At 66.8% G+C, this 46533-nt stretch carries 48 protein-coding genes and 2 pseudogenes; 17 read left to right on the top strand and 33 right to left on the bottom strand.

Features of this window, described 5'->3' with window-relative positions; genetic code table 11:
- Nucleotides 1-269: 269 nt before the first annotated feature.
- From ACFUEJ_RS20365 to ACFUEJ_RS20320, 10 genes are all read right to left on the bottom strand, one after another.
- Nucleotides 270-1070: a crotonase/enoyl-CoA hydratase family protein gene (locus tag ACFUEJ_RS20365; protein WP_068971373.1), complete on the bottom strand. Its 801-nt coding sequence runs from the start codon at nucleotides 1068-1070 to the stop codon at nucleotides 270-272.
- Between the two features lie 4 nt (nucleotides 1071-1074).
- A complete protein-coding gene (locus ACFUEJ_RS20360) occupies nucleotides 1075-1800 on the bottom strand; it encodes a hypothetical protein (protein WP_388031471.1) in 726 nt (241 codons plus the stop codon).
- A 56-nt stretch (nucleotides 1801-1856) separates the two neighbouring features.
- Nucleotides 1857-2975, bottom strand: coding sequence for an FAD-dependent oxidoreductase (locus ACFUEJ_RS20355; protein ID WP_165630033.1), 1119 nt, complete (start codon nucleotides 2973-2975; stop codon nucleotides 1857-1859).
- The gene (locus ACFUEJ_RS20350; protein WP_137810619.1) at nucleotides 2972-3904 is read right to left on the bottom strand and encodes a DUF1295 domain-containing protein; all 933 of its coding nucleotides are present in this window, start codon (nucleotides 3902-3904) and stop codon (nucleotides 2972-2974) included. Before ACFUEJ_RS20350 ends, ACFUEJ_RS20355 begins: the two co-directional genes overlap by 4 nt.
- A complete protein-coding gene (locus ACFUEJ_RS20345) occupies nucleotides 3904-4380 on the bottom strand; it encodes a glutathione peroxidase (protein ID WP_058250513.1) in 477 nt (158 codons plus the stop codon). The genes ACFUEJ_RS20350 and ACFUEJ_RS20345 overlap by 1 nt, the downstream gene beginning before the upstream one ends.
- A 60-nt stretch (nucleotides 4381-4440) precedes the next feature.
- Nucleotides 4441-5157 (bottom strand): ferredoxin reductase, encoded by a 717-nt coding sequence (locus ACFUEJ_RS20340; RefSeq protein WP_137810620.1) that lies wholly within the window; start codon nucleotides 5155-5157, stop codon nucleotides 4441-4443.
- The gene (locus tag ACFUEJ_RS20335; protein ID WP_058250515.1) at nucleotides 5154-5750 is read right to left on the bottom strand and encodes a sulfite oxidase-like oxidoreductase; all 597 of its coding nucleotides are present in this window, start codon (nucleotides 5748-5750) and stop codon (nucleotides 5154-5156) included. The genes ACFUEJ_RS20340 and ACFUEJ_RS20335 overlap by 4 nt, the downstream gene beginning before the upstream one ends.
- 178 nt (nucleotides 5751-5928) lie before the next feature.
- A complete protein-coding gene (locus ACFUEJ_RS20330; RefSeq protein WP_058250516.1) occupies nucleotides 5929-7272 on the bottom strand; it encodes a permease prefix domain 1-containing protein in 1344 nt (447 codons plus the stop codon).
- Nucleotides 7269-7628, bottom strand: coding sequence for a PadR family transcriptional regulator (locus tag ACFUEJ_RS20325; protein ID WP_137810621.1), 360 nt, complete (start codon nucleotides 7626-7628; stop codon nucleotides 7269-7271). Before ACFUEJ_RS20325 ends, ACFUEJ_RS20330 begins: the two co-directional genes overlap by 4 nt.
- Nucleotides 7629-7702: 74 nt before the next feature.
- Nucleotides 7703-7906 carry a DUF2945 domain-containing protein gene (locus ACFUEJ_RS20320; protein ID WP_004018570.1) on the bottom strand — a complete coding sequence of 68 codons (204 nt, stop codon included), beginning with the start codon at nucleotides 7904-7906 and terminating at the stop codon, nucleotides 7703-7705.
- A gap of 97 nt (nucleotides 7907-8003) precedes the next feature.
- Between ACFUEJ_RS20320 and ACFUEJ_RS20315 the strand changes: the two genes are divergently transcribed.
- Both ACFUEJ_RS20315 and ACFUEJ_RS20310 read left to right on the top strand, forming a co-directional pair.
- The gene (locus ACFUEJ_RS20315) at nucleotides 8004-8969 is read left to right on the top strand and encodes an ABC transporter ATP-binding protein (protein WP_137810622.1); all 966 of its coding nucleotides are present in this window, start codon (nucleotides 8004-8006) and stop codon (nucleotides 8967-8969) included.
- Nucleotides 8970-8973: 4 nt separating this feature from the next.
- Nucleotides 8974-10563: an ABC transporter permease gene (locus ACFUEJ_RS20310; RefSeq protein ID WP_165630032.1), complete on the top strand. Its 1590-nt coding sequence runs from the start codon at nucleotides 8974-8976 to the stop codon at nucleotides 10561-10563.
- A 265-nt stretch (nucleotides 10564-10828) separates the two neighbouring features.
- Here ACFUEJ_RS20310 and ACFUEJ_RS20305 read toward each other — a convergent pair whose 3' ends face one another.
- The 3 genes from ACFUEJ_RS20305 to ACFUEJ_RS20295 all read right to left on the bottom strand — a co-directional run bounded on the left by ACFUEJ_RS20305 (nucleotide 10829) and on the right by ACFUEJ_RS20295 (nucleotide 13981).
- Nucleotides 10829-11689 (bottom strand): LLM class F420-dependent oxidoreductase, encoded by an 861-nt coding sequence (locus ACFUEJ_RS20305; RefSeq protein WP_165630031.1) that lies wholly within the window; start codon nucleotides 11687-11689, stop codon nucleotides 10829-10831.
- Between the two features lie 54 nt (nucleotides 11690-11743).
- Complete coding sequence (locus ACFUEJ_RS20300) at nucleotides 11744-12631, bottom strand: hypothetical protein (RefSeq protein ID WP_175401092.1); 888 nt, start codon at nucleotides 12629-12631, stop codon at nucleotides 11744-11746.
- A 147-nt stretch (nucleotides 12632-12778) separates the two neighbouring features.
- Complete coding sequence (locus ACFUEJ_RS20295) at nucleotides 12779-13981, bottom strand: beta-ketoacyl synthase N-terminal-like domain-containing protein (RefSeq protein ID WP_388031465.1); 1203 nt, start codon at nucleotides 13979-13981, stop codon at nucleotides 12779-12781.
- Nucleotides 13982-14273: 292 nt separating this feature from the next.
- Between ACFUEJ_RS20295 and ACFUEJ_RS20290 the strand changes: the two genes are divergently transcribed.
- From ACFUEJ_RS20290 to ACFUEJ_RS20280, 3 genes are all read left to right on the top strand, one after another.
- The gene (locus ACFUEJ_RS20290) at nucleotides 14274-16673 is read left to right on the top strand and encodes an EAL domain-containing protein (RefSeq protein ID WP_388031477.1); all 2400 of its coding nucleotides are present in this window, start codon (nucleotides 14274-14276) and stop codon (nucleotides 16671-16673) included.
- A gap of 222 nt (nucleotides 16674-16895) precedes the next feature.
- The gene (locus tag ACFUEJ_RS20285) at nucleotides 16896-18362 is read left to right on the top strand and encodes a sugar porter family MFS transporter (RefSeq protein WP_388031463.1); all 1467 of its coding nucleotides are present in this window, start codon (nucleotides 16896-16898) and stop codon (nucleotides 18360-18362) included.
- Nucleotides 18363-19376 carry an NAD(P)H-dependent flavin oxidoreductase gene (locus ACFUEJ_RS20280; RefSeq protein WP_388031461.1) on the top strand — a complete coding sequence of 338 codons (1014 nt, stop codon included), beginning with the start codon at nucleotides 18363-18365 and terminating at the stop codon, nucleotides 19374-19376.
- A gap of 47 nt (nucleotides 19377-19423) precedes the next feature.
- Here ACFUEJ_RS20280 and ACFUEJ_RS20275 read toward each other — a convergent pair whose 3' ends face one another.
- A complete protein-coding gene (locus tag ACFUEJ_RS20275; protein ID WP_388031459.1) occupies nucleotides 19424-20167 on the bottom strand; it encodes an SDR family oxidoreductase in 744 nt (247 codons plus the stop codon).
- Between the two features lie 101 nt (nucleotides 20168-20268).
- On the opposite strand from ACFUEJ_RS20275, the gene ACFUEJ_RS20270 reads away from it, so the two are divergent.
- Nucleotides 20269-21120: a helix-turn-helix transcriptional regulator gene (locus tag ACFUEJ_RS20270; protein WP_388031457.1), complete on the top strand. Its 852-nt coding sequence runs from the start codon at nucleotides 20269-20271 to the stop codon at nucleotides 21118-21120.
- Nucleotides 21121-21138: 18 nt separating this feature from the next.
- Here ACFUEJ_RS20270 and ACFUEJ_RS20265 read toward each other — a convergent pair whose 3' ends face one another.
- Nucleotides 21139-21609, bottom strand: a complete 471-nt coding sequence (locus ACFUEJ_RS20265) for a MarR family winged helix-turn-helix transcriptional regulator (RefSeq protein WP_065629991.1) — start codon at nucleotides 21607-21609, stop codon at nucleotides 21139-21141.
- 114 nt (nucleotides 21610-21723) lie between these two features.
- On the opposite strand from ACFUEJ_RS20265, the gene ACFUEJ_RS20260 reads away from it, so the two are divergent.
- The 3 genes from ACFUEJ_RS20260 (at nucleotide 21724) to ACFUEJ_RS20250 (ending at nucleotide 22993) form a co-directional block, all read left to right on the top strand.
- Nucleotides 21724-22188: a DoxX family protein gene (locus ACFUEJ_RS20260; RefSeq protein WP_165630026.1), complete on the top strand. Its 465-nt coding sequence runs from the start codon at nucleotides 21724-21726 to the stop codon at nucleotides 22186-22188.
- Between the two features lie 125 nt (nucleotides 22189-22313).
- A complete protein-coding gene (locus ACFUEJ_RS20255; RefSeq protein ID WP_259936631.1) occupies nucleotides 22314-22670 on the top strand; it encodes a multidrug efflux SMR transporter in 357 nt (118 codons plus the stop codon).
- 2 nt (nucleotides 22671-22672) lie between these two features.
- Entirely contained in the window at nucleotides 22673-22993 is a 321-nt protein-coding gene (locus ACFUEJ_RS20250) for a DMT family transporter (protein ID WP_388031453.1), read from the top strand.
- A 39-nt stretch (nucleotides 22994-23032) separates the two neighbouring features.
- Here the strand turns inward: ACFUEJ_RS20250 and ACFUEJ_RS20245 are convergent, their stop codons facing one another.
- The 5 genes from ACFUEJ_RS20245 to ACFUEJ_RS20225 form a co-directional block, all read right to left on the bottom strand.
- On the bottom strand, nucleotides 23033-24046 hold the full coding sequence (locus tag ACFUEJ_RS20245) for a YihY/virulence factor BrkB family protein (RefSeq protein WP_259936629.1): 1014 nt from the start codon (nucleotides 24044-24046) through the stop codon (nucleotides 23033-23035).
- 135 nt (nucleotides 24047-24181) lie between these two features.
- Nucleotides 24182-25516, bottom strand: coding sequence for an NAD(P)H-binding protein (locus tag ACFUEJ_RS20240; RefSeq protein ID WP_388031451.1), 1335 nt, complete (start codon nucleotides 25514-25516; stop codon nucleotides 24182-24184).
- Between the two features lie 206 nt (nucleotides 25517-25722).
- Nucleotides 25723-26160, bottom strand: a complete 438-nt coding sequence (locus ACFUEJ_RS20235) for a nuclear transport factor 2 family protein (RefSeq protein WP_226513360.1) — start codon at nucleotides 26158-26160, stop codon at nucleotides 25723-25725.
- A gap of 174 nt (nucleotides 26161-26334) precedes the next feature.
- Entirely contained in the window at nucleotides 26335-26766 is a 432-nt protein-coding gene (locus tag ACFUEJ_RS20230; protein WP_277244530.1) for a nuclear transport factor 2 family protein, read from the bottom strand.
- Nucleotides 26763-27950, bottom strand: a complete 1188-nt coding sequence (locus tag ACFUEJ_RS20225) for a cytochrome P450 (protein WP_226513362.1) — start codon at nucleotides 27948-27950, stop codon at nucleotides 26763-26765. Before ACFUEJ_RS20225 ends, ACFUEJ_RS20230 begins: the two co-directional genes overlap by 4 nt.
- A 155-nt stretch (nucleotides 27951-28105) precedes the next feature.
- Between ACFUEJ_RS20225 and ACFUEJ_RS20220 the strand changes: the two genes are divergently transcribed.
- On the top strand, nucleotides 28106-28657 hold the full coding sequence (locus ACFUEJ_RS20220; RefSeq protein ID WP_388031446.1) for a TetR/AcrR family transcriptional regulator: 552 nt from the start codon (nucleotides 28106-28108) through the stop codon (nucleotides 28655-28657).
- A 42-nt stretch (nucleotides 28658-28699) separates the two neighbouring features.
- On the opposite strand, the gene ACFUEJ_RS20215 is transcribed toward ACFUEJ_RS20220, so the two are convergent.
- The 3 genes and pseudogenes from ACFUEJ_RS20215 to ACFUEJ_RS20205 all read right to left on the bottom strand — a co-directional run bounded on the left by ACFUEJ_RS20215 (nucleotide 28700) and on the right by ACFUEJ_RS20205 (nucleotide 31169).
- The gene (locus ACFUEJ_RS20215; protein WP_226513363.1) at nucleotides 28700-29410 is read right to left on the bottom strand and encodes a UdgX family uracil-DNA binding protein; all 711 of its coding nucleotides are present in this window, start codon (nucleotides 29408-29410) and stop codon (nucleotides 28700-28702) included.
- Nucleotides 29411-29428: 18 nt separating this feature from the next.
- Nucleotides 29429-30010 carry a hypothetical protein gene (locus tag ACFUEJ_RS20210; protein WP_226513364.1) on the bottom strand — a complete coding sequence of 194 codons (582 nt, stop codon included), beginning with the start codon at nucleotides 30008-30010 and terminating at the stop codon, nucleotides 29429-29431.
- Nucleotides 30011-30020: 10 nt separating this feature from the next.
- Nucleotides 30021-31169: pseudogene (locus ACFUEJ_RS20205) on the bottom strand (zinc-dependent alcohol dehydrogenase).
- Between the two features lie 144 nt (nucleotides 31170-31313).
- Between ACFUEJ_RS20205 and ACFUEJ_RS20200 the strand changes: the two are divergent.
- The 4 genes and pseudogenes from ACFUEJ_RS20200 to ACFUEJ_RS20185 all read left to right on the top strand — a co-directional run bounded on the left by ACFUEJ_RS20200 (nucleotide 31314) and on the right by ACFUEJ_RS20185 (nucleotide 35173).
- On the top strand, nucleotides 31314-32108 hold the full coding sequence (locus ACFUEJ_RS20200; RefSeq protein ID WP_388031442.1) for a PfkB family carbohydrate kinase: 795 nt from the start codon (nucleotides 31314-31316) through the stop codon (nucleotides 32106-32108).
- A gap of 120 nt (nucleotides 32109-32228) precedes the next feature.
- A pseudogene (locus ACFUEJ_RS20195) lies at nucleotides 32229-33118 on the top strand (thiamine pyrophosphate-binding protein).
- Nucleotides 33119-33163: 45 nt separating this feature from the next.
- On the top strand, nucleotides 33164-33604 hold the full coding sequence (locus ACFUEJ_RS20190) for a DUF1622 domain-containing protein (protein WP_159370871.1): 441 nt from the start codon (nucleotides 33164-33166) through the stop codon (nucleotides 33602-33604).
- An 84-nt stretch (nucleotides 33605-33688) separates the two neighbouring features.
- Nucleotides 33689-35173: a flavin-containing monooxygenase gene (locus tag ACFUEJ_RS20185; RefSeq protein ID WP_388031439.1), complete on the top strand. Its 1485-nt coding sequence runs from the start codon at nucleotides 33689-33691 to the stop codon at nucleotides 35171-35173.
- 30 nt (nucleotides 35174-35203) lie between these two features.
- On the opposite strand, the gene ACFUEJ_RS20180 is transcribed toward ACFUEJ_RS20185, so the two are convergent.
- From ACFUEJ_RS20180 to ACFUEJ_RS20145, 8 genes are all read right to left on the bottom strand, one after another.
- Nucleotides 35204-36022 carry a DUF1206 domain-containing protein gene (locus ACFUEJ_RS20180; protein ID WP_388031436.1) on the bottom strand — a complete coding sequence of 273 codons (819 nt, stop codon included), beginning with the start codon at nucleotides 36020-36022 and terminating at the stop codon, nucleotides 35204-35206.
- A 79-nt stretch (nucleotides 36023-36101) separates the two neighbouring features.
- A complete protein-coding gene (locus ACFUEJ_RS20175; protein ID WP_137809410.1) occupies nucleotides 36102-37193 on the bottom strand; it encodes a YihY/virulence factor BrkB family protein in 1092 nt (363 codons plus the stop codon).
- A gap of 69 nt (nucleotides 37194-37262) precedes the next feature.
- Entirely contained in the window at nucleotides 37263-37988 is a 726-nt protein-coding gene (locus tag ACFUEJ_RS20170; RefSeq protein WP_311277954.1) for a 1-acyl-sn-glycerol-3-phosphate acyltransferase, read from the bottom strand.
- A gap of 77 nt (nucleotides 37989-38065) precedes the next feature.
- Complete coding sequence (locus ACFUEJ_RS20165) at nucleotides 38066-39109, bottom strand: NAD(P)-dependent alcohol dehydrogenase (protein ID WP_277244536.1); 1044 nt, start codon at nucleotides 39107-39109, stop codon at nucleotides 38066-38068.
- A 306-nt stretch (nucleotides 39110-39415) separates the two neighbouring features.
- Entirely contained in the window at nucleotides 39416-39787 is a 372-nt protein-coding gene (locus tag ACFUEJ_RS20160) for a TraR/DksA C4-type zinc finger protein (protein ID WP_137809407.1), read from the bottom strand.
- Nucleotides 39788-39812: 25 nt separating this feature from the next.
- Entirely contained in the window at nucleotides 39813-41321 is a 1509-nt protein-coding gene (locus ACFUEJ_RS20155) for a YdiU family protein (protein WP_247449271.1), read from the bottom strand.
- A 90-nt stretch (nucleotides 41322-41411) separates the two neighbouring features.
- Nucleotides 41412-41615, bottom strand: a complete 204-nt coding sequence (locus ACFUEJ_RS20150) for a zinc-ribbon domain-containing protein (RefSeq protein ID WP_068972513.1) — start codon at nucleotides 41613-41615, stop codon at nucleotides 41412-41414.
- 56 nt (nucleotides 41616-41671) lie between these two features.
- Nucleotides 41672-42259: a GNAT family N-acetyltransferase gene (locus ACFUEJ_RS20145; RefSeq protein ID WP_388031474.1), complete on the bottom strand. Its 588-nt coding sequence runs from the start codon at nucleotides 42257-42259 to the stop codon at nucleotides 41672-41674.
- A 94-nt stretch (nucleotides 42260-42353) separates the two neighbouring features.
- Here ACFUEJ_RS20145 and ACFUEJ_RS20140 point away from each other — a divergent pair, with 94 nt between their 5' ends.
- Nucleotides 42354-43145 carry a hypothetical protein gene (locus tag ACFUEJ_RS20140; RefSeq protein ID WP_058250604.1) on the top strand — a complete coding sequence of 264 codons (792 nt, stop codon included), beginning with the start codon at nucleotides 42354-42356 and terminating at the stop codon, nucleotides 43143-43145.
- A gap of 40 nt (nucleotides 43146-43185) precedes the next feature.
- Here ACFUEJ_RS20140 and ACFUEJ_RS20135 read toward each other — a convergent pair whose 3' ends face one another.
- Nucleotides 43186-44025 carry a helix-turn-helix transcriptional regulator gene (locus tag ACFUEJ_RS20135; RefSeq protein ID WP_388031430.1) on the bottom strand — a complete coding sequence of 280 codons (840 nt, stop codon included), beginning with the start codon at nucleotides 44023-44025 and terminating at the stop codon, nucleotides 43186-43188.
- A 116-nt stretch (nucleotides 44026-44141) separates the two neighbouring features.
- Between ACFUEJ_RS20135 and ACFUEJ_RS20130 the strand changes: the two genes are divergently transcribed.
- Nucleotides 44142-45083: an SDR family oxidoreductase gene (locus ACFUEJ_RS20130; RefSeq protein WP_265969020.1), complete on the top strand. Its 942-nt coding sequence runs from the start codon at nucleotides 44142-44144 to the stop codon at nucleotides 45081-45083.
- Between the two features lie 131 nt (nucleotides 45084-45214).
- Here ACFUEJ_RS20130 and ACFUEJ_RS20125 read toward each other — a convergent pair whose 3' ends face one another.
- Complete coding sequence (locus ACFUEJ_RS20125) at nucleotides 45215-45358, bottom strand: hypothetical protein (protein ID WP_205334347.1); 144 nt, start codon at nucleotides 45356-45358, stop codon at nucleotides 45215-45217.
- Between the two features lie 202 nt (nucleotides 45359-45560).
- Here ACFUEJ_RS20125 and ACFUEJ_RS20120 point away from each other — a divergent pair, with 202 nt between their 5' ends.
- Nucleotides 45561-46331: a DUF6319 family protein gene (locus ACFUEJ_RS20120; RefSeq protein ID WP_388031425.1), complete on the top strand. Its 771-nt coding sequence runs from the start codon at nucleotides 45561-45563 to the stop codon at nucleotides 46329-46331.
- Nucleotides 46332-46533 lie beyond the last annotated feature (202 nt).

Genomic DNA, 46533 nt, shown 5'->3' with positions numbered 1-46533 from the left:
GACACATCTCGCCCATGACAGCACCGTCAGCCACGAAGTAAGTCAGACCCAAACCCGGTCAACCACCCACACCCATTCTCACTGCCACGAAGGGTTTGGCGACGCATCTCACCAGGACCCTTCGAGGCTCGTCGCTAACGCTCCTCGCACCTCAGGGAGCAGAGGGAGGGCATCGCTTCCACCCCACAGTCCAGCGGTTCGTGGTTCTTTCGGATTAGCGAGCAGAGGGGGCGCAAGAGCGAAAGCGACGAGCCACCAAGGGCTTCCGGTCACTCCGGGTCGGCGAAGCGCGCTTCGCGTCGCGCCATCCCGGCGTGTACCGCCTCCATCTGATTGGGGGATCCCATCAGTCCGACCTGGAGTTCGCTCTCCAGCATCAGCGCCGCAGCCGGATCCGTGCCCGCCCACGATTCGTCGTAGAGACGCTTGGCGGCGCGGACCGCGTGCGGCGACTTCGACGCGATCTCGTGCGCGAGATCCAGAGCGGCGGTGAGCGGATCGTCGACGACGCGGGTGACCAGCCCGAGTCGTTGGGCCTCGGCGCCGTCGACGATGCGTCCGGTGAACGTGAGTTCCTTTGCCACATCGGCGGACACGAGTCGCGGGAGCGTCTGGGTGATGCCCATGTCGGGCACCAGACCCCATTTGACCTCCATGATGGACAGGCGCGCGTCGGGGGTCGAGTAGCGGATGTCGGCGCCCAGCGCAATCTGCAGGCCACCGCCGAAGCAGTTGCCGGTGATGGCCGCTATCACCGGTGCCGGGATGCGGCCCCAATCCAGCGACACCCGCTGCGCGTGGTTGCCGAGCACGCCCGGTTCTCGTTCCAGCAGCGAGTTCACCCCGCCACCCTGACCCAGGCTCGACACGTCCAGGCCGGAACAGAAACTCTTGCCCGCACCGTGCACCACCACGGCCCGGACGCGGTTGTCCTCGGCGAGGGTGCCCGTCACGTCGATGAGGGCGTCGAACATCGCCGGATCGAGCGCGTTGTGTTTGTCGGCTCGGTTGAGCGTCGCCGTGGCGACACCGGCGTCGTCGATGTCCACGACGATCCGCTGCTCGGTCATGTATCTACTTCCGATCTGTTGTGGCCGGGTGTTTGATCTCGCGGAGCTGACGTCCGCGGCGCTGGTAGCGCCAGATGAAGTAGCCGACGCCGATCGCCAGAACGACCCCGATGATCACGCCCCAGGCGGTGGCGGCGCGGAAGCCGGGCGCTTCGACGTCGAAGATGCGCTCGCCGGCGTGTGCGCCGTTCCCACCGCCGGCGACCACCGTAAGGGTCAGCAGGTTGGGGATCGCGACGAGCACGCCGAGAACGGCGAACATGATCGTCGGGACGTTCTTCATGCGGCTGCGGTTGACGAACGCCAACGTGAAGAACAGCACGGGCAAAAAGGTGCACACGATGCCGAGAACCAGGCCGGTGCCGATGCCGCGGCTGAACGATCCTTCGACGCGCTGCCCGATCTGACCGGCCCACCAGCGCGGCAGGAACGCCTCGAGGATGAAGTAGGTGACGACCAGCAGCGCGGCGATGACGAGCCCGATCACCACCTTCTTCACCACGGAGTTCGCGCGTTCGGCGGCGGTCGGTTTGACCGGGGTCGTCCCATCGGCCGTCGAGTCGGTCGGCGCGACGCCGGGCGTGGTTCCGGCGGAATACTGGGAGGCTTCCGGTGGCGGCGCGGCGGGAGGCACCGCTCCCGACGGGTACGCGCCGGAGGGCGTCTGTCCGGGCCCGCCCGGGGTCGGCGGCTGTCCGGATGGATTGGCAGAGAACGGTTCGTTGCTCATGGGCCGAGTGTATGCGCGTACCGCGGCCCGTCCGCCCGGAAGAGCACCCCGTGCACTCACCGCTTCCGGATGCCGCCGTAGATTCCGCGACGGACGATCCACGGTTGCAGGATCGTGTCGACCGACCACGCCGGGAATCGGAACGGGCGCCCGTTGGGCGCGAACACCTGGAGACCGTCGGCCTGGACACCGAGCACCGAACCCCAACGCCGCCGTGGGGGAGCGTAGCGCCGCGCACGGCCCGGCCGCCCGGTGAGGTCGGACCGGATGTTGTGTGCGAGCAGACGATCGGCACGATTCCGAGCGGAACTGCGGAGGTCGTCGGTCGCCGCGACGTCGCCGATCGCGTAGACGAGATCCGCACCGGGTACGCGCAGTTCGGCCGTCACGCGCACGAAGCCCGACGGATCGAGTACCTCCCGCGGAAGCCACTCCGTGTTCGGTCTCACCCGGCCGATGGCCCAGAGCACGGCGTCGGCCTCCACCGGCGACTGCCCTGTCGAGAAGTTCACCGGCCCCGGAGTGATCTCGTCGCAGCCGAATCCGTCGGGCACGACCGCACGATGGCCGCCGTGCACGCCGACGCCGAGCCGCCGCAACCGGGCCAGTACGGTCGCCCAAGTCCGCGGATGATGCTGCGGCAGAGCACGTTCGCCCGGGTGATACAGGTCGACCTGTTTGCCCGGCCAGGTCTGCGCCAGGTTGGCGGCGGCACTCACCGCCGCTGCACCGCCACCGATCACCGCGATGGTCTCGGCATCAGCGAACCGCGCATGAGCCGAGCGCAACTCGGCGTCGACGTCGGCTTCCGACTGCAGTTCCGGATGTCTCCAGAACCCATTCCGCACGCCGGTGGAGATGACCAGCGCGTCGAAACGCTCGACCCTCTCGGTGCCGTTGGCGTCGGCGACGGTGACGGTGCGGTCACCGAGGTCGGCACCCGTCAGTGTGCCGTGGACGGTCCGGATTCCGTCGAGCTTCCGGAAGCGCCCGAACGGAATCCGGTAGTCGCGCGCCCACGCATCGGGCCGGCTGATCCGCAGCCCGAGTTCCTGCCCGCTGACCAGCCCTGGCTTCGACGAGATGCCCACGACGTCGGCATGCGGGGCGAGATGGATCGCGGTCAGTACTCCGGAATCACCGAGGCCGGCGACGACGACGCGTGGTCGGCTCACGCGGTGACCTGATCCGGCGGATGCGCGGCCGAGCGCGGGGGTCGGGGGACGAAGCGTGGCACCCGGTCGATGACGTCCTGGTAACCGGGGCGCCGCTCGAAGCTCCGCTTCTCCATCATGGGGATGCTGGCACCGAGGAACATCGCGAGCATCAGGACCGCGCCCACGAACAGCCACCACCAGTCACCGGGCGAGGCGGCGAGTCCGAACAGCGCCATCGACACCCAGAACAGGACCTCGCCGAAGTAGTTCGGGTGTCTCGACCAGGCCCACACTCCGGTGTCGAGGACGGCGCCCGGTGTTCGGTGAGCGGCGAACCGTCGCAGCTGCCCGTCGGCGACGTACTCGAGCGCCGTCGCGGCGAGTCCGACGACGGCCGCGACCGCGGTCAGCCAGGCCAGCACGCCGCCGGTGTGGGTGACCGCGACGTAGATCGGGATCATGCCGAGGAACACCTGGATCGTGGGGAAGACGTGGATCGCCATCAGGTCCACGGGCAGTTCCGCCCGGCCGGCACCGGCCTTCAGCATCGGGTAGCGCCAGTCCTCGTGGTGGAGACCCGGCCAGCCGATCGCCCAGTTCGCAGTCAGACGGATCGCCCAGGCGCCGATGACGATCGCGATGACCCAGCAGTGCACCGCGTCGATCCCGACGTCACCGGCGGCCCACCAGTAGATGAACAGCGCGGGCGGCACGACGCTCCAATAGGCGTCGTAGAAGCTCGAATTCCCGTAGAACCGGCTGAACGCGAAGATCACGAGGGTGGCGAGCAGATCGGCGATCAAGGTGTCGATCCAGAGGTAGGCGGTGGCCGGACCCCAGACTAGCCAGGCGGCCGCGACCGCGAAGGCCAGCACGTAGGCGATCGTCACGCGGACGAACGAACCGCTTCGGCTGATGGTGCCGTCGGTGCTCACGGGCGTCCCCATCACAGCTGTTCTTCGATGGATCCGGCGAGTTTCTCCGGCTTGGTCGTCGGCGAGTATCGCGCGACGACGGACCCGTCCCGTCCGATGAGGAACTTGGTGAAGTTCCATTTGATCCGGCCGCCGAGCACGCCGGATTTCTGGTCCCGCAACCACGCGAACAGCGGGTGGGCGTCGGGACCGTTCACATCGACCTTCGCGAACATCGGGAAGGTCACGTCGTAGGTCAGCGAGCAGAAGTTCTTGATCTCCTCCTCGTCGCCCGGCTCCTGATGCCCGAACTGATCGCACGGGAAGCCGAGCACTCGCAGACCCTTGTCGGCGTAATCCCGGTGCAGTGCCTCCAGACCGCGGTACTGCGGGGTGAACCCGCACTGCGAGGCGGTGTTCACGATGAGCAGGGGAGAGCCCTGGAACTGCGAGAGTTCGACGGGATCGCCGTCGATGCCGGTGGCGGTGAAGTCGTACACAGAGGTCATGCCGCTACGCTACGTGCCGATCAAGCACTTGCTTGGGAAAATCGTCGAAGCGTCCCGGGGTCACTCACCGAATCGCTCGGTCCGGATGCGGGTGCGGTCGTGTCCGGCCTCGACCATCCACTGTGCGCAGTTCTCGACGAACCTGTTCGGACCGCAGATGAACACGGTCGGCGAGGTGGCCGGATCCATGGTCAGCGCGGCGAGTTCGTCGGCGGTGACACGTCCCGCGGGCCGCGGCGCGTCGTCGGGTGCCACCCGGGTGTGGATCAGGTGAACATCCATGCGGCGGTGCGCGATCAACTGCCGGATCTCATCGCGGTAGTAGACGCGTTCGGGACTGCGCACCGAGTAGACGAGCGAGAACGGGGTCTGCGGCGCCTCGACCTCGCGGCTGCGGATCATCGACATGAGTGGCGCGATCCCGGAGCCACCGCCGATCAGTTGGACGGGACGGTCGTCGCCGGACGGCCAGGTGAACCAGTATCCGTGCGGATCGCTGATCTCCAACGGGTCGCCGACCTCCACCATGTCGACGAGGTAGGGCGACACCTCACCGTCCTCGAGTCGTTCGACGGTCACCTCGATCGACCGGGTCTCGCGGACGTCGGACAGCGAGTAGGCGCGCGCGGTGGAGTAGCCGTCCTCGGCGGTCAACCGGATGTCGACGTGCTGGCCGGGCAACGCATGCACTGCTTCAGGGAGGGCGAGGCGCAGCGCTCGCGCGGTGGGAGTGAGGTCGACGACCGCGGTGACCGTCGTGAGATGCCAGGTCGTCACGAGTAGCGCTGTTCGCGCCAGGGGTCGCCGTACATGTGGTACCCGCGTTCCTCCCAGAATCCGGGCGCGTCTTCGGCCATGAAGCGAAGTCGCCGAACCCATTTGGCGCTCTTCCAGAAGTACAGGTGGGGCACGAGGAGGCGAGCCGGGCCGCCGTGCTCGGCGGACAGGGGTTCGCCGTCGTAGGTGTCGGCGATCCACCCGCGGCCGTCGACGAGGTCGGCGAGCGGCACGTTGGTGGTGTACCCGCCGTGGCAGTGCGCCATCACGAACGGGGCCGGTTCCCACGGCAGCGCCTGCAGCAAAGTGTCGAACGAGACCCCGCGCCACCGGGTGTCGAACTTCGACCACCGTGTGACGCAGTGGATGTCGGTGGTGATGTCGTCGTGCGGAAGTTCCTGGAACTGGTCCCATGTGAACGTGGCGGCCCGGTGGTCCGCGGACTGCACGGCCAGCATCCAGTCGTTCGGGACGATCGCGGGTGTCGGCTCCGCGGACAGGACCGGGAAATCGAGTGTCGTGTACTGACCGGGAGGGAGACGCCGCGCGTCGCGGTCGCGGCGCCCCACGAACCCTCGGTTGACGATCGCCATGGTCGCGGAGTCTACGCGGCTCGCTTCTATTCGGCCCGCTCGCTCCGCTCCCCGGCGCCGGCATCAATTCGGCCCGCTCGCTTCGCTCCCGGCGCCGGCATCAATTCGGCCCGCTCGCTTCGCTCCCGGCGCCGGCATCAATTCGGCCCGCTCGCTTCGCTCCCGGCGCCGGGTGCGGTCAGGCGAAGTCGAACAGCATCGGTACCACGACGACGACCGCGGCCGCCCAGAGTGCGAACACCGGCAGATAGTCGGTCTGCCACCGCTCCGTCGCATCGAACCCGCGGCGGCGGCGGACGAAACCGAAGAGCAGGTACGCGGCCCACGACAAGTTCACCAGCAGGACGAGATTGAGACCGAGCGCCACCGTCTTGTTGGCCGTGAACCCGAACTCCGCGATCCGCGACGCCATGATCGTCAGCATCACCGCGTCGACCGCGAGCGCAGTCACGACCAGAATCAGCTGCAGGCGGTCAAAGAGCTCCGGGCGTAGATGCGGATCGCGCGCGGAGATCGCGTACAGCAGCAAGCCGAGCACGACCACAAGGATCAGGTCCACCAGGATCAGCAGTTCACGGTCGACGTCCACGACGTCGCCACTGGTCACCATCGCGATCAGCAGCACGACGAGCATCACCGCGGTGACGGGCGTGAAGACCTTGGTCAACACCGGTGCGATGTTCTCGACCACGCTCTGCTTCGCCTCCACCAGCCATGCCGCCAGCAGCACGATGCCGGGCGCGGCGATGGGCGCCAGCCACTGGGAGATCACGGTGTCGACGTCGATGTCGAGCGCACCGAATGCCCCCGCGGTCAGACCGGTGAGGACTCCCGCACCGAGGCCGAGAAGCGTTGCATACACGACCCATTCGCCGGTGAACCGGATGAAGTCCATCCGACGCGGTCCGGACGTCCAGCGGCCGCCGACGTAGGTCACCCCCATGAGGAACCACAGGACGATCGGCGCGTGGATCGCGACGATGGCCTGGGTGGTGCCGTCGTCGACGAACGGGTAGACGTTGACGACGATTCCGGTCACGACGAATGCACCGATCACCGTGAGCGCGGTTCGCGTCGAAACGCGGCGCTTCCAACCGAAATACAGTGCCATGAAAGGAAGTACGAGCAACGCGGCATTGCGGACGAGCACCCATTCCGGCATGACCTCGACGGCGACGCGGACGGTCGTGGCGGCCGCGACGACGAGGCCGATCACGACTCCGAGTTCGTGACGTCGTCGGCCCAGATCGCCGGATGGTTCCGCGGTCAGCACCAGCTGCTTCCACAACCGGTCGGAGTGCTCGCGGGCGAACTCACGCGACAACGCATCGACGCGGCCCATGCGCTTGACGGCGACCAGGAACGCTTCGTCGTCGTCGAGGCCACCGGCGGCGAGGTCGGCGATCTGCCCGCGGAGGTGGTCTTCCATCTCGTCGGCGTCGGTGGTGGCGATGGCTTGGTGTCGGAGAACGTATCCGCGCCATCGGTCGATCTGGCTCTCGAGCTCGGTCTCCGCGGTCATGCCAGGCCCTCCGCGGTCGGCGGCAGGGCGACCGTCCGCCACACCTGGTCGAGCGCGTCGGCCACGACCTCCCACTGCGACCTCCGCTCGGCGAGCGCGGCCAACCCCGATGCCGTGATCGAGTAGTGCTTGCGACGCCGCCCGGTGTCGGCTGCACCCCAGCTCGCCTCGACGTGGCCGGCGCGCTCCAAACGGTGCAGAAGGGGATAGAGCATGCCGTCGGTCCACTCCATCCGACCACCGGACATCTCTCGGACCCGCTTGAGGATGGCGTACCCGTACGACTCGCCCTCGGCGAGAATCCCCAGCACCAGCGGGGTCGCGGACGCGGCCACCAAGTCCTTCTCGATATACATAGCACTCCTATACCTAGAACTGCTAGGAGCATAGCAGTTCTAGGTATAGGAGTCCTCGGACCGGCGTGTGCCGATTACTTCTTCGACAGGGACGACTCCTTGTGGGCGGCCTTCGAGCCCGTCTTCGACGACTTGACGATCCAGTACGGCTCGTCCTCGCTGGCCTTGAACTTCTGCCCCTCGAAGGTGAATTCCTTGGTGCGCTTCTCTTCCGCAGTGCCCTCGGTCTCGCCCTGAGAGGTGTTCCAGCGGACGGTGTCGTTCTTCTTGATCGCCATGGCGGCAGTGTGCCCCGACGGCGTCGACGGTCAAACCTTCTCCGCTGCAAGAGTCGCTGTGGAACGATCATCACGTCGTGTCGAGCCGGAGGTACGCATGAGCGTCGAACGTTCCGAGAACCCGCAGAGAACCGAGCCCGCCATCGACGTCCGGGGTCTGCGTAAGTCGTTCGGTAGGTTCGAGGCGCTTCGCGGACTCGACCTCGAGGTCTTGCGAGGGGAGGTCCACGGCTTCCTCGGGCCCAATGGCGCGGGCAAGTCGACGACGATCCGGGTCCTGCTGGGTCTGTTGCGCGCGGACGGGGGAGAGGTCCGACTCCTCGGCGGCGACCCCTGGCGTGACGTCGTCGAGCTGCACCGCCGGCTGGCGTACGTACCCGGCGACGTCGCGTTGTGGCCGACGATGACCGGCGGGGAGATGATCGATCTGCTCGGCTCGATGCGCGGCGGACTCGACGAGGGGCGCCGGGCCGACCTGGTCTCCAGGTTCGAGCTCGACACGTCCAAACGTGGACGGCAGTACTCCAAGGGAAACCGGCAGAAGGTCGCGATCGTGGCGGCGCTGGCGTCGGACGTAGAGCTGCTCATCCTCGACGAGCCGACGTCGGGCCTGGACCCGTTGATGGAGAACGTCTTCCAGGAGGTCGTGGGGGAGGCCACCGCTCGCGGTACCACCGTGCTGCTGTCGAGTCACATCCTCGCCGAGGCGGAGACCCTGGCGGACCGGCTCAGCATCATCCGCGACGGGGCCGTCGTGGCGACCGGCTCCTTGGCCGAGCTGCGCGGGCACACCCGCACTTCCGTTCGCGCCGAACTGGATTCGGCGCCGAGCCCGGACCTTCTCGCGCAACTGCACAACGCCGAGGTGCACGATATCGATTCGCACGACCACGACTCCGGCGGGCTCCGACTGAGCGCGACCGTGGACTCGGATCAGATCGGTCCGGTGATGTCAGCGCTGACCGGCTGCGGCCTGCGATCGCTGACGGTCGAACCGCCTTCCTTGGAGAGCTTGTTCCTGTCGCTGTATGAGAAGAACGACATGTCCGCCGGAGGACGGTGAGGCCATGACGGCGTCGACGATCGGCACCGCTCCACTACTGCGAGCCTCCCTGCACCATGAAGGTCGCAGCTTCGCGCCGTGGATCGTCTTGCCCACCGCACTGGCCGTGTCGTCGGTCATCGCCTACCCGTTGCTGTTTCCCGACGCCGCGGAACGCGCCGCGTTCGCCACGACGATCGGCTCGAATCCCGCACTCGGGCTGATCTTCGGACCCGCTTACGACCTGGCCACGGTCGACGGATTCGTCGCGTGGCGCAGCCTCGCGCTGGGCGGTTTCATCGCCGCGCTCGGTGCGATCTTCATCGTGGTCAAAGCCGCACGTGGACAGGAGGATTCCGGCCAGGCCGAACTTCTCGCCGCGGGGGTGCTCGGACGTGCCGCCCGACTGTCGACCGCGTTGATCATGGCCGGCGTGTGCTCGATCGCCATCGGCATCCTGGCGGGTCTGGCGACGTCGCTGTGCGGTGGGGCCTGGGGGTCGTCGTTCCTGCTGGGCGCCGGGTTCACGGTCACCGGTTGGATGTTCGGCGCCATCGCCGCGGTCAGCGCCCAGGTGGGTTCCGACGCCAGGGCCGCCACCACGATTGCCGTGTCTCTGCTCGGCGTCCTGTTCGTGCTGCGCGGGTTTCTGTTCTCGGTGGACGCACCGACGTGGACCACATGGGTCAATCCGCTGGGATGGATTCAGGAGACCAGACCCGCGACCGGCGATCACTGGTGGCCGTTGCTGATCGGCGTCGCGTTCGCGGTCGTCGTCGGTGCAGCGGCTTTCGCATTGCAGCGTGCACGGGATTTCGGTCAGGGACTCATACCGGCCCGGCCGGGCCCGGCACGGGGCCGCATCGGCTCGCCACTGGCGCTGGCGATCCGCCTCAACCGGGCGCCGATCGTCGCGTGGTCGATCGCGTTCGTCGGGCTCGGTGTCATCTTCGGCTACTTCACCCGGTCGGTGCGCGGCCTGCTGACCGCGAATCCCGCCATGGCCCAGATCTTCGCCTCCGGCGCGGCGTCGCCCGCGGACCTGGTATCGGCCTTTGTCACAACGATTCTCGGTCTGGTCGGGATCATCGCATCCGTGGCCGGGGTCCAGATCGTCAATCGCATCCGGACCGAGGAGCTCGACGACCGCGCGGAAGCGGTGCTCGCGACCGGCGTCAGCCGTCCGCGGTATTTCGGCGCCGTCACCGGGGTCGCCCTCGTCGTCCCCGCCGCGCTCGTCACCATCGCCGGGCTGGTCGTCGGCGTCTTCGCCTCGACGGCCGATCTCGGCCTCGGCTTCGGCGACGTGTTCCTCCAGTCCATCGCCACGATCCCCGCCGTGTGGGCGGTCGTCGGCATCGCCGTCGCCGTCATCGGCGCCCGACCCCGCGTGCGACCCGCGATCTGGCTGGGCGTCCTGGTGTCCTTCGTGCTGACGATCCTGGGCCCGAGCTTCAAACTCCCCGACTGGGCGCTGGGCTTCAGCCCGTTTCATCACGTACCGAATGTGTCTGCCGCCCAGCCGGATTGGTGGGGACTGGTCTGGGTGGGGGTCGTCGTGGTGCTGCTCGTCGCGGTGGGGTTCGCCGGCTTCCGCCGGCGGGACATCCCGTGACGACGTCGCCCGTTACTTGGGAGCGAGCCCGACCCCCGCTCCCTGAAGTGCGAGCTTGCGCAGTCCCACCCCTGCTCCTTGAGGGGCGAGCCCAATAACTGGTCCCTGAGGTGCGAGCGAAGCGAGCCACGAAGGGCTCCGCAACCTGTCTCACCAGGCCCTTCGTGGCTCGTCGCTGGCGCTCCTCGCACCTCAGGGAGCAATGGTCATGTCGTTCCTTCGGATGAGGGAGCAGAGGGTGGCCGCACCTCAAGGACCGTACGCATCACCCCAGCGCTGCCGCGAGGCGACGCCACTGCTCGCGCGGGAAGCCCCGGTGGTCGGCTTGGAGAACCTGGACGCACACGTGATCGGCACCCGCCGACCGATGCTCGTCGATTCGCTTGAGGATCGCCGCGTCGTCGCCCCAGACGATCAGAGCGTCGAACAGGCGGTCGCTCACCGAGCTCAGGTCGTCCTCGGAGAACCCGAGGCGTCGAAGATTGTTCGCGTAGTTCGGCATCGCGAGGTAGCCCTTCAGCCACTTGGTGCCAACGGCGCGCGCCTCGTCGCGGTCGGCGGCGAAGATCGCCGTCTGTTCCGGTGCGAGCAGCGGACCGTCGCCGAGGGCCTCCCTGGCGACCTTGGTGTGGTCCGGGGTCACCAGGTAGGGGTGGGCACCGGCGGTCCGGTCGGCCGAGAGTTGCAACATCTTCGGCCCGAGGGCGGCCAGTACTCGTGCATCGGCCGGGACCGGCTGCGGTGCGTCGTCCAGGCCGTCGAGGAACGCCTTCGTGGTCGCGAGCGGCTTCTGGTAGCGACCGGCTTCCTTCGCGTCGATCAACGGCGCGTGGCTGATCCCGAGGCCCAGGAGGAAGCGAGGACCGAACTGCTCGGTGAGGCGCGCATGCGCGGCCGCGACATCGTGCGGCTCGTGCATCCACATGTTGAGGATGCCGGTGGCGACGACGGCCTTCCGCGTCGCGCCGAGCAGGTTCTCGACCGAGTCGAGCACCGGACCCCCCACATCGGGGATCCAGAGGGCCGTGAATCCCAGGTCGTCGAGCTCGGCAGCCGCTTCGGCGGCCTCCCCGGTGTCTCCGTACCGTAGCGGTGAACTCCAGATTCCTACGCCGTCGAGTTTCATGCCGTCGACACTACCGATCGAGCGATCGGGCCGCGCCGAAGCGTCCGACCCGAGTCAGCTCTGTGTCGGTCGTCCCGCCGTCGCCTCCAGTCGTGCGTCCATGGCGGCCGTCATCCGCTTGAACACGTTGATCGCGACGACGCCCGCGACGATGAGGACGACGCCGGCAACTGTCCCGAGGGAGTCGGTGACCAGTCCGGAGATGCCGATCGCGAGAACGTAGATCGGCACCCAACCGAACAGATGCATGATGCTCTCGGGCTTCTCGTCGGTGGCCCAACCCTCACGAACCGCAGCCCGGTAGGTCGCGTAGTCGGGATAGAACTCGGTGAAGGCGATCGCGAAGATCGTGCCGCCGATCTGAATTATCCATCCGGTCCAGAAGTTGTTCGGGTCGTCGAGCACCAGATCGCCGAATGCGCCCGAGATCGCGGCGACGCCGAAGCCGACGACCCACGCCCAGGTGATGACGTAGTTGATGTGGATGAACAGCGGGCTGTCCCAGAACTCCTTCTCGGTGCTCTCCCGCGCGTACTGCAGCGTGAAGGGCTGACGGATCACGATCGAGCCGAACGCGAACGCGACGAGGGCGATGTTCGTCATCTCCCCGCCCCACCGCTCCAGCCAGTTGATGACGCCGTCGGAGGCGAACAACGCGATGAGCGCCATCGAACCGAAGTACGTGACGTCGAAGACCTCGAGCAGTTTGACGCTCGAACCCCGTTTGTGGCCGCCGATCACCAGCAACAGCGACAGCACGAATGCCGTCGCCGCAGCTTCCTCGAACCTACCGGGTCCGGCGAGCAGCGCCATCAGGATCCACGGGGACATACCCGCGAACGGCGAGTTGAGGAACAGGGTCAGTGCCCGACGAGCGCCCGACGTCGGCGGCGGGTCGGTCCTCGTCGAGTCGGCCACCGGAGGATTCGGGTCATTGCTCATGGCTGAATTGTGGGGTGCGAGGCGACAATCCGCAGCGAAGTCCGACTATCGGGACTGTTTCGCCCGTTTGACGCGGTACGTCCCGCCGGTGAAATGCGGCCCGGATGGGCCGGGCCGCATCGCGGCAGGGCAGGTGGGTCGCGGCCCTCACCCACGGGGCGCGAGAACAACCGCCGCGTTGTGTCCCCCCATGCCGAGGGAGGTCTTCAAGGTCATCCCATGGTCGAGATCGGTACGCCCGTCGAGTAATTGCGGGATGATCGCGTCGGCGGTGCGCGGGGTCGCCGGTACCTCACCCCGCTCGTATCCGAGCAGCGAAGCAGCGAGTTCGACGGCCCCGGCAGCGCCTTGACAGTGCCCGGCCAGCGGCTTCACCGAGAACACCTCGGCGTTGGGCAGCATGGTCTCGGCGATGGTGGCCTCGGCGTGATCGCACTGGCGGGTCCCCGGGCCGTGCGCGTTGAGGTAGCGGATGCTCGCGCCGCCGACACCGGACATCGACAGCGCCTGCTCCACGCACGACCGCACGTTGGTCAGCTCCGGGTCGATGGATGTGACGTGGAAAGCGTCATGGGACATCGCGCCGCCCAGCACGTCGGCGTATCCGTCACCGGACCGGTTCGTCATCGTAAACGCGATGGCGGCCTCACCGAAGGTGAATCCGCGGCTGCCCTCCTGGAACGGGCGGCAGGCGCTGAGCGCATCGGTGTCGGTGATCGCCACGCCGAGTTGCACGAACATCGCGACCACCTCGGGCTTGGCCGACAAATCGGTGGCCACCACGACGACGTCGTCGACGAGATCGGAGTCCAGCCACGACTTCGCGGTGACGATCGCTGCCGAGCCCGAGGTGCACATCGCCGACACGTTGATCGCGGGTCCGTGAAATCCGTACTCCTGCATGAGCAGGGAGACCGGCGTCGACGGGGTCACCGAGAGGTACTGCCGTCCGGTGTACCGACCGACGCCCGAGGTCACCATCGGATACATGTCGAGATCGCCGAGCACGCAGGCGTGTACGAGTCCCACCCGCGCACCCGGCTTCCAGCCCCGAGCCATGGCGTCCTCGATGGCCTCTCGTGCGGCAGCACGCATCGCGCGTGAGAAGCGCGTGCGTCCGTCGGACGGGTCGCCGCCGTCGGGTACCCGCACGATCCACCCGGGCTCATCCCGACCGGATTCGCCGACGCCCTCGCGCGTCTCGGAAGGCTGCCCGCCGACGAAGCCGAAACCGTGGTGCAACGCGGCTGCCGACTTCCCGGACGTGAGACCGTTCCACAGTGCATCGCGGCCCCATCCGTAGCCGCTCACGGCTCCCAGGCCTGAAATGGTCGAGCGCTGAATCGTCATGATCGTGAACTTTCTGTGCGATATGCGATGTAGTGAGATCCATCGCGGCAGCCCTCGTGGGCGACCCGCCCTCAGGATCCCGCGCAAACCCGACATTTGACCAGTTCACGCAGGTATTCGACGCTCGAATACCCAGTTGGCGCACACTTGCATCACGCAGCGCCCATATTTCGAAGCCGCGTGGGGGAGGATGGGCGTCGGGGGGATGACGATCGGAGGGGGCGGCGCGGTGGGACGACCGAGGGCTGACGGCGATGACCGGCCCGGACTCGTCGCGCCGGATGCCGAACCCATGGCCCGTCCCAGTGACGCCGCCGTCGCCGAGCGGTATCGCCTACTCCTCGAGTTGAGCCCGGACGCCATCGCGGTCCATCAAGACGGCCTGATCGTCTACGTGAACTCGGCAGCGCTGGCGTTCGCTCGCGTCGACGAACGCGACGCCATGCTCGGACGGTCCATCGCCGACTTCGTCCATCCCGACGAACTGCCACAGATGCTCGATCGGATCATCGGCATGGGGGAGGAGGCCGGCGCGTCGACCGTGCCCGAAGAAGTGGTGATGGTCGACGCGCACGGGGTCACCCGCCCCATGGAGGTGACGTCGGTGCGCACCGTCTGGCAGGACAAGCCTGCGTATCAGGTGATCTTGCGGGACATCGCAGCTCAGAAAGCGATCGAATCGGCCCTGCGACGACAGGCGGCGCTCCTCGATCACGTCAGCAACGCGGTGATCGCCGTCGATGACCACATGACGGTCAGTTCCTGGAACCCGGCCGCTGAGCAGATGTACGGCCTGCGGGCGTCCGAGGCGATCGGACAAAATATCGACGACGTCGTCGGAGCGCACGTGGACCCGCACGCGGCGGTGTCGTTGGGCGGCACCGTCGATCAGTTGCACCGCCGTTCCGACACCGGGCGATCGTTTCTCGCCCACACCTCGGTGACGACGATGGATGACGGTTTCCTCATCGTCGCCGAACCCACCCGTCGTCCCCTCATCGAGCGGCTGGGGACGATCCTCGCCGCGCTGCACCAGGCGGTCATCGTCGTTCGCGAGGACGGCGACATCGAACTCGCCAACCCGGCCGCGGGGACAATGCTCGGTTCCGAGGCGGTCCCGGGTGCCCGGGTCCACGAACTGCCGCTGGACTTCGACGGCGACGAATCACCGATCGCACGTTGCCTGCGCACCCGTGAGGCGGTCACCGACGCGACCGCGACGATCACCACGCCCGCCGGCGAGCGTTGGCTCTCGTGCAGTTGCCGGCCGATCGACGACGACGGCGCCGAGGTGGTCGTCCTGGTGTCGTTCGCCGACATCACCGACCGTTACCGCGAACGCACCCAGCTGGCGTGGGAAGCCGTACACGATCCGCTGACCGGTCTGTACAACCGCTCGGGGATCATCCGCGAACTCGAGTCGCACATGGCCGGACTCGACGACGGAAACAACGCCTGCTGCGTCGCGATCTTCTACATCGATCTCGACAATTTCAAGCTGGTCAACGATTCGCTCGGCCATGCCGTGGGTGACGAGGTGCTGCACACCGTCGCACAGCGATTGGCGGCGGCAACGCCCGACGAGGCCTCGGTCGGCCGGATTGGTGGGGACGAATTCGTTCTCGTCGCCACCCTGGGGATCGCCTGTTCGGCCGACGAGATCGAGCAGCAGATCGACAAGATCCGGGGGACGGTGTACGAGCCGATCGCGGTGAGCACCCGCACCGAACCGCTCAAGGTGGAGGCGAGCATCGGCGTGGCGACGGTCAAGGCCGGTGACGACTACACCGCCACCGACCTGCTGCGCGATGCCGACATCGCGCTGTATCAAGCACGCAAGGCTTCTCGTGCGCGCTACGTCCGCTTCCAGACGCAGCATCGGGAGGAACTGCAGCGCCGGCAGCGCATCGAAGAGGAACTGCGGCGCGTTCTCGACACCGACACCGATCAACTCGAGATCCACTACCAGCCGATCGTGTCGACCGTCGACGGCGCCCTGGTGGGCCTGGAAAGCCTTCTACGCTGGCGTCACCCGGAACTGGGGTCGATCTCGCCCACCGAGTTCATCCCGCTCGCAGAAGGATCCAATCTCATCGACCGGGTGGGCAACTATGTGCTGGAGACAGCGGCCGCCGAGGTGGCCGCTGTCGCCGAACTCCGTCGGGTGATGTTGTGCGTCAACGTCTCCCGACGGGAGCTCACCAATGGCCAGTTCCCCGACCGGCTCCGGGACACGATCACCCGTTCGGGCATGGACCCCGCCGCGTTCTGCCTGGAGATCACCGAGAGTGCACTGGACCCGCTCGACGGAGACCTGCTCACCCTGTTGCGCAACGTGCGCGAACTCGGAACACACGTGTCGCTCGACGATTTCGGGACCGGTGCGTCGTCGTTGAGCGAGTTCTACCGCCTGCCGGTCAGTGTCCTGAAGACCGCGAAGTCCTTCGTCGACGCTCTCGACGAGCACCCGAGCGCCACATCGATCCTCGCCGGCATCGTCACCATGGCGCACGCGGCCGGGATGCGGGTGGTCGCCGAGGGAGTGGAGACGGAGTCGCAGGCCGCCACGGTCGCCGAGGTCGGTTGCGACCTCGCGCAGGGCTATCACTTCGGGCGTCCCGCCCCGCTGGCCGACGTGATCGGGTCCGGAGTCCGGATCCGGGCGAATCCCGGTGTCTGGGAGACCGGCTGACCTGTCCGCGCCAGACCAACACTGTCACCGAGGCGTCCCACGCCATACCGTGGGGCGTATCTGCGCTATGCATGCGACTGTGTCCGTTACCGTCAGACTCGGCGATGCACGCGAGTAGATTGATCGCCACGTCGATCACCCGGCGTCCATGCAACCGGACAGCGAGGTCACGGACATGACACACATTCTGCGGTGGACTCCTGCAACGCTCTGGACGGCGTCATGACCGACGCGGAGCGACAAGTCGCCGAGCAACACACGGCGAAGGTCATCGGTGTCACGGTCGCCGCGGCGGTCGGTGGCTTCCTGTTCGGTTTCGACAGCTCGGTCGTCAACGGCGCCGTCGACTCGATCGAAGCGGACTTCGGCCTCGGCAAGCTGATGACCGGCTTCGCCGTCGCGATCGCGTTGCTCGGCTGTGCGCTCGGCGCATGGTTCGCGGGCCGATTGGCCGACGTGTGGGGCCGCAAGCGCGTGATGCTGCTCGGCTCCGCGCTTTTCATCATCAACTCGATCGGCACCGGTTTCACACAGACCATCCCGGACCTGCTCTTGTGGCGTGTGCTCGGCGGTATCGGCATCGGTATCGCATCGGTGATCGCTCCCGCATACATCGCCGAGATCGCTCCGGCCCGCTTCCGCGGCGCCCTGGGGTCTCTGCAGCAGTTGGCGATCACGATGGGCATCTTCGCGGCACTCCTCTCCGACGCCCTGCTCGCCGACAGCGCCGGCAGCGCGTCGAACGACTTCTGGTGGGGCCTCGAGGCGTGGCGGTGGATGTTCCTCGTCGGTGTCGTGCCCGCCGTCGTCTACGGTGTGCTGGCGCTGCTGATCCCGGAGTCGCCGCGATACCTGGTGGGCCGCAACCGTGATGCCGAGGCGGCCCGGATCCTGCAGGAGGTGACGGGCGAGGAGAACCCCCTCGAGCGGGTCAAAGAGATCAAGCTGACGGTCAAGCGCGAGGCGAAGTCGTCGATCAGGGACATCGCCGGACCGTCATTCGGGCTGCACCCGCTCGTCTGGGTCGGCATCTGGCTGGCAGTCTTCCAGCAGTTCGTCGGTATCAACGCGATCTTCTACTACTCGACGACGCTGTGGCAGTCCGTCGGCTTCTCCGAGGCCGACTCGTTCAAGACATCGGTGATCACCGCCGTCATCAACGTCGTCATGACCTTCGTGGCGATCCTGTTCGTCGACCGCATCGGGCGGCGGAAACTGCTGCTCGGCGGTTCGGTGGGCATGTTCATCGGCCTGCTCATGGCGTGTATCGCGTTCACCCAGCAGATCGGCGAGGGCGAGAACATCACGCTGCCCGACCCGTGGGGTGTGGTCGCACTGATCGGCGCCAACCTGTTCGTGGTCGCCTTCGCCGCGACGTGGGGCCCGGTGATGTGGGTGATGCTGGGGGAGATGTTCCCCAACCGCATCCGCGGTGTCGCCCTGGGCGTCTGCACGGCCGTGAACTGGGTCGCGAACTTCACCATCTCGATGCTGTTCCCGCCGATGACCGAAGCCGTCGGACTCGGAATCATCTACGGCTTCTTCGCCTTCTGCGCCGCGGCCTCGTTCTTCTACGTCCTCCGGAAGGTCGAGGAGACCAAGGGGATGGAGCTCGAGCAGATGGATTCGGTGGCAGAGGCGCGACTGTCGCAGTTCACTGCGGTCCGTGCGGCGAAGGACAAAGCCTGAATGTTCGATCTGCGTGAGCTCTCCAGCCGCGTCGTCGCCGCCCCCATGGCCGGTGGTCCGAGCACCCCGGAACTGGTGGTGGCCGCGGCATCGGCCGGCGGTGTCGGCCAGCTCGCCGCGGGGTACCTGACCCCCGACAAGGTGCGCGCCGACATCGCGGCCGTGCGGACGGCCGGCACCGAGGTCTTCGGTGTCAACATCTTCGTTCCCGAGGCGGAGCCGGTGAACCGCGACGACCTCGCCCGCTACCGCGCCGAACTCGTCCCGTATGCGCGAAGTCTGGGCGTGACGCTTCCCGAGGTCGAGGACCTGGGCGAGGACGATGACCACTTCGACGACAAGATCCGGCTGGTGTGCCACGAGCGAATCCCGCTCGTGTCCTTCGCGTTCGGGTGTCCCGCACCCGAGGTCGTCGCCGAATTGCACCGGTACGGGTGCAGTGTCGGGGTCACGGTCACCACGGCGACGGACGCCGAGATCGCCGGTCGAGCCGGGGCCGACTGGCTGTGCGTGCAGGGTCCCGACGCCGGTGGCCATCGGTCGGTCTTCGACCGCCGGAGCACTCCTCCGACAGAGCCGCTCGACGACTTGATCCGCGCGGTCGCCGACCGGGTGCCGCTGCCGATCGTGGCGGCGGGTGGGATCTCCACGTCGGCCCGGGCCGACGAGGTCCGATCGGTGGGAGCTGTTGCGGTGCAGGTGGGTACGGTTCTGTTGCGGACCGCCGAGGCCGGCACCAAACCCGCGCACGCGGCGGCTCTCGCCGATCCGGACCGAACCGATACCGTGGTCACCTGGGCGTTCAGCGGCCGACCGGCACGCGCCCTGCGAAACCTGTTCACCGACAGGTTCTCCGACGCCGCGGTGGCCGAGTACCCGGCCGTCAACACGTTGACCGGCGGCATCCGACGCGCCGCCAGCAACGACCCCGACGGGATCAACCTCTGGGCCGGGAGCGGATACCGCGACGCCGTCGAGGAGTTGGCCGTCGAGACCATCGCCCGGCTCGGGTGATCGAGGAGAGAAGGGGTCGCGCTCCTCCCACCTCAGTGCGGGTCCTGCTAGTTCAGCGTCGCCACGACGTCGGCGTAGTCGCCGCGCGCCTCACCCCACCGCAGGAACTTCACCCGCTCGACGAGCAGTTCTGTGGCGGCGGATTGCGTGCCGATGAGATGGACGACCTCATCCACGAATTCGTCGAGGGGCATGGCGAAGTCGCTGTCCCGTTGTCCCGGCAGCAGGTCGGTGCGCACCGCCGGTGGAACGAGTTCGACGACGTCGACCCCGGTATCGGCGAACTGCAGGCGCAACGATTCACTCAGCATGTGGATCGCCGCTTTCGTGGCGTTGTAGGTAGGCGTCACCCGGAGCGGGGCGAATGCCAGGCCCGAGGACACGGTCATGATCGTGGCGGACGGTCGCGACCGCAGGTGGTCGATGAACGCGCCGATCAGCCGGATCGGACCGAGGAGATTGGTGGTGACCATTGCCTCCGCGGCATCGAGGAAGCCTGCCGGGGACGACCAATCCTCCACCCGCATGATGCCGGCCATCGCGACGAGCACGTCGAGGTTCGGGTGTTCGGCGATGACCTTCCGTGCGGCGGACTCGACACTGGCCGGGTCGGCGACATCGATCGCGACGGTGTGCAACCCGGGGTGTTCCGAACGGATACGGTCGAGGAGTTCGGTGCGCCGCCCGCCGACGATGACGGTGTTGCCCTTGTCGTGCAGACGGGTCGCAAGTGCCAAGCCGATCCCGCTGGTCGCTCCGGGGATGAAGATGGTGTTTCCGGTGAGGTTCATGTCATCGAGTCTCGGGTCCGGCGGGCGAGTCATCCAGAGCGCAACCATCGGGGGATCGCCGATCCCTGGCAACGCGGTACCGACGCCGTGATACTGGCCTCATGGATCGTGATGCGCTGGCCGGGTTCCTCGTGAGCCGACGCAACAGTCTGCAACCATCGGATGTCGGTCTGCCGGGGGGCGCCCGGCGACGCACGACGGGTCTTCGACGCGAAGAGGTGGCGCAGCTCGCCACGATGTCGACCGATTACTACACCCGACTCGAACAGCGACGCGGCACACAACCGAGCACCCAGATGCTGGCGGCGCTCGCTCGCGCACTCCGCCTCACGGCCGACGAGCGGGACTACCTGTTCCGGGTAGCCGGACACAGCGCGCCCGACCGGATGGCGGCCTCGGACCACATTGCGCCCGGACTCCTGCGAGTACTCGACCGGCTCACCGACACCCCCGCCCTCATCCTCTCGGCACTGGGGGAGGCCTTGGTCCAGAATCATTGCGCGCGAGCGCTGTTCGGTGACACCGACCATCTCGTCGGAATGGACCGCAGTGCCATCTACCGGTGGTTCGTGTATCCCGCCGAGGAACGTGGCCGCTACCCGGCTGATGATCACGAGCGGCAGAGCCATGCGCAGGTCTCCTCGCTCCGTGCCGCATACGGCGTCATGGGCGCCGATTCCCGTGCCGGAGCAATGGTCACGGAACTTCGACGCCGCAGCAGCGAGTTCGCCACACTCTGGGACACCCACATCGTGAGCCGACGCTTCGAGGACCACAAGATCCTGATCCATCCCGAGGTCGGCGCGATCGAGGTCGACTGTCAGGCGCTCTTCACCGAGGACGAAACCCAGGTGTTGCTCGTGCTGACGGCAGCGCCGCGAACGGACGCAGCGGGAAAGATCGAATTGCTCAACGTGCTCGGCACACAAGAGCTAGGACTCGATCCACGTTGACCGTCTGGCGCCGGGGGATTACGTCGACCCGGTTTCACGAGCGTTGATCCGCCTCCCGATCGCGGACACCTGGCGAAGCTGCGCACGCGTGAGGCGGTCGATGACGAGCTCACGCACGTTGGTCACATACCCGGGAGCGGTGGCCACCACTTTCTCCCAACCCGACTCGGTGAGAACGGCATTCGTGAATCGACCGTTCTCGGGGCACGGATGGCGCCGAACCCATCCCCTCTTCTCGAGTCTGCCGACCACATGCGAGAGCCGGGACAGCGAACCGTAGGACAGTTCGGCGAGCTGGCTCATCCGCAGGGTGCGGTCAGGGGCCTCGGACAGCGCTGCCATCACCTCGTACTCGAAGTGGGTGATCTGGGCGTCACGGAGAAGCTGGGCGTCGAGGGCGTGGGGGAGACGGGCGAGCGCGGTTGCCACCTGGATCCAGGCGTCCATTTCCTCGTCGTCAAGCCAGTTCGGCTCTGGGGCAGTGGACATCTGCGCAGTGTATACGAAGTGAACACTTCCGTGATCAGGTTGACGCATCAAGTGTCAACACCTAGCCTTCACTTGATACTTCAAGTCACAACCATCTAGTGAGGCGGCTCAGTCATGACCAACCCCATCGTCCGCAGTGCGGGCATCCTCATCGGACGCGTCGCTCTCGGCGTCATCTTCCTGGCCCACGGCCTGCAGAAGTTCCAGCAGAACGGCTGGACGGGACCGCAGACCGGGTTCGACATGATGGGTGTTCCGGCCGCGTCCTTCTCGGCGTTCGTCGTCACGTGGCTCGAAATCCTCGGTGGCATCGCCCTGATCGTCGGGCTGCTGACCCCGATCGTCGCCGCCCTGTTCACGCTGGACATGATCGGCGCGCTGTTCATCGCACACGTCGACAACGGCATCTGGGTCTCCGACGGTGGTTACGAGTTCGTGCTCGCCCTCGGTGCCGGCGCACTGCTCCTGGCCGTGATCGGCGCCGGACGTTTCAGCGTGGACGCCGCGCTGGGGTCGAAGGTGCGCTGGCTCGCCGCCGACGACACCCGGTCGCGCGATCTGGTCGGCACCTCGCGCTGACCCATTCGCTCCGCTCCCGGAACCCGGTTCATGCGCCCCGGTCCGCACCACCCTGCGGACCGGGGCGTTCGCCGTCCGCGGTCCTCGCCTACAGTCCCAGTAGGGCGTCGAGTGGAATGAGAGCTATGACCTGGCTGATGCTGATCGCGGCGATCGCCTCGGAGGTCGCGGCGACGTTGTCACTCAAGGGTTCACAGACCGAACCGATGCTGTACGCGGTGGTCGCCGTCGGTTACACGTTCGCGTTCATACTCCTGGCCGCAGTCCTGAAGCGCGGCATGGGCATCGGCGTGGCCTACGGCATCTGGTCGGCGTCGGGCGTCGCACTCACCGCGGTACTGGCGACCTGGATCTTCGACGAGCCCTTCGGATTCCTGATGGGAATCGGCATCGTGTGCATCATGATCGGGGTTTTCCTCGTCGAGACCGGCCACCGGCCACCCGTCGACGCGGGCACCGACTCCGCCGCTTCGGGGGTCTGACCGTGGGATATGTCTTCATCGTCGCCGCCATCGTCGCCGAGGTCACCGGGACCCTCGCGCTGCGTGCCGCGGCGACCGGTCGACCGACCTTCTACGGAGTCGTCGTCCTCGGGTATCTGACGGCGTTCGTCGCGTTGACCCTCGGGCTGCGGCACGGCGTGCCCCTCGGTGTGGCGTACGGCATCTGGGCGGCGGCCGGGGTCGCAGCCACGGCCGTCGCCGCACACTTCCTGTTCCGCGAACGCCTCAACCGACGCACGGTGGCCGGCATCGGGGTGATCATCGTCGGTGTGCCGCTCGTCGAATTGGGCGCGCTGCACTGAGTTCCGGCGTCGCTGACGTCGCGCCGCGACCGCCGACGATCAGCCGCGTTCGGATTCGGGGGAGCGCGGGTCCACCTCAGCGCCGGACTCGACGTCACGCGGGTTGTCGAAGGAGACGTCGATCTCCTGAAAACCCTTGTTGCGCTGCGCGAGAACCTGCGCCGAGTACGCCGCCTCGTCGCCCTTCGTCAGACTGACGTTGTCGGTGAACGGGGTGAGCAGCGAACGTGGATAGAGCCGGTCGACGCGGACCGCGTTGGTCTCGAGACAGATGACGATCACGATCGACGACACGTAGAGGAAGGCGAGCAGGCCCAGCACGATCGCGAAGACGCCGTTGGTGGAGCTGGCGTTACCGATGACGTGCTGCACATAGACCGCGCCGAAGGTCTGGATGATCTGCCAGCAGACCGCCGCCCCGAAGGCGCCCGGCAGTACGTCCCGGATCGACACGTCGCGGGCCGTGCCGATCCGAAAAGCCACGGTGAACACCAGCGTGCTCAACGCCACCGATCCGAGGATCGCCAACCAACGGCCGACGATGCCGAGTTCGAACGCAGCCGAGACACCGTTGACGACGGTCAGACCGATGACCGCGACGCCGATCGTCGACAACAACAGCAGGCCACGCAGACGGGCGAAGATCGGGTCGGGACGCTCGTTGCGCGGCACCGCCCAGATCGTGTTCATCGCGTTCTGGGCGGCGACGGCCACTCCGAGGCCTCCGTACAGCGACACCACGACCCCGATGATGATGGCGGTGGCCCCGCCGCTGAGCTTCTCGGGTTCGCCCAACTGCCCACCGATCACCGGGATCTGACTCATCGCCGAGTCCAGGATGCGGTCTTGGAGGTCGGGGTTGTCGGCCAGGACGATCCCCAGCACGGTCGCGAACAGCAGTAACAGCGGAAACAACGAGATGAACGCGTAATAGGCACAGAGCGCGGCCAGGTAGGCGCCCTGATCGTCGACGAACTTGTAGATGACGGCAAGCGGGAGGCCGGTCGCCGGATGACGCCGCTGAAAACGGTCGACCCGCTCGGTCAACGACACCCGATCATCCTTCTCCTCGCCGGCCCGTGCCTGTTCCCCGTTCTGTCGAACGAGTCGTTCACCGGGAGTTACCACGGTGGTGCCGACTTTAACCCGAGCACGAGACGATTCGGGACACGTCATCGGATCGGCGGTTCACCGGAACGGATCGAATCCCGGGATGCCGAGGGTGCGGAAGGGTGTTCCCAGACGCCAATAGGCCAGCCCAGCCAGCCCACGCGGGAAGTAGCGGTCGGTGGTGGTGACCGTCACGGACCCGTCCGCGTCGTCCGCATCCTGGAGGTGATACTCGCGATACGATCTGCCGAACCGGTTGTCGCGCAGACGAATACGAAGTCGGTCCGGTCGATGTGCGAGCACGATCTCACCGCGGTGCCGCGCATCCAGCTCGAGCCGCTCCCAGACCGTCGCACCACTCGCGCGCTCACTGACCCGGGTCTCCGATTCGAACATCTCCTCACCGGCCCACTGTGGATCGGTGGGAAGGGGTTCGGCCGGCGACACGTCTACGGACGCGTTGGCCCACGAGGCACGGCCATCGCCGCGCGCCGAGCGTTCGAGCGTGTGGGCAACCGCCTCCGAGTAGGAGGTCAATCCCCCTTCCGGACGATCGATGATCGCGTCGACGGCTCGGTCGCGACAGACGGCGTCGCATTCGAGGGACTCGATCAGCGGTCGAGCGATCTTGCCGCGGATCGGCGTGACAAACCGGACCCAGCGGCTCGCCAGCGCCGGCGTGAGATACGGCAGTACCACCATGATTCGAGGTCGAAGACCCGCGACCTCGGCATACACCTGCATCATGTCGCCGTATTCGAGGACATCGGGACCGCCGATGTCCCAGGTCCTCGACGATGGGACGGCGGCGGTGGCGGCTTCCACGAGGTAGTGCAGGGCGTCGTCGACCGCGATCGGTTGGATCTTGTTGTGCACCCACCGCGGCGTGGTCATCGCGGGCAGTCGCTCGGTGAGGTGCCGGATGAGTTCGAACGACGCCGACCCCGAGCCGATCAGCGTCCCGGCCTGCAACGCGATGGTTTCGATGGGTGAGTCGATGAGGATGTCGCCGACTTCGGCGCGTGAGGCCAGATGTTCCGACAGGTCGGTGCCCGACGGATGGAGCCCGCCGAGGTAGACGATGCGCGACACGCCGTTCTGCTGAGCCGCGGCCACCACATTCTCCGCGGCACGCCGCTCTTCGGCCGCGAAGTCCGCGTCAGTGCTCATCGAGTGGACCAGGTGGTAGACGACGTCCACACCCGCGAAGGCCTTGACCAGCGAATCGCGATCCGACAGATCACCCCGGACCACCTCGGCCGTCGGATCAGACAACCACGGTGCGTCGGCGAGCTTCTCCGGTGTCCGCGCCAGTGCGCGCACACGGTGCCCGCGTGCCAATAACCGGGGCGCCAATCGGCCGCCGACGTAACCGGTCGCTCCGGTGACCAGACAGGTTCGCGACTCGTCCACCTGACTCCTCCGCTCTCGGGTGTGCCTCCCAGGCTATGGAGCGAAGCCGCTCGGCGCCGTCGTCTCGGCGCGGTCGGTGCCGGATCGTTCTCCGTGGCCACGATTCGATAACGGCACGTCCGGCCGACACCGAACTCAGACCACCAGACCTGAATTCGACCGCCAGACCTTGATCGAAGCCTGGCGGTCGAGTTCAGGTCTGCCCGTCAGCTGTCGTTCGCGTCCGCCGGCGAATTCTCGAACCACAGGCACTCCTCCAGGAGGCCCTCGCTCTTCCAGCCATCCGCGGTCCGGACCATCGAATGGTGGTAGTTGCCGCCGCAGGTGCTGAGTTCGGGCATGCCGACGAAACGCATCGGGTTGTAGAACATGGCGCGCACGTCGGCCCGGTCTTCGTCGAATGTGTACTCGATGTTGGTGATGAAGTGCTGACTCACCGACACGAACGCGAAACTCTCCTCCAGCCACGCGGCGATCTCGTCCCGGGTGCCCGCCTGACCGTAGGGCGTCGACGAGTAGTCGACCACCGCCTCCGGGGTGAACACCGAGCGCCAGAGTTCCCAGTTCTTGGTGTCGACCGCACGTGAGTACCGGTACAACGTGTCCGCGATGCCGAACCGGTCGCTGATCTCCTGCAGGTCCATCGTTCTCCAGTCCGTCGATCTGCGGTCCACCACGCCGCGACGCGGTGTTTCGCACGGCCGAGCACCGCCTCGCCGACTATAGACACCGACCCGGACGCACGTCGGACTTTCGCGGGGGCCGTAGCGACTCGCCGGCTCTTCGCCGTGAGCCTGGATCACTGCGCCGGTATGGCGTCACGATCGCAAATGCGCCGAAGTGTCACCCACGTAGGTGATGTCACCGTAATCGCGGCTGTCGAAGTGCCATCCTCCGGCATCGAGAACAAGCGTGTCGTGATGACGGCCGACCATGACCACTTCTCCCGGCCGGAGGACAGGTTGTAGAACCGTGTAGTCAGAGTGCACGGTCACGCGACCGTCGCCTTCGAAGTCGAACGACCGGGGCGTCACGATGTGACGCGTGCCGGGCGTACCGTCCGCGTGGATGATCACCGTGTCTCGTAACAGTTGCTCGACGAAGTCGCTTCCGGTGCCTATCTGCGTGCCCGAAACGAGTATGTCCGCACGGTCGAACAGTTCAGCGACGGCCGTCAGCTCGCCGGCATCGAGTAGTCGTGCATAGCGCTGGAGCAGATGTGTGATCGCCGCTTCTGCCGAGAACGTCACGCGACGATCCGCATCGGCAAGCTCCGCAGACGTCGCACGAGAAGACTGTGCTCCCACGCGGGATTTGCAGTGTCGACGGTGAAGCCGCGTGGCGTTCTGTCGAGAAGACACTCGATGGCCACCCGGCCTTCGAGCCGTGCCAGCGCCGCTCCCACGCACAGGTGAAGGCCCTTTCCGAAAGCCATGTGTGTACGCCGCGCGGAGCTGTCCAGGTCGACCTCGTCGGGATCATCAAAGGTGTCCGGGTCGCGGTTGGCCGCTCCCCACATCAGGTAGAGGTGTGACCCCGCGGGCAGGTCGACGTCATGAAGCTCGGTGTCCGCGACGACGTGCCGATAGTGGCCGCGAAATGGCGATTCCAAGCGCAGGGCCTCTTCGATGAACCGCGGGATGAGCTCACGGTCCCCGCGTAGCCTGTCGACGATGTGCGGGTTGCGGCCGAGTAGGTAGACCGCGCTACCCAGCAGGCTCACTGTCGATTCCGCGCCGGCCGCCACCAGTTGGAGACTGATCATGACGGCGGTGTCGCGGTCCAGAGTGCCGACCTCGACCAGTCGTGCCAGGTCGCCCATCACGTTCTCTCGCGGTTGACTCAGCGAGCTGTCGAACGAGCTCGACAGGTACTCGCTCAGTTCACCGACAGCCTCGCTCGCTGTCTCGAGTTGGGCGGTCGTGACCACCCCGTCGAGCAGGATGGTCGCTGCGAACGACCACCGAACGAGGTCGTCGATGTCGACGACGGGAAACCCGAGCAACTCCGCGACGACGGCCATCGGCAGACGCTGGGCGACCCGGCTCACCCAGTCGATCTGCCCGTCGACCACACCGTCGTCCCACAGTTGCTGGACGGTGCGGTCGATGAACGGTTCCAGATCGCGAACCCGTTTGGCCACCAGCGAGGGCATGACCATCGCGCGGTGGCGTTTGTGGTCGGGGTCGTCGGCCGTGGCCAGCACGTGGAGCGGGGATCCGAGCTCGGCGATCGGGTGTCGCTCGACGGTTCCGTCGTCTTTCCACACCATGGTCGCGGTGAGATTCGAGGAGAAGTCGTCGGTCCGCGCCACCGCCTCTGCGATCGCGTCCCAGCTCGTCACCAAATAGAAGGATGAGTCCGCGATGCGGCTGACCGGTTCTGCCCGGGTCAGTCTGGCGAGTGTGGGATACGGATCATCGAGATCAAGCACGGCACAAGGGTGCACGCCGCGAAACCGGCAGCGCAACGCTTCTCAGAAGATCGATACGGCAGCGCGTCGAGATCGGCGCGTGTACTTCTCATCGCACTGTCGGCAACTGCATCGATCGGTTGCGACATATCCGCCAAATGTCTCAGGATGAGAATATGGCGCACGACTGGCTGCTGGACGAGCACCGATCCGACCGGGCTCGAGACCGTCTCATTGCCGCAGCGGCGGTACTGATCCGCCGTAACGGTGTCGACAACTTCGACATCAACGAGCTGGCCCGCGGTGCGCACTGTTCACGCGCGACCGTCTACCGACATGTTGGCGGCAAGAAGGCGATCATCGACGCAGTGCTTGCCGCGTCCTCGATACGGATCACCACCACCGTCGCCGCGCGTACGGCGCGCTTGCAAGGCGCGGAGCGCTCGGTAGCTGCCATCACTGTGGCCCTGCAAGAGGTGCGCCGTGACAGAGTGATCCAGCAGCTCCTGGCATCACAACGGTTCTTCAGCACTGCCCCGGAAGCGTTGGCATCCCCGGCCATAACCGAAGCCGCGATCACGCTGTCGGGACTCGCCGAGCGTGACATCGCACAAGCTCAGTGGATCATTCGTGGCTTCATGGCCCTGGCGACATGGCCGATGCCACCCGAGCAGGAGTCAGCAGCGGTCGACGCGCTGGTGGGTGGCGTCATGCGGAGCGACCGTTGATGCGCGCCCCGGAGGCGCTGGTGCCACTCCACCGAGCCGGTACTAGTGAGACGCCTCCGAGCCGGCTTCGCTCGCCAGATCCTGGACGACGCGGAGGTCGGCGACGAAGGCGTCGAAGGCCCGCTCGCGCTGATCAGTGGGTCCGCGGAGAATCGACGACGGGTGAACGGTCGCCACCACGGACTCGGAATGGTCGGGGCCGAGGTCTCCGTCGGCGCCGAGGTCTCCGTCGGCGCCGAGATCGAAGCGCTCGCCACGGTGCCGGGTGAGCCGGAAGCCGGTGCCCAGCAGGGCCTGTGCGGCCGTGGCGCCCAGACACACGACGATGCGCGGCGAGATCGCATCGAGTTCGGCCAGCAACCACGGCCGGCACGCGATGACCTCGCCGCGATTCGGCTTCTCGTGGATCCGCCTCTTCTGGCCCGCTGCCCGGGTGAACTTGAAATGCTTGACCGCATTGGTGACGTAGGTGGTCTCGCGGTCGATGTCGGCGGCGTCGAGTGCGCGGTCGAACAAGCGGCCGGCCGGACCGACAAATGGTTCGCCCGCACGATCCTCCTGGTCACCGGGCTGTTCACCGATGAACATGATCGTCGAACCGGGCGAGCCCGCCCCGAAGACCGTCTGGTCGGCATCGCGGTACAGGTCACAGCCGCGACAGGACCGCGCCGCCAACGTGAGAACGGTGAGATCGTGCGAGTCGGGAACGAACTGCGCGGCCCCCGCATGCGACGCGTCAGCTCTGGGAGTCACGATGTCCCACAGCCGGTGTCATCGACGAGATCGTCGAGTCAACCGCAACAGACGCCGTGCCGCAACGGCCGCAAGGGCCCCGGTGATCACCCACGGACCGCCCACGATCAGCGGATCGATCCAGGTGTGGTTGGTGTCGACTCGGGCGCTGCCACGACGGGACGACCACCCGTTGTGACTGAACTCGGACGCGATCCCGGTTTCGGTGATCGGGTTGTCGGGGCGCGCGCTCGCGAAGGATGTAAGGTGCGCCTCGACCGACGCCACTCGGTCGGCGTAGAGAAGGATCAGCCAGTGTGCCGCGCGGCCCTCGCTGTAGCGATAAGCGAACTTCCGAATCGCTCCGGAGAGCCCGCGTGGCGGGGTAGACGTGCCGAAAACCGGTGGGAGAAAAGCGTGTTCATTCGATCGTTCGCGCGGCCAGCGTTCGGGCTGGTCGTCCGGGACGGTCCAGTGGACACCGGGCGCCGGCTCGACGGGTAGTTCACGGGGCACCGATGGGCGGTTCGCGGTGTCCAGATCGACTCCCCAGCCCGGTATGCGGTCGACGAGAGCGGAAGTGTCGGGATCGTTGGGTCGGTCAGCGGGATAAGCGGGCATGGCGTCCTCCTCAGGCGGCGTCGGCGACGACGATGGGCTTGATGCAGTCATCGAGTTTCGCCGAGAAGATGTGATAGCCCTCGGCGATGTGTTCGAGCGGTATACGGTGCGTCACAATGTCGTTCGGCTTGAAGTACCCGTCACGCACATGTTCGAACAGTCTCGGCCACTGCCGTTTGACCGGGCATTGGTTCATGTTGAGGGTGAGTCCCTTGTTCATCGCGTCGCCGAATTTGACCGCGCTGAACATCGGTCCGTACGCGCCGACGACCGAGACGGTCCCACCCTTGCGAACCGAATCGATGGCCCAGTTCAGGGCTATCGGCGAGCCGCCCTGCAATTTGAACTTGGCCGCGGTCACGTGTTGGAGAAAGTTGCCGTCGGCCTCGGCGCCGACGGCGTCGATCACCCGATCCGCACCGATGTTGTCGGTGATGTTCTTGAGATGGACGATGATGTCGTCGTATTCGGCGAAGTTGTAGGTCTCGGCGTGAGCGAACTGAGCCGCCTTGTCCAGGCGATACTGCAGATGGTCGATGACGATGACCCGTCCGGCACCCATGAACCAGGCCGACCGCGCGGCGTACAGACCGACCGGTCCGGCACCGAACACGATGACGGTCTCGCCCTGACGGATGTCGGCGAGCTGGGCTCCGAAGTAGCCGGTCGCGAGGGCGTCGGTCAGTAGGAGTGCGTCCTCGGGGTCCATCCAGTCGGGAATGACAGCGGGGCCGACGTCGGCGAACGGGACCCGCACGAATTCGGCCTGGCCGCCGTCGTATCCACCGCAGGTGTGCGAATAGCCGTAGATCCCGCCGACGGCGGTGGCGTTCGGATTGACGTTGTGGCAGTTGGAATAGAGGCCGCGCGCGCAGAAGTAGCACGTTCCTCAGTAGACGTTGAAGGGCACCATCACGCGGTCGCCGACGCGCAGGTTCTGGACCGAGCCCCCGACTGCCTCGACCACGCCGATGAACTCGTGTCCGAAGGTCATGCCGGGCCGGGTGTCGGGCATCATGCCGTGGTACAGGTGCAGATCCGACCCACAGATGGCGGCGTGCGTCACCCGCACGATGGCGTCGTTGGGATGTTCGATGGCGGGGACGGGCTTGGACTCCACGCGGACTTTGTAGGGGCCGCGGTAGACCATTGCGCGCATGGTGTCTGGACTCATGCGCGCTCGGATACCCCCACGGGTGCCGTACCAACCGCGGCGACGGCGCAATGGGCGCAGACTGGTGTCACGCGCGGGGGTGTAGAAAAGGAACCCGAATCCAGGACAGGCCGCGGGAGGAGATCGTCGATGTCAGTGGTGTCTTATGTGATCGCCGGTTCGGAGGCCAGCGGGGGAGCGGGCATCCAGGCCGACCTGCGCACCTTCGCACAGCTGGGTACCTATGGTGTCGGGACCATCACCTGCATCGTGTCCTTCGACCCGAACAACGAGTGGTCCCATCGGTTCGTACCGATCGACTCCGGGGTGATCGCCGATCAGATCGAGGTGGCCACTGCCGCGCACGAACCCGAGGTCGTGAAGATCGGCATGCTGGGCACCCCGGCCACCATCTCCACGGTCGCGCAGGCGCTCGGCTCCCGACAGTGGCGAGACGTCGTCGTCGACCCGGTGCTGATCTGCAAGGGTCAGGAGCCCGGCGCCGCACTCGACACCGACAACGCCCTCCGCTCCGAGATCTTGCCGCTGGCCACCGTGGTGACCCCCAATCTGTTCGAGGCCGCGACCTTGGCCGGCATGGACGAACTGACGTCCACCGACGACCTCGCCGAGGCGGCGCGGCGAATCCATGAACTCGGGCCGCAGGTCGTCGTCGTGAAGGGCGGGGTCGGACTCCCCGGCGATGAGGCGATCGACGTCGTCTTCGACGGCTACGAGGTCACCGTCCTGCGTGCCCCGAAGGTGGGCGACGAGCGGGTCTCCGGAGCCGGCTGCGTGTTCGCGGCCGCCACCACCGCCGAACTCACCAAGGGCGCAGGGGTCCTCGACGCGATCCGGACCGCCAAGCAGTTCACCCACGACGGCATCGTCGGCCGTCTCGCCTCGAACGCACCGTTCGACGCCGTGTGGCACGGATCGAGGTGACCCACGGGCGAGTGCTCGGTCGGCCCAGCCCGTCGGGTGTCGGCGGGCTTCTCCCCGGGTAGTCGAGCGACAGCCCGGCGGTCACCGTCACCGTCCGGGACGTCGTCCCGAGGAGAATCCATGTCCGAGACCGTCGCCGACATCGTGCTGCAACGCCTTCGGAGTGGGGGGTCCGGCAGGTTTTCGGCTACCCCGGCGACGGCATCAACGGCCTGCTGTCGGCCTGGGTTCGCGCGGAGAACGATCCGCAGTTCGTCCAATCGCGCCACGAGGAGATGAGCGCGTTCCAAGCCGTCTGGTACGCGAAATTCTCCGGTGAGGTCGGTGTATGTGCCGCGACCAGTGGTCCCGGCGGTATCCACCTCCTCAACGGGCTCTACGACGCCAAACTCGACCACGTGCCCATCGTCGCGCTGGTGGGTCAGACCGAGCGATCCGCGATGGGTGGTGCGTATCAGCAGGAAATCGACACGAGCCACCACAGCAGGCCTTCAAGCAGGTCCCGTCGAGCCTCGGGGTCACCTCGGCGACCCCCGCGCCGGACCCCGATGCGGTCGCGCGGGCAGCCCAGATCCTCAACTCCGGGGAGCGGGTCGCGATGCTGGTCGGCCAGGGCGCTCGAGGATGCGCGCCCGAGCTCATCACGGTTGCCGACGTGGGAACAGCGCGCGATGTCAGGATCGCCGAAATTCGCTGCCTCACAGGAACTCCCCGACGTCGACTACGCGGCCTTCGCGCGGGGGATCGGACTCGTCGGGATCAACGTCGACGACCCGGATGGTCTCGGTACCGCATGGGACACCGCCCTGGCCGCCGATCGACCGGCGTTGCTCGACGTGCGTTGCGACCCGACGGTGCCTCCCGTCCCGCCGCACGCGACCCGCGAGCAGGTCCTCGCCCTCGGCGAGGCGCTGGTCAAGGGTGACGACGATGCATGGGCCGTCGCCAAGAACGCAGCCAGACAGGGAATCCGCCAGTTCCTACCCGGACGGCAGTCCGACAACGACTGACTACACGGGACACCGGCTGCGCCCCGGTCCCGTACTCTCCACCGCATGAGCGGTGAGGAACTCTTCACAGCGGTAGCGGTCGGGTTCGAGGCAGTCGGAGCCTTCGCGATGATCGTGGGAGCGATCATCGCGTGCGTGCTGGGCGCACGTTCGCTCCGTCGGGGAGAGGGTGGCAACACTGCCTTCTCGGTACTGCGCAACACACTCGGAGCAGCCATTCTCCTGGGGCTGGAAGTCCTGGTCGCGGCGGATCTCATCCGCACCATCACGTCCAAACCGTCGATCGAGGATGCGCTCATCCTCGGGCTCATCGTGCTCATCCGTACCGTGTTGTCGATGTCCATCCAGATCGAGATCGAGGGCGTGGCGCCGTGGCGTCGAGCGTTGCTGACCAGCGGTGGACAACTGCTCGGTGCAGCGGTCGCGAACGACGCAGCAGCTGCGCGACCGACAACCGAAAGCACCGCGCGACGCGTCGACGGGTAGTGTCGCCACCCGGTCTGGCGCCGACAACGACCGGCGAGGCATCCTGGATGCCGATCACCGACAGACCGACCGAAGGAGTGCCGGGTGACAACGATCCCAGACGAAGTCGATGTCCTCATCGTCGGTGCCGGGATCTCCGGCATCGGTGCGGCCCGCTGGGTGCGAACCGAACACCCTGGCAAGTCGATCGCGATTCTCGAGGCCCGGAATACCGCCGGCGGTACGTGGGACCTGTTCCGCTACCCGGGGATTCGGTCCGACTCGGACCTGCACACCTTCGGGTACGACTTCAAGCCCTGGACCGATCGACAGGCGATCGCCGACGCCCCGCGAATCCTCGATTACCTCCACGAGACGATCTACGAGAACGATCTCGCTCCGCTGGTCCGGTATGGGCATCGGGTGGTGGCGGCCGCGTGGTTGTCGGACACCGCGCGGTGGACGGTCGACGTCGAACACACCGACACCGGAACGCGAAGCCAGATCAGTGCGCGATGGATCTTCTGTGGCTCGGGTTACTACGACTACGACGCGGGGTTCGCGCCGGAGTTCGCCGGCACCAAGACGTTCCGTGGCGAGATCGTGCATCCGCAGCACTGGCCCGAGGACCTCGATTACACGGGCAAGCGGGTCGTGGTCATCGGCAGCGGCGCCACGGCGGTCACGCTGCTTCCCGCGATGGCGGAACAGGCTGCGCACGTCACCATGCTCCAGCGCACACCGACCTACATCCTCCCGCTGCCCCGCGAGGACGCCATCGCCAACACCCTCAAGAAAGTGTTCGGCACCGAACGCGGATACGCATTGACCCGACACAAGAACGTCGCGCAACAGCGGGTGCTCTTCGAGCTGTGCCAGCGATTCCCATCGGTCGCTCGTCGGGTGATCCGCAAGATCAACGAATCTCAGCTGCCCGAGGACTATCCGGTGGACACGCATTTCAATCCCCCGTACAACCCCTGGGACCAGCGGCTGTGTGTGGTGCCCGACGCCGACCTGTTCCGGGTGATTCGCTCCGGGAAGGCCTCGATCGTCACCGACCGGGTCGACACCTTCACCGAGAACGGCATCCGGACAGTGGGCGGGGAGGAACTCGAGGCCGACATCGTCGTCACCGCGACCGGGCTCAACATCAAGATCATCGGTGGCATCGAACTGAGCGTCGACGGTGAATCGGTGTCCCTTCCCGACACCGTCGTCTACCGCGGGATGATGCTGTCCGGTGTCCCGAACTTCGCGCTGGCGATCGGTTACACCAATGCGTCGTGGACCCTCAAGATCGGACTGTTGTGCGAGTACTTCTGCAAACTTCTGGCGCACATGGATTCTCACGGATACGACAGTGTGTGGGCGGTTGCGGACCCCGATATGCCGACTCGGCCACTGCTCGACTTCGGGGCCGGCTACGTCCAACGAGCCCTCGACACCCTGCCCAAGCAGGGTCCTGAGGAGCCCTGGGTGATGTCGATGAGCTACTACGCCGACCGCAAGTTGTTCCGTGGTGACGTCGCCGACGACAACGTGCGTTTCGCGCGGGCGGGGGAGCGGGTGCGGTCGACGGTCGGGTAGCGGTGACGACTTGCCGGACGGCGGGCTGAGTCACATCCGCGCGAACCGCACCAGCCAGTAGCAGTAGACGCCGTAGGCCGCGATACCCACCGCGGCCAGGATCATCAGCACCTGCCCGGCGGGGAGGCCGGCGAGTGTCTTGACCGCTCCGTCGATCCCCGTGGCCTTCGACGGATCGGCGGTCGCGACAGCCACGATGACCAGGATGCCGGTGCCGGCCAGAACGACACCCTTGCCGCAATAGCCGATCACGCCCGCGATTGTCGCCGCCTTGTCGTCGGAGATCTTGAGATCGTCGAGGAACGACCGGCTGGCTCCCTTGTAGACGTGGTAGACGCCGACGCCGATGATGATCAGGCCGGCCGCGACGAGGACGAACTTCCCGCCACCGGACTGCAGGAGTCGCGCTGTCAGTCCGGCGTTCTCCTGACCGCTCGACTTGCCCTGGCCCGTCGCGAAACGTGTCGCCGACCAGGCAAACCCGATGTAGACCACGGCGAGCGAAAGCGCTTTTCCGCGATCGAACCACTGCTCGGCGCCACCACTGTCCTCGCCCGGTTCGGTGGCGTGGGGTCCGACGACGGCCTCGGCGAGTCGCCACAGCGCGAGTGCTGCGAACGCGACCGCGGCCACCCACAGGACGACGCGGCCGCCGGACGAGTCGGCGAAGATCCCCAACGCACCCGACTGGTCGGCGTTCCCGCCCCCACCGAAGGCGAGGCGCAGGATGATGTAGGCGATCAGCAGATGGAGCAGGCCGCTGACCGCGTGGCCGGCACGCGCCAAACGTTCGAACCACGGGCTGTCGGTGGCGCGGTCGACCGCGCCGGTCACTTGATTGCGGCTCATCGCGCCACGTTCCTTCCGCCGTTCGACCGAGCTGGTGCCCGGCCGGTTCCACTGACGTTACGGGGTGCCGGCCGGTCGCTCACTTCCCCTGCGAGTTACGAAGGGCCCGAGCCTGTTCGATGTATTTCTGGTCCTTCTCGTCGTTCTTGTCCGACGCCGTGGTGTCCCGAGGCGGCAGTTGCAGGTGCTCTTCGGCCGGCATCCCCGCCTGTAGCTGTCGGCCACGTTCGAGTTCGGAGTCGAACTCGGCCCCGAACAGCAGCGCGAGGTTCGTCAGCCACAGCCACAGCAGGAAGACGATGACACCCGCGAGTGCGCCGTAGGTCTTGTTGTAGCTGCCGAAGTTCGAGACGTACAGCGCAAATGCCGCCGACGCGACGATCCAGGTGACGATGGCCAGCACCGCTCCGGCGCTGATCCACCGGAACTTCGGCTGCTGCACGTTCGGGGTCGCCCAGTACAAGATGGCGACGATCAGGATCACGAACAGCAGGAGGATGGGCCATCGAACGATGTTCCAGACGGTCAGCGCGGTCTCGCCGAAACCGATGGCGTCTCCGATCGATTTCGCGATCGGTCCGCTGACGGCCAGCATCAGTGCCACGGCAGCGGCGAGCACGAGTGCTACGAGGGTCACGAGCAGCATGATCGGCCGCAGCTTCCAGATGGGACGGCCTTCGTCGATCTCGTACATCCGGTTCATCGCGCGTCCGAACGCCCCCACGTAACCCGACGCGGACCAGAGCGCGCCGAGCAGACCGAGTACGAGGGCGAAACCGGCGCTGGGGGCGGCCACGAGTTGTTCGACGGGGCCCCGCAACGTGTCCACGGCCGACGACGGTCCGAGGTCGTCGACCATCTGCAGGACGGCGTCGGTCGTCTTCTCGCCCTGGCCGAACACACCGAGCAGCGAGACCAGCGCGAGCAGCGCCGGGAACAGCGAGAGCACGGAGTAATAGGTGAGCGCCGCTGCCAGATCGGTGCACTGATCGCGCGAGAACTCCCGCGCGGTCTTCTTCAGCACGAAGAGGAGGGACGGCTTGGTCAGGTCAGTGGGGGAGTCCGGCTTGCGCGGATCATCGGGGTCGGCCGATTCGGGGTCGTCGCGAACGTCCGGTTCAGCTGAGGCCGGATCCTTGTCCGCTCGTTCAGCGGCGTCATCTCGTTTCATCCCCTGCGCTTAACCGGCGAACACGCAAGCCAAACCCGGCCGACGTCGGCGCACCCGTCACCTGTGGGGTCAGCGCACGTGGCCGCAGGCGTCGTCGACCGCCCCCTGCAGATCTCGCTGGATCCAGCGGGTCACGGCGGCGGGTGTGTCGTCTCGACGGGCGCCGAGGTCCACCGGTTCACCCAGAGCGACAACGGGCCGGCCACCACCGGCCGGGTAGGCGATCCCGGCGGAGACCAACCACAGTCCGACACCGTCTCGCAGGGCTCGATGGGCGATGTGGCCGATCCCGGTGCCGAGCCGCTGAACCTCCGTCGGGTCGCCCTCGTTGCAGGTCCCCTCAGGAAACACCGCGATGCTGTCCCCGCGTGCCATTCGTTCGACGCAGACGGCGATCATCTGACGCCCGGCGTCGGCCGCAGCTCGCACTCCGTGGTCCTTGCTGCGAAACACCGGGATTCCGCCCAGAGTGTCGATCTTCTTCCGCTGATCCGCGTCTTGGAACAGCTCGTCCTTCGCGAGGACACGCAGGCTGCCTATCCGGCGCCGCAGCGGTGACCGGAAGCCCGCAGCTGCGAGGACCAACGGGTCGCGCTCGGAGACATGATTCGCCGCGATGAGCAGCGGCGCCCCGCTGCACACGGTGCGGTCGATCGCCTCCCGCGAACGAAAGCGCACGACCGGCCGGATTCGGGCGGCGAGCACCGCGTACATCATTCGCGCCCGGGCGCGGTCCTGCTGATGGGTCCGGTAGTGCTCGTATACCGCCTGTGCCTCGGACAGCTCGACCTTCACCTAAGTTACGGTACCGTAGGTTGCGGCGCCGCGGTGCCGCAACGGGACTCCGCATGACAGCCCGGGTAGCTCCGAGGTCAGTCGGGGACGACGACCGCCCGGCCACGCAGTTCGTTCGAGGCCAACCGACGGTAGGCCTCGAGCCCGTCGTCGAGGGAGAACTTCTCGACGGCGACCTCCAGGACACCGTCGCGCGCGAGGTCGAGGACCTCGATCAGTTCGTGCCGCGCACCCCAGTACGGCGCCCGAACCGACACCTCATAGGGCTGGGTGAAAAAGCCGACCTTCGCCGCGGCGACACCGTCACCGATGCCGACGATCACGACGTCGCCCAATGTGCCGACGATTCCCATCGCGGTGTCGATGGTCGGCTGCAAGCCGACGAAGTCGAATACCGCGGTGGCGCCGACGTTTTCGGTGATCTTCCGGACATTCGCCACGGCGTCGGCATCGCTGAGAACGGTCTCATGGGCACCCACCTCGCGTGCGAACGCGAGCTTGTCCTCGCTGAGGTCGAGGGCGATGATGCGCGCCGGGGTCAGATGCCGTAACAGCTGAATCCCGATGTGCCCCAATCCGCCCGCACCGATGACGACGGCCGTGGTGCCGCCGACGAGCTTCGGCAGCGACGGTTTGATCGCGTGATACGGCGTGAGCCCCGCGTCGGTGAGCGGTACCGCTGCGATCGGGTCGAGGTCGCCGAGCGGAACGAGGTGCCGGGCGTCGTCGACGATCATGTAGTCGGCCATCGCACCTTCGTTGCCGAGCCCGGGGGGAGTGATGCCGAGTTCGGCCGCACGACTGCAGTAGTTCTCGAACCCACGCGAGCAGAAGTGACAGGTCCCGCAACCCCAGGGGCCGTAGACCGCCACCGCGGTTCCCTCGGTCAGCGACGTCACACCGCTGCCGATCTCGGCGACCACACCGGCTCCCTCGTGCCCGAGCGTCATGGGTAACGGATAGGGAAAACCCTCGGCGGGCATGTTGAGCACGAAATCGTCGGAGTGGCACGCACCGGCGGCAGTCACCTTCAACAACACCTGGCCGGGGCCGGGTGTCGGCTTGTCGACCTCGCGGAGCTCGGGCGGACTTCCTGGCTTGACGATCTGGATGGCTTTCATGCCGGACACCTCTCGGTTCGAGTCGTTGCGTGCTCTCCCGCCTTCCGGTCTACCCGCGTATGGCGATACGCGCATACGTCGGCGGGAAACCAGACGCGAATTCCTGCTGAACCGCGGCACAGGTGGACTATGCCGATCAGAAGCCGGGACGGACCACGGAGTTCGATGTCGCGGCGTGCCGGGCGTGTCGGCGGGTGCGTCAAACATCCTGTGGCAGAGTCGATCAGCCGAGACGACGGCCGGAGGCGGAAGAGGACCGGATGCACTTTGGAGTACGGGTGGACCGGACAACGCTGCGACTCCGGGTCACCATCGTCGCGACTGATTCCGAGCGGCGCACCGCACACACTGCCGGGTGGCCGGCAGGACTTCGAGGCGCTCGGCACCGATGGGTTCGCCACAGTCCTCGCACCGGCCGTAGGCACCCGCGCCGACCCGGTCCAGGGCGGCACCGATCTCGTCGAGCCGGACTCGCGACCGTTCCAGCTGCGCAACCAGATGGCCGCGTTCCACCGCGAGAGTCGAACCTTCCGGGTCGTGCTCGTCGTCGGCCGCCGCGTCGCTGGTCGCCTCGAGCACCGCGGCCAGCCGGGACGACAACGATTCGATCAGCGCGGCGGTCCGTTCCCGTTCTGCGAGCAGCACATCCCGCGACTCGTCATCCTGCCTCGAGGTCACCGTGGGCCCACCGACGTCGTCTCGCTCAGGTGCCGCAGAAGGTCTGGAAGCTGTCGCTGAACGCCTGCGGGGCCGGCGCCGCGAAGTGAGCCCATTCGGTGCGGCGTTCGAACGGATGCGTGACGGGATCCATCAGCCGCGTGAACGGTTCCAGATCGCCGTCGGTCGCGGCGCGCAAAGCGGCGTCGACCTGATGGTTGCGCGGGATGTACACCGGGTTCACGGTGTCCATCGCCTCGGCGACCGCACCGGGCTCACGACCGAGACGGGCGAGTTCACGGCGCCATCGTTCAAGCCACGGACCGATCTGCTCGCGCGGCATGAGGCTGATGATCGGGACCTGATCTCCGCGGAGTTCGTCGGCCAGCGCCCGGAAGGTGCCTGTCCAGTCCGCACGATGATCACGCATCAGGGTCAACAGGTCGGCGACCAGTTCGGGTTCGGAAAACGCTTCTGTCAGACCGATTTTCGACGCCATGCCGGTGGCGAAATGGTGTTCGTACCGCGCCTCGTACGTGGCGAGCACGTCCGACGCCGCAGCGATCGCCTCATCGGGTGTCGGGGCCATGAGCCTGAGCAGGGTTTCGGCGAACCGCGCCAGATTCCACTTCAGGACGGCGGGCTGATTCCCGTAGGCGTATCGGCCCGCGTGGTCGATCGAGCTGAACACCGCCGACGGGTCGAAGGCGTCGAGGAAGGCGCAGGGCCCGTAGTCGATGGTCTCACCCGAGATCGTCGTGTTGTCGGTGTTCATCACGCCGTGCACGAACCCCACCAGCATCCACTGGGCCACCAGTGCGGCCTGACGTTCGAGTACGGCTTCGAAGAACGCGAGATACCGGTTGCCGTCGCCGGCCTCCGACGCTTTCGCGAGCTCCGGGTAGTGGCGGCTGATCGCATAGTCGGCGAGTTGTTGCGTCAGGCCGGTGTTCCGGATTGCGTACTCGAAGGTGCCGACACGGAGATGGCTGGCTGCGATCCGCGCCAACACCGCGCCGGGCTCGGCCCCGGTGCGCTGGATGTCTCGCCCCGTGGCCACGACCGACAGCGAACGCGTGGTCGGGATCCCCAGTGCGTGCATGGCCTCGCTGACCAGATACTCGCGCAGCATCGGCCCGACCACCGCGAATCCGTCGCCACCTCGGGAGAAGGGGGTACGCCCAGAACCCTTGAGCTGTAGATCGACTCGTCGACCGCCGCGGTCGATCAGCTCCCCGAGCAGCAACGCCCGACCGTCCCCGAGAAGCGGTGTGTACCCGCCGAATTGATGCCCCGAGTACGCGGTGGCGACAGGGACGGCATCGGCGGGCGCGGCCGCACCCGACAGAAGTGCGACACCGTCGTCGGATGTCAGTGCCGCGATGTCGAGGCCCAGGTCGTCGGCGAGTGACTCGTTGACGACGAGCAGTCGGGGGTCAGGCGTCTCGGCACCCTGCCACGGCACGGTGAAGGGCGTCAGCTCGTCGGCGAAGGTGCGCTTGAAGCCGGTGATCGCAGCACTCGTGCGGGCGGGAGTATCGGGAGAGACGGACACCCTTCGAGGGTAACCAGTTTCCGGACCGGCAAACCGGCGGCGCAGAAGGGGCGAGGGAGGAGTGTCCACCTCACTCACCCCGGACGGCGATCAGGCCGCCAGCGCCGCGCCGCAGATGCCGCAGGCCTCGAAGTTGCGCCGGTTCCACCGGGCGATCGGGATGAAGAACACGCTGAACTGGCTGTATTCACGCATCCGCGCCCACTGGGTGGTGTTGTGGCAGCGGGGACAGGTGCGGGTCTGACCTGCACCGAGATGCTTCTGCCTACGGCCATATCCGAACAAGAAGAACACACCGCCATCGTAGAGTTCGCGGCTCGCGGCGGCCGGTCATGCGCCGCGGTAGTCGATCACGGGCGGCGGACCATGAGGTCGTTCTCGGCTGTGAAACCGCATTGTTTGTACAGGTCTGTCGATGCTTCGGTCGGGTTGAGCACCACCTTCGCGTATCCACGGCCGTCCGCGGTCGCGACGGTATGCCGGACCAGTTCACGTCCGATCCCGGCACCGCGGAATGCCGGGCGGACGTACAGATGACCGAGATAACCCCATCGGCCGCCGGCGCCCTGCCGGGGACTCGGCATCCGGGCGTGTTCGGTCAAGCACACCATTCCCACAGTCATGTCGTCCGTGCCCGCGGTCCAGACCGTTCGTCGCTCATCGTCCAACCAACTCGCAACCGCGGCGACGAAGGCGGTATCGCCAAGCCACGGCCCGACGGAGCGATCGCCTTCGTACGCCCACTCCCAGCGGAGCTCGGCCACATGGTGGGAGTTCTGCGAACGTTGAATTCGTACCGCGTGCCGACCGGTCACCCACCCAGGGTGACCGATGACGGTCGGCGGCTGCGCGTCCGGCACCGCAGAAACTCCGCGACCACCGCCGGCCTCGCGGAGAATGGACGAGGCCGGAGGTGCTCGCCATCCGTCGAGACGCATCGGGTCGGCGGGCATCGGTACGCTCGGTGGTGTCCGTTTTGTCGGCCTGACGTCACCGCCACCGGGCTGCGGACTCGCGAAACCGGAGGGAAGCATGGAAGCACTGATCCTGATCGCCGTCATCGTCGTGATCGTCGTCGGGGTGGTGGTGTTCGCCCAACAGCGTTCCGGCGCCAACGCGGCCCGCACCCTCGAGGACGCGAAAGCCGACGCACGACAGGTGATAGAACGTCTGGGCGGCCAGGTGTTCATGCTGGTCGGCGACGGCCCGGCATCGAAACAGGCGCTGGCCGACGCGGGGGAGCGATACACCGCGGCGGGGTCTCAGATCGAGCAGGCCAATTCGCCGGTGCAGGCGCGGCTGGCCAAACAGACTGCGATCGAGGGGCTCTACTACATCCGTGCGGCCCGGGCCGCCATGGACCTCGACCCAGGTCCGGCGATCCCCGAGCTCGACGGGCAGAAGAGTGCCGGTGCGGTCACCGAGGACCGGACCGTGGAGTTCGAGGGACGAAAGGTCGCGGCATCGCCCAACCCGTCGGAGCAGACGCCCAACTACTATCCCGGTGGCCGCGTCGCGGGCAGGCCGGTACCCGCCGGTTGGTACTCCGAGCCGTGGTGGAAACCGGCTCTCGTTGCCGGCGCCTGGGGACTCGGATCGATGTTCCTGTTCTCGGCAATGTTCTCCGGCATGGCGGGCGTTCCCTACGACGCGCAGTCCTTCGAGAGTGGCGCCGGCGACGGTTCCGACGGTGGCGCCCTGGAAGGCGGTGACTCCGGCGACTTCGGCGGTGGTGACTCCGGTGACTTCGGCGGGGGAGATTTCGGTGGCGGCGACTTCGGCGGGGGAGGCGACTTCGGCGGTGGCGACTTCGGGGGGTTCTGAGCGGCTGCCCTCCGAGTGACTCGGCTTCGCTTGCCGGGCGTCAGGTCGCCGTGGGTGCCGCGACGACGGACAGCAACCGGAGCTTCTCGGCACTCGCACTGCCCGGGGTCGCGGTGTAGACGAGCAGCGAATGCGAACACCGCGGGTCGACCAAGATCTGGCAACTCAGCTCGATCAATCCCACCTCGGGGTGCACGTACCTCTTGGTCTCGCGAGGAGCTATACCCACTTCGTGCCGTGCCCAGATCTCGCGGAACTCCTCGCTCTCGCCTGTGAGCCGTTCCGCGAGCGACGCCGCATACGACTGCGGGCCTCGTAGCGCAGCCACTCCTCGTAGTCCGGATACGTACATACGTGAGTAGAAGTCGTGGTCGGCGGACGGATGCAATTGGCGAGCCCGCGGATCGGTGAAACACCGATAGCCGATGCTCCGCGCCGGCCCGTCGAACCGCATGAGGTCGCCGACCAGTGCCACCCCGAGTCGGTTCTGGCGCAACGTCTCGCCGAGTTCGGTGACGATCTCGGCCGGGGTGTCGGCGAGCCGGTCGAAGATCCGCATCATGCCCGGGGAGATGTGCTCGCGGTCGGGTCCGCGCATGGGCGGCCGGTGGCCGGCGAGGTGGAACAGGTGGTCTCGCTCCTCGACGGAGAGGTGGAGGCCCTGTGCGATGGCGGCCACCATTTGTGGCGACGGCTGCGGGCCGCGCTCGCGTTCGAGTCGTGAGTAGTAGTCGGCGGACATGTGACACAGGGCAGCCACCTCTTCGCGACGGAGTCCACCTGTGCGACGGCGCTGCCCGCGAGGCAGTCCGACGTCCTCGGGCTGAAGGGCGGCACGCCTCACCCGAAGGAAGTCAGCGAGACCGGGACGATCGATCATTCGGCCATTCTTGCGCGCCCGGAACCGCGGAGCCACGGATCGACAGGCCGTGGATAACGGTGCGGACCGACACAAGACTGGAAGCGAGAACATTCCGAGTCCGTCAGGAGCTCCGCATGACACGAAACAGCAGATACAGCCTGTCCATCCCCGATCTCACGGGCCGTCGAGCGGTCGTGACCGGCGCGAGTGACGGCATCGGGTGGGAGATCGCGAATGCGCTCGCCGGCGCCGGTGCGGAAGTGGTCGTGCCGGTGCGTGATCCGAACAAGGGGGCGAGGGCGGTCGAGCGCATTCGTGATCGTCACCCCGCCGCCACACTCACGATGGAGGAAGTCGACCTGTCATCGATGGCATCGGTCGAGGCGCTTGCCGGCAGGCTCCGGGCGGACGGCACACCGAGCGACATCCTGATCAACAACGCCGGGATCATGACTCCGCCGAAACGCCTGACCACAGGCGATGGATTCGAGGTCCAGTTCGGCACCAACCACCTAGGACACTTCGCCCTGACCGTCGCGGTGCTTCCGCTGCTCCGGTCCGGGAAGGCACGGGTGGTCTCGCAGACGAGCATCGCGGCAAAACGAGGCTCGATCAATTGGGATGATCTGAACTGGAAGCGCCACTACGACGCAATGAAGGCCTACCGCCAGTCCAAGATCGCGTGCGCGCTGTTCGGACTCGAACTCGGACGCCGAAGCCGCGCTGCCGGTTGGGATGTGACGAGCGTGATCTCACATCCGGGAGTCGCCCCGACCAGCCTTCTCGCAGCTCGTCCTGAGGTCGGCAGGACCGCCCCGACGAGCGGCCGGCGCGTGATCGAGTGGATGTCGCGGCACGGCGTCGGTGTGGGCACCGTCGAAACCGCTGCCCTCCCAGCCCTGATGGCGGCGACGCAGCCGGAGACGCCCGATGATGCGTTCTTCGGACCACAGTGGCCCGGTGACGCCGGCGGGCCACCCGGATTACGGCAACCCTGGCAACCGTTCCGTGATCACGAAGCAGCATCGCGTCTGTGGGCGGTGTCTGAACAGCTCACCCGGGTGACAGCGGGATAAAGACGGGCCTCCTGGCGCCGATGTGCGACCGCCAGTGGTGTGTGCCACCTGCGGACCGAAGTCGACGCAGGTGACACACCGGCAATGAGCACTTGCGGTGCTTTCCACTCGAAGTCTGAGGGACGGCAGGTTCAGGGGAAGAGCGTCAGGAATGTCGCTGCCGAGGTCGCGCACAGCAGCGCCGCGATCGTGACGCCTGCATACGCGTGATCGGCAATCGGGGTCTCGCGTGTCGCGACCGACGATGTGCGTGTCGGGGTGCTGGCCTCTGTCACAAGTTGTCCCTCCGAAGACCCGTTACCGTCCCCGAGAACATTAGGGCCGCGAACGTTCACCCGAGACCCGCCGGCGACGTTCGAGGCCACAACGATGCTGTGGGTCACGAAACGATAACGGTCGCAAGTACTAGGTTTGAACTGCACGAACGGTGAATCGCCGACGGCGCGACGCAGTGATGGGTAACGCGGATTCGCACGCATGTGCGACAATGGCGCGGTGAGTTCACAGACGAGGGCCGGCTTGGGTCCCGACGACCTGGAGTCGCTGTCCGCGGCACTCGCGGCCGGTAAGCGAGCCACGGTCTATCTGCGCGATGCGATGCCATCGCTGAACCTGGAGGCCGGCGCCTCGGCGCGAGTCGTGTCGATCGACGGTACGACAGTGACGGTGAGCCCGAGGGGCGTCGACGACCAGTTGCCCTTCGAAGCCGACGAACTGCGACGTAACCGACCGGCAGCCGCGACCACTGCGACCGCTGCGGTTCGTCGACGCACACCGGAACCGGCGCCCCCGAAGCCACAACCGACGTCGTCATCGAAAACAGATGTCGAGGAATCGACTTCCGCCCGCCCGTCCCGAAAGGCGCGTCCTGCGACGGATGCCCCACCGAGGGCGACGGAGTCGGCGCCGGCGCCTGCGACGACCAGGTCGTCGCGAAAGGCCAAGGCGCCGACCGCGCCGACCACGGTCACCATCACCGCGGCAGGGGAGAGCACGTGGACGCTGTCGGTTGCGGTCGGAACCAGAAAGCTGGCAAAACCCGTCGAGATCACCGCCGACCGGGTGGCCCGGGCGATGCGGGAGCTCGATGACGAGACCGCGATCGCCGCGGTCGACGCCGTCATCGAATCGGCCAGAACGGCCGCGCAACGCCGCATCGACGAACTCAGTCAGGAACTCGAAGCCGCGCGGGCCGCGCTGGCCAACCTCGACGGGTCCGTCGACGACCAGCGCGGCCTCGCTCGCTGAGGAGCGACCGGAGCTTGCGGAGGGCGACACACCCTGCTCCCAAAACCGAAGGAACGATCTAACCCTTGCTCCCTGAGGAGCGCCCGGAGCTTGCGGAGGGCGACCCTCTGCTCCCTGAGCAGCCTATGAGGGTTTGTGTCAACAGGGTCCTGTGATGGGTGTGGGCGTGGGGGTGTGGCCCGGCGGCCGGTGGTGGCTGCGG

The sequence above is a fragment of the Gordonia sp. NPDC057258 genome (assembly GCF_042668985.1).
GTDB classification, from domain to species: Bacteria; Actinomycetota; Actinomycetes; order Mycobacteriales; family Mycobacteriaceae; genus Gordonia; species Gordonia hongkongensis.
Note: the sequence above shows the minus strand (reverse complement) of the source record. Positions and strands in the feature narration are given on the sequence as shown.

Coding starts and splice junctions, on each gene's coding strand:
- ACFUEJ_RS20365 (WP_068971373.1), bottom strand. CDS start 1,070: ATGACCGAGCAGCGGATCGTCGTGGACATCGACGACGCCGGTGTCGCC.
- ACFUEJ_RS20360 (WP_388031471.1), bottom strand. CDS start 1,800: ATGAGCAACGAACCGTTCTCTGCCAATCCATCCGGACAGCCGCCGACC.
- ACFUEJ_RS20350 (WP_137810619.1), bottom strand. CDS start 3,904: ATGGGGACGCCCGTGAGCACCGACGGCACCATCAGCCGAAGCGGTTCG.
- ACFUEJ_RS20345 (WP_058250513.1), bottom strand. CDS start 4,380: ATGACCTCTGTGTACGACTTCACCGCCACCGGCATCGACGGCGATCCC.
- ACFUEJ_RS20335 (WP_058250515.1), bottom strand. CDS start 5,750: ATGGCGATCGTCAACCGAGGGTTCGTGGGGCGCCGCGACCGCGACGCG.
- ACFUEJ_RS20330 (WP_058250516.1), bottom strand. CDS start 7,272: ATGACCGCGGAGACCGAGCTCGAGAGCCAGATCGACCGATGGCGCGGA.
- ACFUEJ_RS20325 (WP_137810621.1), bottom strand. CDS start 7,628: ATGTATATCGAGAAGGACTTGGTGGCCGCGTCCGCGACCCCGCTGGTG.
- ACFUEJ_RS20320 (WP_004018570.1), bottom strand. CDS start 7,906: ATGGCGATCAAGAAGAACGACACCGTCCGCTGGAACACCTCTCAGGGC.
- ACFUEJ_RS20315 (WP_137810622.1), top strand. CDS start 8,004: ATGAGCGTCGAACGTTCCGAGAACCCGCAGAGAACCGAGCCCGCCATC.
- ACFUEJ_RS20310 (WP_165630032.1), top strand. CDS start 8,974: ATGACGGCGTCGACGATCGGCACCGCTCCACTACTGCGAGCCTCCCTG.
- ACFUEJ_RS20305 (WP_165630031.1), bottom strand. CDS start 11,689: ATGAAACTCGACGGCGTAGGAATCTGGAGTTCACCGCTACGGTACGGA.
- ACFUEJ_RS20300 (WP_175401092.1), bottom strand. CDS start 12,631: ATGAGCAATGACCCGAATCCTCCGGTGGCCGACTCGACGAGGACCGAC.
- ACFUEJ_RS20295 (WP_388031465.1), bottom strand. CDS start 13,981: ATGACGATTCAGCGCTCGACCATTTCAGGCCTGGGAGCCGTGAGCGGC.
- ACFUEJ_RS20290 (WP_388031477.1), top strand. CDS start 14,274: ATGGCCCGTCCCAGTGACGCCGCCGTCGCCGAGCGGTATCGCCTACTC.
- ACFUEJ_RS20285 (WP_388031463.1), top strand. CDS start 16,896: ATGACCGACGCGGAGCGACAAGTCGCCGAGCAACACACGGCGAAGGTC.
- ACFUEJ_RS20280 (WP_388031461.1), top strand. CDS start 18,363: ATGTTCGATCTGCGTGAGCTCTCCAGCCGCGTCGTCGCCGCCCCCATG.
- ACFUEJ_RS20275 (WP_388031459.1), bottom strand. CDS start 20,167: ATGAACCTCACCGGAAACACCATCTTCATCCCCGGAGCGACCAGCGGG.
- ACFUEJ_RS20270 (WP_388031457.1), top strand. CDS start 20,269: ATGGATCGTGATGCGCTGGCCGGGTTCCTCGTGAGCCGACGCAACAGT.
- ACFUEJ_RS20265 (WP_065629991.1), bottom strand. CDS start 21,609: ATGTCCACTGCCCCAGAGCCGAACTGGCTTGACGACGAGGAAATGGAC.
- ACFUEJ_RS20260 (WP_165630026.1), top strand. CDS start 21,724: ATGACCAACCCCATCGTCCGCAGTGCGGGCATCCTCATCGGACGCGTC.
- ACFUEJ_RS20255 (WP_259936631.1), top strand. CDS start 22,314: ATGACCTGGCTGATGCTGATCGCGGCGATCGCCTCGGAGGTCGCGGCG.
- ACFUEJ_RS20235 (WP_226513360.1), bottom strand. CDS start 26,160: ATGGACCTGCAGGAGATCAGCGACCGGTTCGGCATCGCGGACACGTTG.
- ACFUEJ_RS20220 (WP_388031446.1), top strand. CDS start 28,106: ATGGCGCACGACTGGCTGCTGGACGAGCACCGATCCGACCGGGCTCGA.
- ACFUEJ_RS20210 (WP_226513364.1), bottom strand. CDS start 30,010: ATGCCCGCTTATCCCGCTGACCGACCCAACGATCCCGACACTTCCGCT.
- ACFUEJ_RS20200 (WP_388031442.1), top strand. CDS start 31,314: ATGTCAGTGGTGTCTTATGTGATCGCCGGTTCGGAGGCCAGCGGGGGA.
- ACFUEJ_RS20190 (WP_159370871.1), top strand. CDS start 33,164: ATGAGCGGTGAGGAACTCTTCACAGCGGTAGCGGTCGGGTTCGAGGCA.
- ACFUEJ_RS20180 (WP_388031436.1), bottom strand. CDS start 36,022: ATGAGCCGCAATCAAGTGACCGGCGCGGTCGACCGCGCCACCGACAGC.
- ACFUEJ_RS20175 (WP_137809410.1), bottom strand. CDS start 37,193: ATGAAACGAGATGACGCCGCTGAACGAGCGGACAAGGATCCGGCCTCA.
- ACFUEJ_RS20165 (WP_277244536.1), bottom strand. CDS start 39,109: ATGAAAGCCATCCAGATCGTCAAGCCAGGAAGTCCGCCCGAGCTCCGC.
- ACFUEJ_RS20145 (WP_388031474.1), bottom strand. CDS start 42,259: ATGCGTCTCGACGGATGGCGAGCACCTCCGGCCTCGTCCATTCTCCGC.
- ACFUEJ_RS20140 (WP_058250604.1), top strand. CDS start 42,354: ATGGAAGCACTGATCCTGATCGCCGTCATCGTCGTGATCGTCGTCGGG.
- ACFUEJ_RS20135 (WP_388031430.1), bottom strand. CDS start 44,025: ATGATCGATCGTCCCGGTCTCGCTGACTTCCTTCGGGTGAGGCGTGCC.
- ACFUEJ_RS20130 (WP_265969020.1), top strand. CDS start 44,142: ATGACACGAAACAGCAGATACAGCCTGTCCATCCCCGATCTCACGGGC.
- ACFUEJ_RS20120 (WP_388031425.1), top strand. CDS start 45,561: ATGTGCGACAATGGCGCGGTGAGTTCACAGACGAGGGCCGGCTTGGGT.